The 52,086-nt window shown below is 71.9% G+C and carries 54 protein-coding genes, 1 rRNA gene, 1 pseudogene and 1 riboswitch (1 of these 57 cut by a window edge); of the genes and pseudogenes, 25 read left to right on the forward strand and 31 right to left on the reverse strand.

The genetic code is table 11. The features are described 5' to 3' along the window. Positions 1-240, forward strand: partial view of an undecaprenyl-diphosphate phosphatase gene (locus tag ACI2LY_RS22510; RefSeq protein ID WP_404708713.1) — the 3' end only. Its footprint begins 639 nt before the window's first position; the window shows 240 of its 879 coding nt (coding positions 640-879); its start codon lies off the left edge, out of view; the stop codon is at positions 238-240. A gap of 34 nt (positions 241-274) precedes the next feature. Here ACI2LY_RS22510 and ACI2LY_RS22515 read toward each other — a convergent pair whose 3' ends face one another. Beyond that, positions 275-886, reverse strand: a complete 612-nt coding sequence (locus ACI2LY_RS22515; RefSeq protein WP_404708714.1) for a DUF4291 domain-containing protein — start codon at positions 884-886, stop codon at positions 275-277. A 119-nt stretch (positions 887-1,005) separates the two neighbouring features. Here ACI2LY_RS22515 and lnt point away from each other — a divergent pair, with 119 nt between their 5' ends. Beyond that, entirely contained in the window at positions 1,006-2,577 is a 1,572-nt protein-coding gene (gene lnt / locus ACI2LY_RS22520) for an apolipoprotein N-acyltransferase (protein WP_404708715.1), read from the forward strand. Here lnt and ACI2LY_RS22525 read toward each other — a convergent pair. Next, the gene (locus tag ACI2LY_RS22525) at positions 2,495-3,406 is read right to left on the reverse strand and encodes a Gfo/Idh/MocA family protein (protein ID WP_404708716.1); all 912 of its coding nucleotides are present in this window, start codon (positions 3,404-3,406) and stop codon (positions 2,495-2,497) included. The two genes, lnt and ACI2LY_RS22525, sit on opposite strands and share 83 nt — an antisense overlap. A 109-nt stretch (positions 3,407-3,515) precedes the next feature. Here ACI2LY_RS22525 and ACI2LY_RS22530 point away from each other — a divergent pair, with 109 nt between their 5' ends. Then, positions 3,516-4,028, forward strand: a complete 513-nt coding sequence (locus tag ACI2LY_RS22530; RefSeq protein ID WP_404708717.1) for a DinB family protein — start codon at positions 3,516-3,518, stop codon at positions 4,026-4,028. 180 nt (positions 4,029-4,208) lie between these two features. Further along, positions 4,209-4,586, forward strand: coding sequence for a hypothetical protein (locus ACI2LY_RS22535; protein WP_404708718.1), 378 nt, complete (start codon positions 4,209-4,211; stop codon positions 4,584-4,586). Positions 4,587-4,590: 4 nt separating this feature from the next. On the opposite strand, the gene ACI2LY_RS22540 is transcribed toward ACI2LY_RS22535, so the two are convergent. The 7 genes from ACI2LY_RS22540 to ACI2LY_RS22570 all read right to left on the reverse strand — a co-directional run bounded on the left by ACI2LY_RS22540 (position 4,591) and on the right by ACI2LY_RS22570 (position 10,734). Next, on the reverse strand, positions 4,591-5,112 hold the full coding sequence (locus ACI2LY_RS22540) for a hypothetical protein (protein ID WP_388999706.1): 522 nt from the start codon (positions 5,110-5,112) through the stop codon (positions 4,591-4,593). 164 nt (positions 5,113-5,276) lie between these two features. Beyond that, on the reverse strand, positions 5,277-5,960 hold the full coding sequence (gene ung, locus ACI2LY_RS22545) for a uracil-DNA glycosylase (protein ID WP_393915690.1): 684 nt from the start codon (positions 5,958-5,960) through the stop codon (positions 5,277-5,279). Between the two features lie 80 nt (positions 5,961-6,040). Continuing rightward, positions 6,041-7,630: an ABC transporter substrate-binding protein gene (locus ACI2LY_RS22550; RefSeq protein WP_404708719.1), complete on the reverse strand. Its 1,590-nt coding sequence runs from the start codon at positions 7,628-7,630 to the stop codon at positions 6,041-6,043. 196 nt (positions 7,631-7,826) lie between these two features. After that, positions 7,827-8,588, reverse strand: a complete 762-nt coding sequence (locus ACI2LY_RS22555; RefSeq protein WP_404708720.1) for an SDR family oxidoreductase — start codon at positions 8,586-8,588, stop codon at positions 7,827-7,829. 28 nt (positions 8,589-8,616) lie between these two features. Then, positions 8,617-9,378: a 3-oxoacyl-ACP reductase FabG gene (fabG, locus tag ACI2LY_RS22560; protein WP_388999486.1), complete on the reverse strand. Its 762-nt coding sequence runs from the start codon at positions 9,376-9,378 to the stop codon at positions 8,617-8,619. Between the two features lie 145 nt (positions 9,379-9,523). Next, positions 9,524-9,973: a DUF3037 domain-containing protein gene (locus tag ACI2LY_RS22565; protein WP_404708721.1), complete on the reverse strand. Its 450-nt coding sequence runs from the start codon at positions 9,971-9,973 to the stop codon at positions 9,524-9,526. Beyond that, on the reverse strand, positions 9,970-10,734 hold the full coding sequence (locus ACI2LY_RS22570; protein WP_404708722.1) for a HipA family kinase: 765 nt from the start codon (positions 10,732-10,734) through the stop codon (positions 9,970-9,972). The genes ACI2LY_RS22565 and ACI2LY_RS22570 overlap by 4 nt, the downstream gene beginning before the upstream one ends. Before the next feature lie 168 nt (positions 10,735-10,902). Between ACI2LY_RS22570 and ACI2LY_RS22575 the strand changes: the two genes are divergently transcribed. Then, positions 10,903-12,132: a cytochrome P450 gene (locus tag ACI2LY_RS22575; RefSeq protein WP_404708723.1), complete on the forward strand. Its 1,230-nt coding sequence runs from the start codon at positions 10,903-10,905 to the stop codon at positions 12,130-12,132. 6 nt (positions 12,133-12,138) lie between these two features. On the opposite strand, the gene ACI2LY_RS22580 is transcribed toward ACI2LY_RS22575, so the two are convergent. Further along, positions 12,139-12,741 (reverse strand): ScbR family autoregulator-binding transcription factor, encoded by a 603-nt coding sequence (locus ACI2LY_RS22580; RefSeq protein ID WP_401448599.1) that lies wholly within the window; start codon positions 12,739-12,741, stop codon positions 12,139-12,141. Between the two features lie 409 nt (positions 12,742-13,150). Here ACI2LY_RS22580 and ACI2LY_RS22585 point away from each other — a divergent pair, with 409 nt between their 5' ends. The 3 genes from ACI2LY_RS22585 to ACI2LY_RS22595 all read left to right on the forward strand — a co-directional run bounded on the left by ACI2LY_RS22585 (position 13,151) and on the right by ACI2LY_RS22595 (position 14,923). Then, complete coding sequence (locus ACI2LY_RS22585; protein ID WP_404708724.1) at positions 13,151-13,870, forward strand: HAD family hydrolase; 720 nt, start codon at positions 13,151-13,153, stop codon at positions 13,868-13,870. A gap of 131 nt (positions 13,871-14,001) precedes the next feature. Further along, positions 14,002-14,433: a Rieske 2Fe-2S domain-containing protein gene (locus ACI2LY_RS22590; protein ID WP_404708725.1), complete on the forward strand. Its 432-nt coding sequence runs from the start codon at positions 14,002-14,004 to the stop codon at positions 14,431-14,433. Between the two features lie 19 nt (positions 14,434-14,452). Beyond that, positions 14,453-14,923 (forward strand): pyridoxamine 5'-phosphate oxidase family protein, encoded by a 471-nt coding sequence (locus tag ACI2LY_RS22595; RefSeq protein WP_388999501.1) that lies wholly within the window; start codon positions 14,453-14,455, stop codon positions 14,921-14,923. Positions 14,924-14,930: 7 nt separating this feature from the next. Here the strand turns inward: ACI2LY_RS22595 and ACI2LY_RS22600 are convergent, their stop codons facing one another. Next, positions 14,931-15,833 (reverse strand): LysR substrate-binding domain-containing protein, encoded by a 903-nt coding sequence (locus ACI2LY_RS22600; RefSeq protein WP_404708726.1) that lies wholly within the window; start codon positions 15,831-15,833, stop codon positions 14,931-14,933. Between the two features lie 74 nt (positions 15,834-15,907). On the opposite strand from ACI2LY_RS22600, the gene ACI2LY_RS22605 reads away from it, so the two are divergent. Continuing rightward, complete coding sequence (locus tag ACI2LY_RS22605) at positions 15,908-16,867, forward strand: DMT family transporter (RefSeq protein ID WP_404708727.1); 960 nt, start codon at positions 15,908-15,910, stop codon at positions 16,865-16,867. 132 nt (positions 16,868-16,999) lie between these two features. Here ACI2LY_RS22605 and ACI2LY_RS22610 read toward each other — a convergent pair whose 3' ends face one another. Next, the gene (locus ACI2LY_RS22610; protein ID WP_404708728.1) at positions 17,000-18,328 is read right to left on the reverse strand and encodes an aminotransferase class I/II-fold pyridoxal phosphate-dependent enzyme; all 1,329 of its coding nucleotides are present in this window, start codon (positions 18,326-18,328) and stop codon (positions 17,000-17,002) included. A gap of 53 nt (positions 18,329-18,381) precedes the next feature. On the opposite strand from ACI2LY_RS22610, the gene ACI2LY_RS22615 reads away from it, so the two are divergent. Then, positions 18,382-19,098 (forward strand): pyridoxamine 5'-phosphate oxidase family protein, encoded by a 717-nt coding sequence (locus ACI2LY_RS22615; protein WP_404708729.1) that lies wholly within the window; start codon positions 18,382-18,384, stop codon positions 19,096-19,098. On the opposite strand, the gene ACI2LY_RS22620 is transcribed toward ACI2LY_RS22615, so the two are convergent. The 3 genes from ACI2LY_RS22620 to ACI2LY_RS22630 all read right to left on the reverse strand — a co-directional run bounded on the left by ACI2LY_RS22620 (position 19,077) and on the right by ACI2LY_RS22630 (position 21,816). Next, positions 19,077-19,985, reverse strand: coding sequence for a DMT family transporter (locus ACI2LY_RS22620; RefSeq protein ID WP_404708730.1), 909 nt, complete (start codon positions 19,983-19,985; stop codon positions 19,077-19,079). The two genes, ACI2LY_RS22615 and ACI2LY_RS22620, sit on opposite strands and share 22 nt — an antisense overlap. Before the next feature lie 202 nt (positions 19,986-20,187). Next, complete coding sequence (locus ACI2LY_RS22625) at positions 20,188-21,192, reverse strand: EamA family transporter (protein WP_404708731.1); 1,005 nt, start codon at positions 21,190-21,192, stop codon at positions 20,188-20,190. A gap of 72 nt (positions 21,193-21,264) precedes the next feature. Continuing rightward, positions 21,265-21,816: a Clp protease N-terminal domain-containing protein gene (locus ACI2LY_RS22630; protein ID WP_404708732.1), complete on the reverse strand. Its 552-nt coding sequence runs from the start codon at positions 21,814-21,816 to the stop codon at positions 21,265-21,267. Between the two features lie 218 nt (positions 21,817-22,034). On the opposite strand from ACI2LY_RS22630, the gene ACI2LY_RS22635 reads away from it, so the two are divergent. After that, complete coding sequence (locus ACI2LY_RS22635) at positions 22,035-22,232, forward strand: hypothetical protein (protein ID WP_401634610.1); 198 nt, start codon at positions 22,035-22,037, stop codon at positions 22,230-22,232. Between the two features lie 28 nt (positions 22,233-22,260). Here ACI2LY_RS22635 and ACI2LY_RS22640 read toward each other — a convergent pair whose 3' ends face one another. Continuing rightward, a complete protein-coding gene (locus tag ACI2LY_RS22640; RefSeq protein ID WP_388999525.1) occupies positions 22,261-22,899 on the reverse strand; it encodes a PadR family transcriptional regulator in 639 nt (212 codons plus the stop codon). A 154-nt stretch (positions 22,900-23,053) separates the two neighbouring features. On the opposite strand from ACI2LY_RS22640, the gene ACI2LY_RS22645 reads away from it, so the two are divergent. The 4 genes from ACI2LY_RS22645 (at position 23,054) to ACI2LY_RS22660 (ending at position 26,187) form a co-directional block, all read left to right on the forward strand. Then, entirely contained in the window at positions 23,054-23,791 is a 738-nt protein-coding gene (locus ACI2LY_RS22645) for a VOC family protein (RefSeq protein WP_404708733.1), read from the forward strand. After that, complete coding sequence (locus tag ACI2LY_RS22650) at positions 23,791-24,384, forward strand: DinB family protein (protein ID WP_404708734.1); 594 nt, start codon at positions 23,791-23,793, stop codon at positions 24,382-24,384. Before ACI2LY_RS22645 ends, ACI2LY_RS22650 begins: the two co-directional genes overlap by 1 nt. 85 nt (positions 24,385-24,469) lie before the next feature. Further along, positions 24,470-25,300 (forward strand): ammonia-dependent NAD(+) synthetase, encoded by an 831-nt coding sequence (gene nadE / locus ACI2LY_RS22655; protein ID WP_404708735.1) that lies wholly within the window; start codon positions 24,470-24,472, stop codon positions 25,298-25,300. A gap of 74 nt (positions 25,301-25,374) precedes the next feature. Beyond that, positions 25,375-26,187 (forward strand): PhzF family phenazine biosynthesis protein, encoded by an 813-nt coding sequence (locus ACI2LY_RS22660; RefSeq protein WP_404708736.1) that lies wholly within the window; start codon positions 25,375-25,377, stop codon positions 26,185-26,187. Between the two features lies 1 nt (position 26,188). Here the strand turns inward: ACI2LY_RS22660 and ACI2LY_RS22665 are convergent, their stop codons facing one another. Beyond that, positions 26,189-26,956 carry a CPBP family intramembrane glutamic endopeptidase gene (locus ACI2LY_RS22665; RefSeq protein ID WP_404708783.1) on the reverse strand — a complete coding sequence of 256 codons (768 nt, stop codon included), beginning with the start codon at positions 26,954-26,956 and terminating at the stop codon, positions 26,189-26,191. 174 nt (positions 26,957-27,130) lie between these two features. Beyond that, positions 27,131-28,648, reverse strand: coding sequence for a glutamate--cysteine ligase (locus ACI2LY_RS22670; RefSeq protein ID WP_393915550.1), 1,518 nt, complete (start codon positions 28,646-28,648; stop codon positions 27,131-27,133). A 588-nt stretch (positions 28,649-29,236) separates the two neighbouring features. On the opposite strand from ACI2LY_RS22670, the gene ACI2LY_RS22675 reads away from it, so the two are divergent. The 5 genes from ACI2LY_RS22675 to ACI2LY_RS22695 all read left to right on the forward strand — a co-directional run bounded on the left by ACI2LY_RS22675 (position 29,237) and on the right by ACI2LY_RS22695 (position 33,934). Continuing rightward, positions 29,237-29,821 (forward strand): hypothetical protein, encoded by a 585-nt coding sequence (locus ACI2LY_RS22675; protein ID WP_404708737.1) that lies wholly within the window; start codon positions 29,237-29,239, stop codon positions 29,819-29,821. A gap of 393 nt (positions 29,822-30,214) precedes the next feature. Continuing rightward, positions 30,215-30,415: a DUF5999 family protein gene (locus tag ACI2LY_RS22680; protein WP_030808771.1), complete on the forward strand. Its 201-nt coding sequence runs from the start codon at positions 30,215-30,217 to the stop codon at positions 30,413-30,415. A 186-nt stretch (positions 30,416-30,601) separates the two neighbouring features. Next, entirely contained in the window at positions 30,602-31,132 is a 531-nt protein-coding gene (locus ACI2LY_RS22685) for a universal stress protein (RefSeq protein WP_388999545.1), read from the forward strand. A gap of 382 nt (positions 31,133-31,514) precedes the next feature. After that, complete coding sequence (locus ACI2LY_RS22690; protein WP_404708738.1) at positions 31,515-33,467, forward strand: amino acid transporter; 1,953 nt, start codon at positions 31,515-31,517, stop codon at positions 33,465-33,467. 68 nt (positions 33,468-33,535) lie between these two features. Then, positions 33,536-33,934, forward strand: coding sequence for a molybdopterin-binding protein (locus ACI2LY_RS22695; RefSeq protein WP_404708739.1), 399 nt, complete (start codon positions 33,536-33,538; stop codon positions 33,932-33,934). Positions 33,935-34,011: 77 nt separating this feature from the next. Here ACI2LY_RS22695 and ACI2LY_RS22700 read toward each other — a convergent pair whose 3' ends face one another. Further along, positions 34,012-34,479 carry a molybdopterin-dependent oxidoreductase gene (locus ACI2LY_RS22700; protein WP_404708784.1) on the reverse strand — a complete coding sequence of 156 codons (468 nt, stop codon included), beginning with the start codon at positions 34,477-34,479 and terminating at the stop codon, positions 34,012-34,014. Between the two features lie 228 nt (positions 34,480-34,707). Here ACI2LY_RS22700 and modA point away from each other — a divergent pair, with 228 nt between their 5' ends. Genes modA through ACI2LY_RS22720 form a run of 4 tightly spaced genes read left to right on the forward strand, consistent with a single transcriptional unit; the run spans position 34,708 to position 37,973 of the window. Next, complete coding sequence (gene modA / locus ACI2LY_RS22705; RefSeq protein ID WP_404708740.1) at positions 34,708-35,529, forward strand: molybdate ABC transporter substrate-binding protein; 822 nt, start codon at positions 34,708-34,710, stop codon at positions 35,527-35,529. Continuing rightward, positions 35,526-36,380 carry a molybdate ABC transporter permease subunit gene (gene modB / locus ACI2LY_RS22710; RefSeq protein WP_404708741.1) on the forward strand — a complete coding sequence of 285 codons (855 nt, stop codon included), beginning with the start codon at positions 35,526-35,528 and terminating at the stop codon, positions 36,378-36,380. The genes modA and modB overlap by 4 nt, the downstream gene beginning before the upstream one ends. 59 nt (positions 36,381-36,439) lie before the next feature. Beyond that, complete coding sequence (locus tag ACI2LY_RS22715; protein ID WP_404708742.1) at positions 36,440-37,525, forward strand: ABC transporter ATP-binding protein; 1,086 nt, start codon at positions 36,440-36,442, stop codon at positions 37,523-37,525. A 28-nt stretch (positions 37,526-37,553) separates the two neighbouring features. Further along, the gene (locus ACI2LY_RS22720; protein ID WP_388999564.1) at positions 37,554-37,973 is read left to right on the forward strand and encodes a molybdopterin-binding protein; all 420 of its coding nucleotides are present in this window, start codon (positions 37,554-37,556) and stop codon (positions 37,971-37,973) included. Positions 37,974-38,062: 89 nt separating this feature from the next. Here the strand turns inward: ACI2LY_RS22720 and gcvP are convergent, their stop codons facing one another. After that, positions 38,063-40,948, reverse strand: coding sequence for an aminomethyl-transferring glycine dehydrogenase (gcvP, locus tag ACI2LY_RS22725; protein WP_404708743.1), 2,886 nt, complete (start codon positions 40,946-40,948; stop codon positions 38,063-38,065). A gap of 175 nt (positions 40,949-41,123) precedes the next feature. Next, a riboswitch (glycine riboswitch) is annotated at positions 41,124-41,218 on the reverse strand. Between the two features lie 119 nt (positions 41,219-41,337). On the opposite strand from gcvP, the gene ACI2LY_RS22730 reads away from it, so the two are divergent. Further along, positions 41,338-41,718 carry a PRC-barrel domain-containing protein gene (locus ACI2LY_RS22730; protein ID WP_404708744.1) on the forward strand — a complete coding sequence of 127 codons (381 nt, stop codon included), beginning with the start codon at positions 41,338-41,340 and terminating at the stop codon, positions 41,716-41,718. Here ACI2LY_RS22730 and ACI2LY_RS22735 read toward each other — a convergent pair. The 11 genes and pseudogenes from ACI2LY_RS22735 to rrf form a co-directional block, all read right to left on the reverse strand. Then, positions 41,631-43,098 (reverse strand): annotated as a pseudogene (locus tag ACI2LY_RS22735) (DNA polymerase IV). The gene ACI2LY_RS22730 and the pseudogene ACI2LY_RS22735 sit on opposite strands and share 88 nt — an antisense overlap. Before the next feature lie 75 nt (positions 43,099-43,173). Next, positions 43,174-43,857, reverse strand: a complete 684-nt coding sequence (locus ACI2LY_RS22740; RefSeq protein ID WP_404708745.1) for a MerR family transcriptional regulator — start codon at positions 43,855-43,857, stop codon at positions 43,174-43,176. Positions 43,858-44,122: 265 nt separating this feature from the next. Next, complete coding sequence (locus ACI2LY_RS22745) at positions 44,123-44,596, reverse strand: bifunctional nuclease family protein (protein WP_028797289.1); 474 nt, start codon at positions 44,594-44,596, stop codon at positions 44,123-44,125. Positions 44,597-44,693: 97 nt separating this feature from the next. Continuing rightward, positions 44,694-45,428 carry a MerR family transcriptional regulator gene (locus tag ACI2LY_RS22750; protein ID WP_404708746.1) on the reverse strand — a complete coding sequence of 245 codons (735 nt, stop codon included), beginning with the start codon at positions 45,426-45,428 and terminating at the stop codon, positions 44,694-44,696. Between the two features lie 43 nt (positions 45,429-45,471). Continuing rightward, complete coding sequence (locus ACI2LY_RS22755; RefSeq protein WP_388999728.1) at positions 45,472-46,344, reverse strand: FHA domain-containing protein; 873 nt, start codon at positions 46,342-46,344, stop codon at positions 45,472-45,474. Between the two features lie 82 nt (positions 46,345-46,426). Then, on the reverse strand, positions 46,427-47,305 hold the full coding sequence (locus ACI2LY_RS22760; protein WP_404708785.1) for a DUF881 domain-containing protein: 879 nt from the start codon (positions 47,303-47,305) through the stop codon (positions 46,427-46,429). 5 nt (positions 47,306-47,310) lie between these two features. Then, positions 47,311-47,643 (reverse strand): small basic family protein, encoded by a 333-nt coding sequence (locus tag ACI2LY_RS22765; RefSeq protein ID WP_031181996.1) that lies wholly within the window; start codon positions 47,641-47,643, stop codon positions 47,311-47,313. Further along, positions 47,640-48,494: a DUF881 domain-containing protein gene (locus ACI2LY_RS22770; protein ID WP_404708747.1), complete on the reverse strand. Its 855-nt coding sequence runs from the start codon at positions 48,492-48,494 to the stop codon at positions 47,640-47,642. Before ACI2LY_RS22770 ends, ACI2LY_RS22765 begins: the two co-directional genes overlap by 4 nt. Positions 48,495-48,664: 170 nt before the next feature. Continuing rightward, complete coding sequence (locus tag ACI2LY_RS22775; RefSeq protein ID WP_404708748.1) at positions 48,665-51,160, reverse strand: sugar phosphate nucleotidyltransferase; 2,496 nt, start codon at positions 51,158-51,160, stop codon at positions 48,665-48,667. A gap of 91 nt (positions 51,161-51,251) precedes the next feature. After that, on the reverse strand, positions 51,252-51,884 hold the full coding sequence (locus ACI2LY_RS22780) for a CDP-alcohol phosphatidyltransferase family protein (protein ID WP_388999585.1): 633 nt from the start codon (positions 51,882-51,884) through the stop codon (positions 51,252-51,254). Between the two features lie 107 nt (positions 51,885-51,991). Beyond that, positions 51,992-52,086, reverse strand: a 5S ribosomal RNA gene (rrf, locus tag ACI2LY_RS22785); the annotation flags it as partial.

Genomic DNA, 52,086 nt, shown 5'->3' on the forward strand with positions numbered 1-52,086 from the left:
GGCGTCTTCGAGGTGAAGGACTCCCTGGGCGCGAACAGCGAGGTGGCCTGGGGGCCGACTCTCTTCGCCACGGTGATCGCCTTCGTGTCCGGCTACGCGGTCATCGCGTGGTTCATGAAGTGGATCTCCAACAAGAGCTTCATGCCGTTCGTCTACTACCGCGTGGCCCTGGGCATCGTCATCATCGCCCTGGTCACCGCGGGCGTACTGAGCCCGCACGCGGCGGAGTCGGCGGGCTGAGCCGCCCGGCCCCGGCACGGTCGGCGACGGGAACCTACGCGCCCAGGTGCGTCAGCGCCCCCTCCCCCACGGGGTACGGCCGCTCCTCGGGCAGCAGCGTGGCCGCCTCCTCCAGCCGCCCCGCCCGTACCGCCCCGTGGATCTCCCGCGCCAGCGGGGTCACGTCCCGGATGTCCACGATCCACTCGTCGGCATAGCGCGCGGCCGCCTCTCCGGCCAGGCCGAGCTGGAGGGAGCGGTGGGGCAGCGGGTTCAGGCGCAGGTCCCGCTCCGGGTCCCACTGCACCCGCGCGGGCGCCTCGCGGAGGGCGCGCTTGAAGTCGGCCGGGGTGCCGTGCAGCGCGGGGACGTGGTGCGAGAGGCAGGCGTTCTCGATGGCCCACTCGAAGCCGGTGCGGGTGATGTCGACGGCGAGGACGGTCTCCTGCCCCTCCTTGGTGCCCCAGCCGCAGCGGTACATCATCCAGAGGAAGGATGGCTTGATCCAGGTCATCCGCTCCCGCTTCCAGCTCGCCGGGAAGCGCCCGGCGCGGGCCGCCGGGACGCCGATGCCGGGCCGGTACGCCTGGTACACCGTGATCGTGGTGGGCGTGTGGGCCGCGCGGATCCGGAACTTCGGTTCGATGGCGGTGGGTTGATCGGGCATGTGATCAGGTTCGGCCACCCCGCGCCCGGTGCGCCACCCGATTTCGCGGGCGGCGCCCTGTCCCCGATCGGGCGGGGCGCGCACACTGGAGGTGTGGGCCCTGGGGAGGGAGAGTCCGGATGAGGAGCACGAGGTTGTTCGGCCGGCTGCTGGGCTCCCCCTGGCCCCGTTCCGGCGCCGCCGCCCTCGCGGGCGCGCTGCCCGTGCTCGCGTTCCCGGCGCCCGCGCTGTGGTGGTTCGCCTACGTCGCCCTCGTCCCCTGGATCGCCCTGGCCCGTACCGCGCCGACCGCCCGCCGGGCCGCGCTGGACGGCTGGTGCGGGGGCATCGGTTTCATGCTGGCCGTGCACCACTGGCTGCTGCCGAGCCTGCATGTGTTCATCTTCCTGATAGCGGCGCTGCTGGGCGCGCTCTGGGCGCCCTGGGGCTGGCTGGTGCGCCGCTTCCTGGGCGGCACCCCGTCCCCCGGCCGTGCCTCGGCCGCCCTGCTGGTGCTGCCCTCCGCGTGGCTGGCCGTGGAGCTGGTCCGCTCCTGGCAGGGGCTCGGCGGACCCTGGGGCATGCTCGGCTCCACCCAGTGGCAGGTGGGCCCGGCGCTGCGGCTCGCCTCGGTGGGCGGGGTGTGGCTGCTCAGCTTCCTGGTGGTGGCCGTCAACGTGGCGCTGGCGGTGCTGGTCTCGGTACGCGCCTCCCGCGTCCCCGCCGTCGCCTCCCTGGTCGCCACCGCCGCCGCGACCACCGCCGCGTACGCCTGGGCTCCGCACGCGGACGTGGACGGGCGGGCGCGGATCGCGGTCGTCCAGCCGGGGGTGTACGACGGTCCCGAGCAGCGGTTCGCGCGGGAGGAGGCGCTGACCCGGCAGCTGGCGGGGCGGGACGTCGACCTGATCGTCTGGGGCGAGAGCAGCGTCGGCCACGATCTGGGCGACCGGCCCGACCTGGCCCGCCGGATCGCCGAGCTGTCCCGGCGGACCGGCGCCGAGATCCTGGTGAACGTGGACGCCCGCCGCTCCGACCGCCCCGGCATCTACAAGAGTTCGGTACTCGTCGGCCCGGACGGCCTCACCGGCGAGCGGTACGACAAGATGCGGCTGGTCCCGTTCGGTGAGTACGTCCCGGCCCGCGCGCTGCTCGGCTGGGCCACCTCGGTCGGCAAGGCGGCGGGCGAGGACCGGCACCGGGGCACGGAGCAGGTCGTGATGGACGCCGGGCGGCTCCGGATAGGCCCGCTGGTCTGCTTCGAGACCGCGTTCCCCGACATGGGCCGCCATCTCACCGAGGACGGCGCGGACGTGCTGCTCGGCCAGTCCGCCACCTCGACCTTCCAGGACAGCTGGGCCCCGGAGCAGCATGCCTCGCTGGCCGCGCTGCGGGCCGCCGAGACCGGCCGCCCGATGGTGCACGCCACCCTGACCGGCGTCTCCGCCGTCTACGGCCCGGACGGCGAGCGCGCGGGCCCCTGGCTCGGCACCGGCGCGAGCGCCGCCCGGGTGTACGACGTACCGCTGGCGCACGGCGTCACCCCGTACGTCCGGCACGGCGACTGGCCGGTGGACGGCGCGCTGCTGGTGCTGGCGGTGCTGGGGGTGGCGGAGGGCGTACGGGCGCTCAGGCCGCGCCGGACGGGTCCTGAGCCGCTCGTACCACGCGCTCGCACAGCTCGTGGGTCGCCAGCGCGTCCCGTGCGCTGAGCGGTTCGCCCGCGCGGACGGCGTCGAGGAAGGTGAGGACGGCGCCCTCGATGCCGCGCTGCCGGGACACCGGGACCCAGTCGCCCCGGCGGCGCACGGTGGGCTGGCCCTTGTGGTCGATCACCTCGGCGAGGTTGATCACCTGGCGCTTGGTGTCCTGCCCGGAGACCTCGAGGATCTCCTCGGCGGAGCCGCTGAGCCGGTTCATCACGCCGAGCGCGGTGAAGCCGTCGCCGGAGAGCTGGAGCACCACGTGGTGCAGCAGCCCCGCCTCGGCGCGGACCCGGACCGTGACGTCGTCCACCGGGCCGGGCACCAGGAAGCGCAGGGTGTCGACGACGTGGATGAAGTCGTCCAGCACCATCGAGCGCGGTTCCTCGGGGAGGCCGACCCGGTTCTTCTGGAGCAGGATCAGCTCGCGCGGGTGCTCCAGGACCTGCGCGTAGGCGGGGGCGTAGCGGCGGTTGAAGCCGACGAAGAGGGGGACGCCCCGGCGCTCGGCCAGCTCCACCAGCCGCTGGGAGTCGCCGAGTTCGTAGGCGAGCGGCTTGTCGACGTACGTGGGGACGCCCGCTTCCAGAAGCCGGGTGACGATCTCCGGGTGCACGGCGGTGGGCGCGTGCACGAAGGCCGCGTCGAGGCCCGCGTCGAGCAGCGAGTCCAGCGTCTCGTGCCGCCGCTCCGCGGGGACGTGCAGCGAGTCGGCCACACGGGCGAGGGTGGCGGGGGTGCGGGTCTGGAGGTGCAGGTCGATCCCGGGCTGCGTGCCGAGGACCGGCAGATACGCCTTCCGCGCGATGTCACCGAGTCCGATGCAGCCGACCTTCACGTGCGCTCTCCCTACCGCTGTCCCGCGTTTTCCTCCTCGGAAGGATACGGCGGGCCGCACGGCTGAAAACTCATGGTCGTCGCGCGGGACTTGGGCGAGGATGCGGGGCATGACCGACATACGCAAAGAGCCCGCCATCGACGCCGGTGAACGCGACATGCTGGAGGGCTGGCTCGACTACCACCGGCTGACCCTGATCGAGAAGTGCGCGGACCTGACCGACGAGCAGTTGCGCACCCCGTCCGTGGCACCGTCCACCATGACGCTCCTGGGCCTGGTGCGGCACCTGGCCGAGGTCGAGCGGTACTGGTTCCAGGAGATCCTGCTCGGCGAGGACCTGGGAGTGCTGTACTCCACCAAGGAGGACCCGGACGCCGACTGGCACATCACCGACGCCGACACCTGGCAGGACGCCCACACGACCTGGCGGACCGAGGTGGAGCGGGCGCGGCGCAACGTCGCCGGTCTCGGGTTGGACGACCTGTCCAAGGGGTTGCGCAGGTCGGCGGGAGACCCGTTCCACGTCCGCTGGATCTACACCCACATGATCGAGGAGTACGCCCGGCACAACGGTCACGCCGACCTGATCCGGGAGCGGATCGACGGCCGGACCGGCGACTGACGCGTCAGCCCTCGTCCGCGCCACGCCCTCCGGTTGGGGGAGAGATCACTCGTGTGGGGCATCGGGGGCCCGTCGGTGGAGCCGGACCGGCGGCGGGGCGCGCAGAGTGGGCGGGTGGATCGAACTACGAGTGCCGCAGCCCTTCTGGTCACCGTGGCCGTCACTGCTCTCACCGGGTGCATGACAGTGCACGGGCCGACGGCGCCCGCCGCGGGACCGGACGCCCCACCCTCGCGGGCGGCGGCGGCCCGGCCGGACGGGAGCGCGCTGCCCCGGCTGGACCAGGAACCGGGGCAGGAGTCGCTGCAGCGGACCGGGCCCTCCCCCGCTTCGGAGACCCCGCACCACCCGGCCGCCGCCCCGGTGCCCGAACCGAGGCGGACGCCCGCCGTGCCCGCGCCCCGCAGGGCGTACCCGGAGCGGCCGCGCACCGACATCCCGCACGCACCCCGAGTGGCGCCGGGGGTCCCGAACGTGTGCGCCCTGGGCAAGAAGTACGGCGGCTGGTCCAAGAACAGCCCCCAGTCGACGATCTGCGAGCGGGCGTACGGACGCTGAAGTTTCAGTTCACCGGCCGTTGTCTCGGCGGACCCCAGCCGTCGCCCTCCGTGGGACCGGTGTCGGGGAGGCGGAGTTCCAGGCGGGTGATCGCGGCCCGGACACCGGTGCCGTAGCCGTCGTCGGGGAGGGTGTCCGCCGCGCGGCGGGCGCGGCGGAGGTGGGTGCGGGCGGCGTCCGCGCGGTCCAGCTTGAGGTAGTCGGCCGCGAGGTTGAGGTGCAGGGAGGGGTAGAAGCCGCGCACGGTGCTGGGGTCGGCGCCGGGGCGGCCGTCGGTCAGTTCGTCCGCCGCCGACAACGCCCGTAGGTCCCAGGCGAGTTCGTCCACCGGGTCGTCCTGGGTGTCGGCCAGGTAGTGGGCGAGGGTGCAGCGGTGCAGGGGGTCGTCGGACTCCGCCGTCTCGGCCCACAGCTCCAGCAGTCGGCGCCGGGCCTCCTCGCGGTCGCCGCCCCGGTGCAGCATGACGATCTGGCCGATCCGGGTGAGCAGGGCATCGGGCGCCGTCTGCTCCTGTCGCTCCGCCACCGCGCCCTCCGGACCCGTCATCCGGCCGCTCGTCGGCCGTCCGCCCATGACGCTAACCGCAGCCGGGGGCGATACCGGGCAGGCGGCTCCGGACGACACGACGACACGCCCGGACCGGCGCCGCCACGGGTGCGGGGCCGGTGCCGATGCGGGGCCGGTGCGGGTCAGCCCAGGTCGGGGATGCGCCAGTCGATCGGCTCGTGGCCCTGCGCGGCGACGGCCTCGTCGATCTGGGTGAAGGGCCGCGAGCCGAAGAACTTCTTCGCGGACAGCGGCGAGGGGTGCGCGCCCTTGACCACCACATGCCGGGTCTCGTCGATCAGCGGCAGCTTCTTCTGCGCGTAGTTCCCCCACAGCACGAAGACCGCCGGGTCGGGACGGGAGGCGACCGCGCGGATCACCGCGTCCGTGAACTTCTCCCAGCCCTTGCCCTTGTGCGAGTTGGCCTCGCCCGCGCGCACGGTGAGCACCGCGTTCAACAGCAGGACGCCCTGTTCGGCCCACGGCATCAGATAGCCGTTGTCCGGGACGGGCAGGTCCAGCTCCTCGCGCAGCTCCTTGTAGATGTTCCGCAGCGACGGCGGGGTCTTCACCCCGGGCCGCACCGAGAAGCACAGGCCGTGCCCCTGGCCCTCGCCGTGGTACGGGTCCTGACCGAGGACGAGCACCTTGACCTTGTCGTACGGCGTCGCGTCGAGCGCCGCGAAGACCTCCTCGCGCGGGGGGTAGACGGGACCGTTCGCCCGCTCCTCCTCGACGAACTCGGTCAGCTCCTTGAAGTAGGGCTGCTGCAGCTCGTCGCCCAGAACGCCCTGCCAGGACTCGGGCAGCATGGCGATGTCGGTCACGTCGATGTCCTCACGATCCGTGGTCACTTCCAGGCTTCAGAACCTACAGGTGACCACTGACAACGCGGGTGGCAGGCCGCTCACCAGCTGGTCTTGCGGTGCAGCTCCCACATCATCATGATCGTCGAGGGGTCGAGGGCGCGCTCGCCCCCGGAGATGTCCTCGCTCGCGGCGATGTACTGGCGCCCCTGCCAGAGCGGGATCAGCCGGGCGTCGTCCACCATGATCCGCTGGGCGGCCGTCAGGTCCTTGACCACCTCGGCCCGGTCCCCCTGCGCCCGCGACCGGGGCAGCAGTTCACCGGTGATCTTCTTGCTCACGTACGGGGTGCCCAGGGCGTTGTGCTCGCCGACGAAGGGCGCGATGAAGTTGTCCGCGTCGGGGTAGTCCGGGAACCAGCCCCGCCCGAACACTGGGTACTCCCCCTTCTGGTAGCCGGTCACATAGGTCTTCCACGGGCGGGCGCGCAGGGTGATCGTGAACAGCCCGGAGCCCTCCAGCTGCCGCTTCAGCTCCCGGAACATCACCGCGGTCTCGGAGCCGTAGCGGTCGGAGGCGTACCAGAAGGTGAGCGGGACCCGCCGCTTGATGCCCGCCTCGGTGAGGATCGCGCGCGCCTTGCCCGCGCTCGGGTCGCCGAACTGGTCGAAGTAGGAGGTGGCGTGGCCGGTCAGGCCCTTGGGGACCATCGAGTACAGCGGCTCGACGGTGTCCCGGTACACCTTGTGCGCGATCGCGCCCCGGTCCACGACCTGGGCTATCGCCTTGCGCACGGCCGCGTTCCCGGCCCAGCGGTCCTTGGGGTTGAACACCAGGTAGCTGATGTCGGTGCCGGTGCCGTCGACCAGTTGCAGATCGGCCGGGGCCTGCGTCTGGAGGGCGAGGATGTCGTCGGCGGCGAGTCCCCGGTAGGTGACGTCGATCCGCTTGTCGCGCAGCGCCTTGACCATCGCGCCGGAGTCCTGGAAGTAGCGGATGGTCACCGCCTTGTTCTCCCGCTTCGCGAAGCCCTCGTACCGGTCGTTGCGGACCAGCACCGCCTCCTTGCCCTCGTCGTAGGACTTCAGCTCGTACGGGCCCGATCCGTGCGCGTTCTTGTCGGTGCGCAGCGAGCCCGCGGGGTACTCGCGCGGGTCGACCAGGGACATGGCCGGGGTGGCGAGCACGAACGGGAAGGTGGCGTCGGGCTTCTTGAGGTGGAAGACGATCTCCCGGGTGCCGACGGTCTCCACCCGGTCGAGCCCCTCCAGCAGTCCGGCCGGGCCGGTGGGGGCGTTGATGGCGCGGATGCGGTCGATGGAGTACTGCACGGCCCTGGCGTCCAGGGCGTCGCCGTCGGCGAACGTCAGGTCGGCGCGCAGCTTGCAGCGGTAGGTGCGGCTGGTGGAGTCGGTGAACGCACAGCTCTCGGCCGCGTCCGGCTGCGGGGTGGTCGCGCCGTTCGGGTAGGCCAGGAGGGTCTGGTAGACGTTGCGGAACAGTTCCCAGGAGCCGTCCCAGGCGCCCGCCGGGTCCAGGGTGCTCGGTGCGCTCGTCGTCCCCACCACGATCGGGCTGCTGTCGTCGGGGCCGCCGTCGGAGAGCAGGCCACAACCGGGCAGCAGGGTGATGAGGGAGGTCAGGGACACGGCCGCCGCGACCCTGCGCCGGACTCTGTTCCGCTTGAACACGCGCTCGCTCCTCGATCCGCCGTACCAAGGTCGGCAGACCATACCGCAGCCCGAGACCTCCTGAACCTCCCCTGAAACATGGGTTGTTGAACGGTTATGGGATGACTACGTTGTCACGGCCCCGACCACCTGGGGAACGCGTACGGGCGCCGCCCCCGCAGGGAACGGCGCCCGTGGCGACACGGGCCGGGAGGGGTCAGCCCACCCCGGCGTTGAGGAAGATGCCGCCGTCCACGACGAGCGTCTGACCGGTGACCCAGTCGGACTGCGCGGAGGTGAGGAAGGCCGCGGCCCCGCCGATGTCGGAGGGCACGCCGAGCCTGCCGAGCGGGTAGGCGGCGGCCGCCTCCTCCTCCCGGCCCTCGTACAGCGCCTCGGCGAACTTGGTCTTCACGACCGCCGGGGCGATGGCGTTGACCCGCACCTTCGGCGCGAACTCGTGCGCGAGCTGCTGGGTCAGGTTGATCATCGCGGCCTTGCTCACGCCGTACGCGCCGATGAAGGGCGAGGGCGCGATACCGGCGACGGAGGCGATGTTGACGATGGCGCCGCCGTTGTCCTTCTGCCAGGCGTGCCAGGTCTTCTGGGCGAAGCCGAGCGCCGAGATCACGTTGGTCTCGAACACCTTGCGGGCCACGTCCAGGTCGACGTCGGCCATGGGGCCGAAGACCGGGTTGGTGCCCGCGTTGTTGACCAGGTAGTCGACGCGGCCGAACGCCTCCATGGCGCGTTCGACGGCCTCGGCCTGGTGGGCGAGGTCGTGGGCCTTGCCCGCGACGCCGATGACGCGGTCGGCGCCGAGCCGCTCGACGGCCTCCTTCAGCGCCTCCTCGTTGCGGCCGGTGATGACGACGCGGTCACCGCGTGCCACCAGGGCCTCCGCGACGCCGTAGCCGATGCCCCGGCTGGCGCCCGTGACGAGCGCGGCCTTGCCGGAGAGTTCCGGGAGTGCAGTCATGTCCGTGTTTCCCCAGGTTCCCGAGTGACTAGTCGAGCGGTCCGCCGGCGACGTACAGCACCTGGCCGGAGACGAATCCGGCCGCCTCGCCGGTGAAGAAGGCGATGGCGTTGGCGATGTCCTCGGGCTCACCGACGCGCTGGACCGGGATCTGGGTGGCGGCGGCCTTCTTGAAGTCGTCGAAGCCCATGCCCACGCGGTCGGCGGTGGCCTTGGTCATCTCGGTGGCGATGAAACCGGGGGCGACGGCGTTGGCGGTGATGCCGAACTTGCCCAGCTCGATGGCGAGGGTCTTGGTGAAGCCCTGGAGACCCGCCTTGGCGGCCGAGTAGTTGGCCTGGCCGCGGTTGCCGAGCGCGGAGGACGAGGACAGGTTGACGACCCGGCCGAAGCCCGCGTCCACCATGTGCTTCTGCACGGCCTTCGTCATCAGGAACGAGCCGCGCAGGTGCACGCCGAGCACGGTGTCCCAGTCGGACACGCTCATCTTGAAGAGCAGGTTGTCGCGGAGCACACCGGCGTTGTTGACCAGGATGGTCGGCGCGCCCAGCTCCTCGACGACCCGCGCGACGGCGGCCTCGACCTGCGCCTCGTCGGAGACGTCGGCGCCGACCGCGACGGCCTTGCCGCCCGCCGAGGTGATCTTCTCGACCGTGTCCTTGCAGGCGGCCTCGTCCAGGTCGATCACGGCGACCGCGTGACCCTCGGCGGCGAGCCGTACGGCGGTGGCGGCGCCGATTCCGCGCGCCCCGCCGGTGACTACCGCGACCCGCTGTGCAGTGGTGGACATTGCTGCTTCTCCTCGCCCTTGAGAGAACCCGACAGGTCCGGCACCGGACCCGCCGTGCGGTGAGCGACCGCTTAGTACCTTCCGCACCCGTGACGCTAGAAGCCCTGGCACCCGGTGTCAACGGGACACCGGGCGGTGTGATCCATTACCTCACCAGGAGGTCCAGCAGCCGCTCCGTCTCGGCCACCGGGTCGGCGGTCAGCCCGGTGTGCACCGGGCCGGGCCGGACGACGGTGGAGCGGGGCGCGATCAGCCAGCGGAAACGCCGCCCGGCGTCGTCGCCCGCCGCCTGCCCGGCCTCCTCCCCGCCCGCGCAGATCCGCTCCACCGCGCCGAGCGCGGCCCGCACCCCGGCGACGTCCGCGTCCGGGTCGAGCGCGAGCAGCCGGGCCTCGTCCAGATGGGTGCGGGCGCCGACGTAACCACGGGCGCGGCAGTAGACGAGCACGCCCGCGTTGATCCGCTCGCCGCGCTCGACGCGGGGGACGACGCGCAGCAGGGCGTACTCGTACACCTCGCGGTCGCCGCCCTGACCGGCGCGGATGATGTGGCGCTCGACCACACTGCCGGCCATGTGAATGTGGTGCTCGCTCACTTGCTCTCCTTGAGGCCCTCGATGCGTTCGTGGACGGTGCCCGCGCGGGCGAGCAGTGGGCGCGCGTAGGCGCGGCGCAGGTCGCCGGGGGTGTCGAAGCCGGGTTCGTCGGCCAGCCAGGCGTCGGGGATCTGGGCGGTGACCTCGGCGAGCAGGTCCTCGGTGACCAGGGGGGCCAGGTCGGCCGCGGCGGCGGTGACGTCGGGGGCGAAGCGGGCGAGGGCGTGGTCGGCGGCGTCGTAGGGCCGGGCGGCGGAGGCGTCGACGGAGGGCCAGTTGTGGTGCCAGATCATGGTGGCGCCGTGGTCGATGAGCCACAGCCCGCCTCCCCGCACCAGGAGGTTGGGGTTGCGCCAGGAGCGGTCGACGTTGTTGACCAGCGCGTCGAACCAGACGATCCGGCCCGCCTCCGCGGGGTCGACGGGGAAGGCGAGGGGGTCGTAGCCGAGGGCGCCGGAGAGGAAGTCCATGCCGAGGTTGGCCCCGCCACTGGCGCGCAGCAGGTCCTGCACCTGCCGTTCGGGTTCGCCGAGACCGAGGACGGGGTCCAGCAGGACGGTCACCAGTCCGGGCACCCGGAAGCCGAGGCGCCGGGCGAGTTCCCCGCAGACGACCTCCGCGACGAGGGTCTTGCGGCCCTGCCCGGCTCCGGCGAACTTCAGGACGTGGAGCCCGAGATCGTCGGTCTCGACGAGCCCCGGCAGCGAGCCGCCCTCACGCAGGGGCGTGACGAACCGGGTGGCGGTGACTTCGGTCAGCATCCGCCCAGGCTATCCCGCGTACGAGGGCCCACCGCGGCCCCTGTTCCCGACGACGGCCACGCCCACCGCCTGGGCCGACCCCGCTCCGTACGGCCCGTCACCCGCCTACGATCGGCCGAGCACCCTCCCGCACCCCCGGACCGGCCCGTACGACCGTCAAGGAGAACCGTGGAGACCTCGCCCGGCAACGCCCCGCACCGGCTGAACCCCGCAGGGGGCTGCCCGCACGCCGACAACGCCCGTCTGCTGGCCCTGGGCGCGGTGGCGCCCGTCGAACTGCCGGGCGGGATCGAGGGGATGGCCGTCCTGGGGCACGACGCGCTGCGGGAGTTTCTCCAGCATCCCGAAGTGGCCAAGGATGTACGGCACTTCAGGGCGCTGCACGAGGGCCGGGTGGCACCGGGCTGGCCGCTGCTGACGTTCGCCACCGTGCGCGGCATGACCACGGCCGACGGGGCGGACCACCGGCGGCTGCGGTCCCTGGTCAGCCGGGCCTTCACCCCGCGCCGGGTGGAGGGACTCCGGTCACGCGTCGAGGAGTTGACCGACGCGCTGCTGGACGGGCTGGCGGCGGGCGAGGATGTCGTCGATCTCCGGCGGCACTTCGCGCTGCCGCTGCCGATGGGCGTCATCTGTGAACTCCTGGGCGTGGACGAGCAGTTCCGTGACCGTCTGCACCGGCTCAGCAACCAGGTGGTGGCGACGGACATCGGCCCCGAAGCGGCACTGGCCGCGAACCGCGAACTCGTCGGTGTGCTGGGCGAGATAGCGGCGGCCAAGGCCGCGCACCCCGGCGACGACCTGACCAGTGCCCTCATCGCCGCCCGCGACGAGGGCGGCGACCGGCTCGGGCAGGAGGAGCTGATCGGCACCCTGGTGCTGCTGATCGTCGCCGGGCACGAGACCACCCTGAACCTGATCACCAACGCCGTGCGGGCGCTGTGCGGCCACCGCGACCAGCTCGACCTGGTCCGCTCCGGCGGCGCGAGCTGGGCCGACGTGGTGGAGGAGACCCTGCGCTGGGACTCGCCGGTGAGCTACTTCCCGTTCCGCTATCCGGTGCGGGACCTCACGCTCGACGGTACGACCATCCCGGCGGGCACCCCGGTGCTGGCGGGTTACTCCGCCGCCGGACGCGACCGGGCGGCCCACGGCCCGGACGCCGACCGCTTCGACGTCACCCGCCCGGCCCGCGCCGACGCCGTACGCAACCTGTCGTTGGGGCACGGCGCCCACTACTGCCTGGGCGCTCCGCTGGCCCGGCTGGAGGCCACGGTCGCGCTGGAGCGGCTGTTCGCCCGCTTCCCGGACCTCGAACTCGCCGTGCGGGAGGAGGACTTGCCGCGCCACGCCAGCTTCGTCGGCAACAGTGTGCGGGAGCTTCCGGTGCGCCTCTGACCGGCCTCAGCGCCGGGGTGCCGCCTGGAGGGACGGCAGGGTGAGGTGCCACCACTCGGCCAGCCGGGCGGTGATCGTCGCCCTGCCTTCCAGCGCCTCGGTGAGGGAGCAGAGGCCGAAGAAGGCGCGGACGAGGGCGCGGGCGGTGGGGGCGGGCCGGATGTGCGGGGCGAGCTGGCCGGTGGCCCGCGCCTGGGCCAGCAGGCGGGTGGTCGCGGCGGTCCAGAGGGCGAACGGGTCGGGGAGCGCCGCGTTGATGACGTCGCGCTCGGCCCACAGCCTGGCGCCCCCACGGGTCACGGGATCCTCGGCGAGGGCCTCGGCGATGTCGTAGCTCAGCGCGACGAGGCGGTCCATGGGCGGGACCGTCTCGTTCGTATACCGGGCGGTGAGTCCGGGCCAGGTGGCGAAACGATCCTGGACGACGGCGAGGGCGATGCCCTCCTTGCTCGCGTAGTGGAAGTACACGGAGCCGCTCGTCCGTCCCGACCTGCTGCTTATGTCATTGACGCTGGTCCCCGCGTACCCCCGTTCGGCGAAGAGGGAGGCGGCCGCCTCCAGGAGTGATCGGCGCGTTGCCCTGGCCCGTTCCTGCAACGTCCCGTCCACCCTCACTCAACGTTCCCGACGCCGAAGAATGTAGTGCGCCCGCGTGCGCCGGGGGCCTCGGCACCCACACTCGCGCGGTAATTGCGCTTTTCTTTCGAGGATGAACGCGGGCGAGTGGTAAAGGGCCCGCTCCGCCACCGTTTCGGTACCTCACCGCGAGGGCGACGGCCGTGGCGCGGCGGCGCCGATCACCCCGTGAATATGCCCCAACTGTGCTTTCACACAAAGCCGTTGGCGATCCGGGCGCCGACTCCGGCACCTGATCCCCCTGGGTGCACATACACCTCGAAACCCCCCACCGTCGATAACTCCATGTAGTCATTTCCTCACTCTGAGCGCGTAAATAACGTAGCGGCCACAATGTTTCCGTTTCCCGAGCTATGCCGGGAATGCCCGTTCCAGGGAGGTCATGGTGTCCACCACGGGTCATCATCTGCTCGACTGGTCCCCGAGGGCCGTCGTCTTCGACTGCGACGGCACCCTGATGGACAGCGAACGCCACTGGCAGGACGCCCGCGCGAGGGCCTTCCGGGGCTTCGGCCTCCAGGCCCCGCCGGGGTTCGCCGAGCAGGCCAAGGGGGTGCACTACGCCGACTGCGGACGGCTCATGGCGGAGTCGGTGCACAAGCCGGAACTGACCGCCGATCTGACGGCGGCGCTCCTCCACCACTTCCTGGCGCTCGTCGCGGACGACCCGGTGACGATGCCCGGCGCCGTCGAACTCGTCCGGCTGCTCTCCGGCAGGCTCCCCCTGGCGGTGGCGAGCAACTGCCCCGCGGAAGTGGTGGAGGCGAGCCTCGAACGGGCTGGCCTGCGCGCCCACTTCGCGCACATCGTCGTCCCGTCCCCGACCCCGGCCGACGACATCGGCACCGTCCGCCCCAAGCCGTGGCCGGACGTCTACGAGACGGCGGCCCGGCTGTGCGGGGTGCGCGCGGACGAGGCGCTGGCGGTCGAGGACTCGCTGACCGGCGTCGAGTCGGCCCGCCGCGCCCGACTGCGGGTGCTCGGCGTCGGCCCCCGGCCACCCGGCGACGACGCCCACCGGGCCGATGTGTGGGTACCGGCGCTGCACACACCGGAGTTGCTGACCTGGGTGCGCTCCTGGGTGCCGCTCACCGGGAGTTGATCCGGGGCGCGGCGCTTACGCCGTCCTCATGCCCCGGCGGCGAGGATCGGGGCCGTCGCTGAACGGCAGGTGCCACGGGGCCGTACCCCTGGACGGATCAAGAACCTCACTCCGGCGGAAGGAAACCCCCCATGACCAGCGCATCACCCCGCCCCACAGCCGGACCGGACCGGCGGACCGTGATCGCGGCGGCGGGAGCCGCCGGGCTCACCGTGGCGCTGGCGGCCTGCGGTTCGCAGGACGGCGGCTCGGACGCGGCCGGTTCCGGTTCCGCCGGGGACGCCCTGGCCAAGACCGCTGACATCCCGGAGGGCGGCGGCAAGATCTTCAAGGACCAGGGGGTGGTGGTCACCCAGCCGAGCGCGGGCACGTACAAGGCGTTCTCCTCGAAGTGCACCCACCAGGGCTGCGCGGTGGGCAGTGTCGCCGACGGGGTGATCGTCTGCCCGTGCCACGACAGCCACTTCTCGGTGACGGACGGCAGCGTGAAGAAAGGACCCGCCACGGCGCCGCTGCCCGAGGAGAAGATCACCGTGTCCGGCGACGAGATCAAACTGGCCTGACCGGCGAGGGGGGGGCCGCATGAGCGTCACGCAGCAGCGCCGGGGCCGGAAGATCATGATGACGCCCGGCGAGCTGGACGAGTTCCTGACCAGTCAGCGCACCTGCCGGGTGGCGACCGTCTCGGCGGACGGCACCCCGCATGTGAGCGCGCTCTGGTTCGTGTGGGACGGCACCTCGCTCTGGCTGTACTCCGTGGTGCGCAGCAGGCGTTGGACCCAGCTGCGGAACGACGCGCGGGTCGCGGTGGTCGTCGACTCGGGTGAGGAGTACGACCAGTTGCGCGGGGCCGAGCTGTCCGGGCGGGTGGAGTTCGTGGGCGAGGTGCCCCGCACCGGGGAGCTGTGCGCCGAACTGGACACGGCGGAGACGCTGTTCGCGCGGAAGAACTTCGGCATGGACGAGATGCCGCACGACGGCCGGCACGCCTGGGCCCGGCTGACCCCGGAGAAGGTCGTCTCCTGGGACTTCCGCAAGCTCGGCGGCCGTTGAGGGCAACTCAGCCGAGCCGCGCGGCCGCCGTCCGCAGCGCGTCGACGGCGGCGCGGATGGAGGGGCGGCGGTCGGCGTCCGCCCGCCACAGCACATAGACGTGCCGCCGCACCCGCTGCCTGAGCGGGACCAGGACGACGCCGGGCGGTACCGGGTCCCGGCCCAGCAGGGGCGCGATGCACACCCCGAGCCCGGCGGCGACCAGCGCGAGCTGGGTGTGGGTCTCGCCCGCACGGTGGCCGACGATGGGTTCCACGCCCTTGGAGCGCAGGGTGAACAGCAGCCACTCGTGGCAGAACTCCCCCTCGCCCCAGGTGATCCACTCGTCCCCGGCGAACTCCGCGAGGTCGACCTCGTCCCGGCCCGCGAGCGGATGCCCGGCGGGCAGGGCGACCTCGGCCGGATCGTCCAACAGGGGTTCCTTGACCAGGCCGTCGGGCACGGGCATCGGCTTGTTGTACCAGTCGAGGACGACCGCGAGGTCCAGGTCGCCGCGCGCGACTCCGGCGACGCCGAGTTCCGGCTCCAGCTCGCAGGAGCGCAGCCGCAGGGCGGGGTGCCGGGCGCGCAGGTCGGCGAGCGCGGCCGGGAACAGGCCCCGGGCGGCGGTGGGGAACGCCGACATCCGCAGGTCCCCGGCGACCTGCCCCCGGTGCGCCTCCAGGTCGGACTGGGCCAGCTCGACCTGGGAGAGGATGCGGGCCGCGTGCTCGGACAGCAGCCGCCCGGCGTCCGTGAGCCGTACGCCACGCCCGTTCTTGGCGAGAAGTTGCTGCCCGGCCTCCCGCTCCAGCTTGCCGAGCTGCTGCGAGACGGCGGACGTGGTGACGTGCAGCGCCTCGGCGGCGGCGCTGACCGAGCCGTGCCGGGCGAAGGCGTGCAGGGTGCGCAGGCGCTCCAGGTTCAACATGTAAGCGATCCTAAAAGGTATCGCGCTAGAATTCTCGATTGTGCTACGAAGTTGCGTCCAGCATCTTTGACGGCATGAGCACGGTCATCCCCTCCCGGACCCAGTCCCCCGCCGCCACCGCCGTCCCGGCCCCCGCGCGCCCGCCCCGCCTGCTCGACTGGCGGCTGCGCTTCGGGCTGCTGTCCCTGATCTGGGGCTTCAGCTTCCTGCTGATCAAGGTCGGCACCGGCGCCTACGCCCCCTTCCAGGTCACCCTGGGCCGCCTGTTCTTCGGCACCCTCGTCCTCGCGGTGGCCATGGCCGTGAAGCGGGAGGGGCTGCCGCGCGGCGCCCGCACCTGGGCCCATCTGGCGGTCGCCGCGTTCTTCCTGAACGCCCTGCCCTTCTCCCTCTTCGCGTTCGCCGAGCTGACGATCCCCTCCACCCTGGCCGGAATCTGCAACGCCACCTCGCCGCTGTGGGGCATGGCGTTCTCCGTGATCGCCCTCTCCGAGGACCGGCCGACCCGGGTCCGCGTCGCCGGACTCGGCGTCGGCTTCCTCGGTGTGCTGACCGTCCTCGGCGCCTGGCAGGGCTTCCACGGCCTGGACGCCAGGGGCACCGCACTGGCCCTGCTGGCCTCGCTGAGCTACCCGGTCGGCTGGATCTACGTACGGCGGACGCTGGCCGGTACGGGCAACTCGCATCTGTCGATGACGGGTGCGCAGCTGCTCCTCGCCACGGTCCAACTCGCCGTTGTCACCCCGCTGTTCACCTCGGTCCCGGCCCGCTTCCCGGTGGGCCCGCTGCTGGCGGTCGCCGCGCTGGGCGCCCTCGGCACGGGCGTGGCGATGCTCGTCCAGTACGGCCTGGTCGCCGAGGTCGGCCCGACCACGGCCCAGATGGTCACCTACTTCGTGCCGGTGATCGCCACCGTCGCAGGGGTGACGATCCTCGGGGAGTCGCTGCGCTGGACCACTCCGGTGGGCGCGGTGATCGTCATCGTGGGGGCGGCGCTGACGCAGGTCAGGCGGAGGGCTGCGTCCGCCCAGTGACGCCGACGCGCGAAGAACTCGGCACGACACCGACCGAGGCCAGGCGCGGAACAGCGCCCCCGAGCAGCACCGCCGGTCGCGGCGAGGGGGCGCCGCGAAAGGGCCAGGGGCTGAGCCCCGCCCCGCTCACTCTCACCCGTACGACCGCGCCGGGGACGGACGTACCGCCGCCGCCACCGCGTCCGCCAGCGGGGCGATGTCCGCCTCGGCCAGGGGGGAGACGGTGATGCGGACGGCCGGTGGTGAGTCCAGCCGGAAGCGGGCGCCGGGGGCCACGGCCCAGCCGGACTGGAGGAGCCGGGCGACCGCGCCGGTCTCGTCGGGCACCGGCACCCAGACGTTCATCCCGCTGCGGCCGTGGGCGGTGACCCCGCGTTCGGCGAGCGCGTCGAGCAGTCGCTGCCGACGCGCGCTGTACGCGGCCGCGGCCTCCGGGCCCACCGCGCCGTCGGCCCAGAGCCGGGCGACGGCACGTTGCAGCAGGTGGCTCACCCAGCCGGGGCCGAGCCGCTGCCGTCCGCGCACCAGGTCGACGGTGCGGGCATCCCCGGCGAGGACGGCGAGCCGCAGGTCGGGGCCGTAGGTCTTGGAGACGGAGCGGATGAAGGCCCAGTGCCGCGTGGCACCCGCGAGGGGGTGGGCGGGGAGGTCGACGAAGCCGTGGCCGTGGTCGTCCTCGATCAGTACGGCGCCGGGATGCTCGCGCAGCACGGCGCGCAGCTCGCGGGCGCGGGAGGCGCCGACCGAGGCTCCGGTGGGGTTCTGGGCGCGGGCGGTGACGACCAGGGCGCGGGCGCCGGAGCGCAGGGCGGCGTCCAGTGCGGCGGGCAGCGGGCCCTCGTCGTCCACCTCGACGGGGAGGGGGCGCAGCCCGAGCGCGGGGATCAGGTCCAGCACGCTTCCCCAGCCGGGGTCCTCCACGGCGACCGCGTCGCCCGGCCGCAGATGCGCGGCGAGGACGCGCTCGATGGCGTCGAGGGAGCCGGAGGTGAGGGTGAGCGGCCCGGCGGGGACACCGTCCGCGTCGAGTGCGGCGCGGGCGGCGCGGACGAGGTCCGGGTCGGCCGGGTCGTCCCCGTAGAGCCCCGGGGCCCGGTCGGCGCGGGCCGCGGCGTGCGCGAACGCCGGGGCGAGGGCGGGCAGCAGCGCGGGGTCGGGGTTGCCGGTGGACAGGTCCCGCGCGCCCTCCGGCACGTCGGGGCGCAGCTCGTCCCGGCCGGTCGTGGCGGGCTTGGGGCGGACCCTGCTGCCCCGGCGGCCGGCGGTCTCGATCACCCCGCGCTCGCGCAGGGTGCGGTAGGCGGCCGCGACCGTATTGGGATTCACCTCCAGCCGGGCCGCCAACTCCCGCATGGGCGGCAGGGTTTGGCCCGGCAGCAGCTCCCCTGAGCCGACCGCGTGTTCGACACTGGCCGCGATCTCCGCCGCACCGCGCCCCTGAATCGGATACTCTCCTAGCACAAACATCATTATGCACTAGTGCAATGAATAGACAAGTCCAGGGAGGGACCGCCATGCAGAGCACCGGACAGGCAGCGCCGCAGGCCGACTACGCACCGACCGACCGCACCGTGCCCACCCGCTCCGCGGAGCGCGCGTCGTACGACCGGGAGACGGTGCACGCGATCCTCGACGACGGCTACCTCTGCCACCTCGGCTTCGTCCGCGACGGCGCCCCGGTGGTGCTGCCCACGCTGTACGGCCGGGTCGGCGAGCGGCTGTATGTGCACGGGTCCACGGGTTCGCGCCCGCTGCGGATGACCGGCGCCGCCGATCCGGGACTCCCGGTGTGCCTGACGGTCACGCATGTCGACGGGCTGGTGCTGGCCCGCTCCGCCTTCCACCACTCGATCAACTACCGCTCGGTGCTGGTGCACGGCGTCGCGCACGAGGTCACCGACCCCGAGGAGCGGCGGATCGCGCTGGACGCCCTGGTGGAGCAGGTGGTGCCGGGCCGCTCGGCCGACTCCCGCCGCGCCAACCGCAAGGAACTGGCGGCGACCGCGGTGATCCGGCTGGACCTGGAGGAGGTGTCGGCCAAGATCCGCACCGGCGGCGTGAACGACGAGCCCGAGGACCTCACCCTGCCGTACTGGGCCGGAGTGGTCCCCGTACACAGGACCTACACGGCCCCGCTCGCCGACGCCGACCTGGCCCCCGGTACGGAACTCCCGGACTACCTGGCGGAGTTGGCGAGTGGAGCCGAGGCTCAGACGGCCACCGGGGCCTGACGGGCCTCGCCCAGGGCCAGTGCGGCGACGGCGGTGAGCATCAGCAGGGTGCCGGTCACCGTGGCGGCCGTGAGCCGCTCACCGAGCAGCGTCACCGCGAGCACCGCCGCGGTGACCGGCTCCAGCAGCATGATCACGGACACCGTGGCGGACCGTACGACGGCCGCGCCCGCGAAGTACAGGGCGTAGGCGAGCGCGGTGGGGACGGCGGCGAGGTAGCCGAGCAGGAGCAGCAGCCGCAGCGGGTGCGCGGTGTGCGGGAACAAGCCCTCGGCCAGGGCGAACGGCAGCAGGCACACCGTGGTGACCGCGAAGGCGCCGATGGTGGTGCCGGTGCCGCCCGCACGTCCTCGGTGGCGGGTGAGCAGGGTCATCGCGCTGTACCCGGCGGCCGCCGCGAGCGCCCACAGCACGCCCGGGGTCCGTACGGTCGCCTCGGAGCCGCCGAGGGTCAGCACCGCGAGCCCGGCGAGGGCGCCGGTGACGGCCAGACCACCGGCCACGCCGAGCGGTTCGCCCAGCAGGAAGCGGGCGCCGAGGGCGATCAGTACGGGGCCCGCGCCCAGGGTGACGACGGTGGCGACGGCCAGCCCGGTCGCGTCCACGGCGACGAAGTAGGTGCTCTGGAACACGGCGAGCCCGATGCCGGTGACGACGGCGTGGGCCGCCCCGCCCCGGCGGCGTGGGCCGGTCGGACGGGCCGGGCGGGCCGCGAGCAGCAGCACGAGCCCGGCCGCGCAGCGCCAGAAGGAGAGGGCGAACGGGCCCATGTCACCGCACTGGTAGACGAGGGAGGCGACGGCGCCCGCGGTGCCCCAGGCGGCGCCGGTGACGGTCAGATAGAAGAGGCCACGCCCGACGGGCAGGCCGAAAGCAGTGTGCGACACGAGAGTTCTCCGCAGTAGCGCACCCCGGAAGAGGGTGCGGAAGCTGGCAGACGCCCCCGACAGAACGTGGGGCGCGCGGACTTCAGCTGCGGGCAGCACCGTCCCGCCCGGCGCCGAGAGCGCCGGGCCGGTTTGTCCCGGAGGCCCGCCTCAGGCGGCCGGGGGCGGAAGGACGAGTGCGTGCGCGTACATGATCGACACCCTAGGCAGCGGTGCCCCGCGCCGACAACTCCCTTTCCGCGCCGCCCTCCGCGACCGGTTCCGGAAGCCCCTTGGCGGGGGCCGAGGACTGGGCGATGAAGGCGCCGACGAGGACGACCGCGCCCCCGGCCACCTGCGGCAGCGACAGATGCTCGCCGAGCAGCACCCAGGCCAGCACGGTGGCGATGACCGCTTCCAGACACGCGACGACCCCCGCGACCTGCGGCGACAGCCGCCGTACCGACAGCACGCCGGTGACGTAGGCGACGACCGTGGCGACGAGCACGATCCAGCCGAGCAGCGCGAGGGCGGGCACCGGGGTGCCGTCGAGGTGCGCGGTGCCGGTCAGCACGGACCGGTCCATGGTCCAGGGCCGGGCGACGACGGTGAGCACGGCGGCACCGACCAGCAGCCCGTACGCGATCACACCCAGCGGGTCGGGTGCCGACTCCCCCGCGTCGCCGCCCTGGTCGGACAGCACGAAGTAGCCGACCTGGCAGCAGGCGGCGCCGAGGGCGAGCAGCAGCCCGAGCGCGTCGAAGCGCAGCCCGGACCACACCTCCACCACACAGGCGAGCCCGCCGACCGCGAGGACCACACCGAGCGCGGCCGCCCGGGTCACCGGCCGCCGCTGCACGAACCGCACCCAGCCGAGCACCAGCGCCGGGGCCAGGTACTCCACCAGCAGCGCGACGCCGACCGGGATGCGGGAGAGCGCGGCGAAGTAGCACGCCTGCACTCCGGCGACCGCGAGCAGCCCGAACCCGACGAGCAGCGCGGGACGTTGCCGGAGCAGCGCGCGGTGCCGTACGGCCAGGGGCAGCATCACCAGGGCGGCGCCGGTCACCCGGAGCCAGACGACGTGCAGCGGGTCCAGGCCCGCTTCGATCAGGGGCTTGGCCGCGACTCCCGACCCGCCGAAGGCCAGGGCCGAGACCAGCGCGAGGGTCAGCCCGGCGCCTCGGCCGTGGCCGCTTCCACTGTTTCCGGAGGTGCGCACGCGCACATGATGACAGGCGATGACATGAGCGTCACCCCCGTTGACACCTGTCTCGCGGAGTGGACGCGGGGGCGTGTCTCAGCGGCCCGTGGCGCGCGGTGCTCTCCGGGCGGCCAGGACACCCGCCGGGATTCCGGCGTGCTCCAGCACCTCGACGGCGCGGGAGCGCGGGTCGGCCACCAGGGCGGCGAGCAGATCGAGGCCGGTGGCGTGGAGTTCGCCCCGGCGGGCGGCGCGGCGCCGGGCGTCCCGCATGGCCTCGGCCGCGAGGGTCGACCAGCGCTCGGGCCCCTCGAAGGTGCCGTCGCCCCGCACCGGTCTCGCTACGGCGCCCGGGGTGCCGCCGCCCTCCGCCACGCGCTGCCAGCCGAGTCCGTAGCCGATGCTGCGCTGCACCAGATAGCCGAGCAGCCGGACCAGTTGGGGGCCGATGGCGGCGCGGGCCTCGGGGTCCGTGTCGAGGAGTGAGTGCAGCAGATGGGCGGTGTCGATCTGACGGTCGCCGTCCCGCACGGCGCGGCGGCGGGCACCGGCGACGACCGCCGCGAGCGTCGCGTCGGGACCGGTGTCGTCCTGTGCGCCTGCGCCGCCCTCGTCGGGGACGGCCCGGCCGGCTGTACGGGGTTCCACGGTCCCACCTCATCAGCCACGGCGGCCCCCTCACATCCGCGAGGGGAACCATTCGCGCGTCCCACGCAGAGTGGAGACCCGCGTCCGGCGCCTCCTCCTCACGGATGAGGCCGGGTCCGTCCGCCTCGGGGGCGCGCCCGGTCCGCCGTGCGCCCCGAGGCAACCACACGGCGCCCTCACACGTCTCACACGAAGTGGAGGAAGGATGTCCGTGCTGGCTGGTCGGCCTGCCCGCGGTCGACGGAAAGCAGTACGTGTACCGGGTGTACGCCCCGTCGGACGCACTGCCCGCCGACCTGTTCTGGGACGCCTGGCACTGCCACGACGAGGGCCCCTTCCCGCGGGCGTGGGACCTGTTCGACGCGGCGGTGATACGCCGCGTGCCGTCGGCCTGCGCCCCGCCGTCGCGCGCCTGAGCCTCAGCCCTCGTCAGTCCTCGTCGTCTCAGTCCTCGTCGGCGAGGATGAGGTACAGCTTCTTGCGGGCGTCGTTGAGGACGGCCAGCGCCTTGTCCCGCTGCTCCTTGGTGCCGGTCTTCCACACCTGGCCGAAGGCTTCCATCAGACCGGCCCCGGCCTGCCGGATCTCACCGAGCGCCTCCCAGTCGACACCACGCGAAGCCTCCTCCCAGGGGGCCTCCGGGCCCTCCTCGGCGGCGGTGCGGCCGCTTTCGGTGAGGTCGAACAGCTTCTTGCCGCCCTCGCTCTCGCTGGCGATCAGACCCTCGTCCTCCAGCAGCTGCAGCGTCGGATAGACCGAGCCGGGGCTCGGCTTCCACGCGCCGCCGCTGCGCTCGGCGATCTCCTGGATCATCTCGTAGCCGTGCATGGGCCGGTCCTTGAGCAGCGCCAGGATCGAGGCCCGTACGTCACCGCGCCGCGCCCGCCCCCGCGGCCCTCCGCGCCCGTGGCCCCGCCCGAAACCGGGGCCACCGAAGCCGGGCCCGCCGAACATCGGCCCGCCGAACCCGGGACCGCCCGGCCCGAAGGGCCCGAACGCACCCCGCTCCCCCTCGAACCCACCCGGACCGGGCCTACCGGGACCGTGCGCCCAGGGGCCGCGTGCGAATCCATGACCGTGCATCACGATCACTCCATCCTGTCGTCGATCGATCACATCCCATCGCGTTCCTTACGCGACACGTCGACGATATATCGCTGACACACTCACCGACAAGCCCCTGCCGCGAAGAAATCCGGTTGCCCGCCCCTCACCACGCGGACATACGATCGGCCGCATGACGACGCGTCTGGTGCAGATCTCGATCAAGGCCCGCGACAAGTCCGCGCTCGGGCGGTTCTGGGCGGAGGCCCTCGGCTGGAAGGTCACCGGGGACACACCGGACGAGACAAATGTCGAGCCCGAGGGCGTCACGTACCCCTCCCCCGAGGCCGTCTGCATCGACGTCCTCACCGTGCCGGTCCCGAAGACGGTGAAGAACCGCCTCCACCTCGACCTCGCCACCACCTCCGAGGCCCACCAGGCCGAACTGGTGTCCCGGCTGCGGGAGTTGGGCGCCACGCCCGTCGACATCGGCCAGGGCGACGTGCCCTGGACCGTGCTCGCCGACCCCGAGGGCAACGAGTTCTGCGTACTGGAGCCCCGGGAGCTGTACCGGGACACCGGCCCGGTCGCCGCGGTGGTCGTGGACTGCGCGGACCCGCGCGCCATGGCCCGCTTCTGGGGCGAGGCCATGGACTGGACCGTGCACGAGGTCACCGACGACCTCGCGCGGCTCCGCTCCGCCAAGGACGTCGGCCCCTACCTCGAGTTCATCCGCACCCCGGACGCGAAGACCGGCCTGAACCGCGTCCACTTCGACATCCGCCCCTACCCCGGCGACGACCAGGCGGCCGAGGCGGACAGGCTGCGCGCCCTCGGCGCCACCGACCTCGACTTCGGCCAGGGCGACGTCTCCTGGACGGTCCTCATGGACCCGGAGGGCAACGAGTTCTGCGTCCTGGTGCCGCTGTAATGGCGACCGAGGACCCGGCGAACGGCCCCAAGGCCGACCTGCTCCGCTACCTCCGGTCCGCCCGCGAAGCCCTGCTGTGGAAGCTCGACGGCCTCGCGGAGTACGACGCCCGTCGTCCGCTCACCCCGACCGGCACCAACCTCCTCGGGCTGGTCAAGCACGCGGCCGGGGTCGAGCTGGGCTACCTCGGGGACACCTTCGGGCGGCCGTCGGGCGAGCCGCTGCCCTGGCTGACGGAGGACGCCGAGGCCAACGCGGACATGTGGGCCACCGCCGAGGAGTCGCGCGCGGACATCGTGGGGCTCTACCGCCGTGCCTGGGCCCACGCGGACGCGACGATCGAGGCACTCCCGCTGGACACCGTGGGCCGGGTGCCGTGGTGGCCGAGCGGCCAGGACGAGGTAACCCTGCACCACGCCGTCGTACGCGTCCTCGCCGACACCCAGCGGCACGCCGGGCACGCCGACATCGTCCGGGAGCTGGTGGACGGCGCGACCGGGATGGACCGGGGCGCCACCAGCATGCCGTCGGACGACCCCGCCTGGTGGGCGGAGCACCGGGCCCGGGTGGAGCGCGCCGCGCGGGACGCGTGACCCGTCGCGCACCGGCCCGCCCGGCGTTTGCCAGAATGGCACCGGCCCGCAGGTGAGGGCCGCCGCCGAAGTGTGAGGAACGAGCATGACCGACCTGGCCGCCACGTCGCAGCAGAAGGAGATCGCCCGGGATCTCCAGGTGCCCGAGTCCTTCGACGTGGAGCAGGAGATCGAGCGCCGGATCGCCTTCCTCGCCGAGCGGCTGACCTCCACCGGCCTGCGCTCGCTGGTGCTCGGGATCAGCGGCGGCGTGGACTCGACGACCACGGGACGGTTGTGCCAGCTCGCGGTCGAGCGGGCCCGCGCGGCCGGGCACGAGGCCACGTTCTACGCGATGCGGCTGCCGTACGGCGTCCAGGCCGACGAGGCCGACGCCCAGCGGGCGCTCGCGTTCATCCGCCCCGACCGGACCCTGACCGTCGACATCCGCCCCGCGAGCGACGCCGCGCTGGACGCGGTCGCGGCGGGCGGCACCGTCTTCCGCGACGCGCGGCACAAGGACTTCCTGCACGGCAACATCAAGGCCCGCCAGCGCATGATCGCCCAGTACGCGGTGGCGGGCGCGCACGACGGCCTGGTCGTCGGCACCGACCACGCGGCGGAGGCGGTCTCCGGCTTCTTCACCAAGTTCGGCGACGGCGCGGCCGACGTCGTCCCGCTCACCGGCCTCACCAAGCGCCGCGTCCGCGCCCTGGCCGACGCCCTCGGCGCCCCCGCCGAGCTGGTCTGGAAGACCCCCACCGCCGACCTGGAGACCCTGGACCCCGGCAAGGCCGACGAGACGGCCCTCGGCGTCACGTACGACGACATCGACGACCTCCTGGAGGGCAAGCCGGTCGCGGAGCCCGCCTTCACCACCATCGTCGACCGCTACCACCGCACCGAGCACAAGCGCCAACTGCCGCTGGCTCCCTGAGCCCCGCCCGGCCAAGGCCACCCGTCCCCAACTGGCCTTGGCCGCACGGCCGTCGGACCCCCTAGGGTCTGCGCATGCGCATCCGAATCGTCGACGCCTTCGCCGACCTCCCCTTCACCGGCAACCCCGCCGGAGTCCTGCTCCTGGACGACCCGTTCCCGGACGACGACTGGCTCCAGCGGGTGGCCGCCGAGGTCAACCACTCCGAGACGGCCTTCACCCACCGGCTGCCCGAGGGCGGGGAGGCCGACTGGGCGCTGCGTTGGTTCACCCCCGTCACCGAGGTGGCGATGTGCGGGCACGCCACCCTCGCCACCGCGCACGTCCTGTACGCCACCGGCGCCCACGAGGGCCCGGTACGGTTCGCCACCCGCAGCGGTGTCGTCGTCGCCACGCCGGGCGAGGAAGGGGAGATCACCCTGGACTTCCCCACCGCACCGCTCACCGAGGTCGAGGTCCCGGCGGGGCTCGCCGAGGCGCTGGGGGCGCGACCGGTGTCCGCTTTCGACACCGGACCCGACGTAGGGGACCTGCTGGTGGAACTGGCCGATGAGAAGACCGTGCTGGAGCTGACCCCCGACCACCGGGCCCTCACCGGCTGCTCCAGCCGGGGTGTGATCGTGACGGCCCGCGCCGAAGACCCCACGCTGGGCAGCGACTTCGTCTCCCGCTGCTTCTTCCCGAACGTCGGCATCGACGAGGACCCGGTCACCGGCAGCGCCCACACGGCGCTCGCCCCCTACTGGTCCGCGCGCCTGGGCCGGGACGATCTCACGGGCCTCCAGGCGTCCCGCCGCAGCGGCGTGATCCGCACCGGTCTGCGCGGCGAGCGCACCCTGCTCCGGGGCCGCGCGGTCACCGTCATCGACGGCGAACTCCTGGCCTAGCTCAGGGAGTCGGCAGCCACCCCACCTTGCCCGCCAGCAGGGCGTATCCGACGAAGGCACCGATGTCCAGCAGCGAGTGGGCGACGACCAGCGGCCCGACCCGCCCCCACCGCCGGTACAGCCAGACGAACACCACGCCCATCACCATGTTGCCGATGAAGCCGCCGATGCCCTGGTAGAGGTGGTACGAGCCCCGCAGGACCGCGCTGGCCACCAGCGCGGTCCCCGGAGTCCAGCCCAACTGGCCGAGCCTGCGCAGCAGATACCCGACGACGATGACCTCTTCGAGTACCGCGTTCTGCACCGCGGACAGCACCAGCACGGGGTACTTCCACCACACGTCGGGCAGGGCCTCGGGCACCACGGTGAGGTTGAAGCCGAGCCCGCGCGCGGCCAGGTAGAAGGCGATGCCGGTACTGCCGATCACGGCCGCGACGGCGGCGCCCCGCGCCAGGTCCGTCCAGGGCCGCCCCCGGTCGAAGCCGATCACGCGCAGGCTCTCGCCCTCCCGGCACAGCAGATACGCGACCAGCGCCACCGGCACCAGCGCGGACGCGATCCCGAAGAGCTGCCAGGCCAGGTCGAGCCAGGGACGGCCGGGCGCGGCCGAGGCGTTGAGCGTGGCCGCCTGGTCCTTGAGCCCGCCCGGCTTGGTGACCGAGCCGATGAAGCTGATGAGCGCGGACACCCCGCTCGCCCCGAGCGAGAGCGCCAGCACGATCAGCGTCTCGTCCCGCAGCGTCCGCCGGGAGGGCTGCTGCCATGCCATGGACTCGGCCACCGGTTCCGCCTCCACCCGCGTTCCGGGCGCCGGGCGGCCCACCTGCCCCCGCACGCCTGTCGTCCCGCAAAGGATCGCAGAAGGACAGGGCGGGCCCGCGCACCGGGTGTCCCACGGCACGGCCGTACGCGGACGGAACACCCGCCCGCGTACGGATCACAGCTACCCCAGCGGCACCGGCTCCGGCAGCCCCACCGGCCAGGTGTGCACCGGTTCCCCGGCGTGCATCAGCTCGGCGTACCGGCGCGTCGTCGCGGCCAGCGCCTCCTCCCGGCCGTGGCCCTTCTCCAGCGCGCGGTGGAAGGTGGCCGCCTGCCAGGAAGCGCCGTTGACCCGCTTGCGGCAACGCTCCTCGATGACCCCGAGATAGAAGTCCCGGTCTGCGGCCTCGATCCCCCACGCGTCCAGTCCCGCCGCGGCGAGCGGGAGCAGCTCGTCGCGGACCAGGGTGACCGCGTCGACCTCGGCCGTGCCGCCGTAGCGGCCGCGCCGGGGCCAGGTGAAGCGGGCGTCGATGCCGTACCGGCAGGCCGCGTCGAAGTTGGCCTCGGCGGCCTCGAAGGGCAGCCGGGTCCACACCGGGCGGCTCTCCTCGGCGAACGCGCGCACCAGGCCGTAGTAGAAGGCGGCGTTGGCGATCACGTCGGTGACGGTGGGTCCGGCGGGCAGTACCCGGTTCTCCACCCGGAGGTGGGGCACGCCGTCGGCGATGTCGTAGACCGGGCGGTTCCAGCGGTACACCGTGCCGTTGTGCAGGACGAGTTCGGCCAGCTTGGGCACGCCGCCCGCGTCGAGGACCTCGAGCGGCTCCTCGTCGTCGCAGATCGGCAGCAGGGGCGGGAAGTAGCGCAGGTTCTCCTCGAACAGGTCGTGGGCGCCGGTGATCCAGCGCTCGCCGAACCAGGTGCGCGGCCGCACACCCTGCGCCTGGAGTTCGGGCGGGCGGGTGTCGGTGGCCTGGAGGAAGAGCGGCGGCCGGGACTCGCGCCACAGCTCGTGTCCGAACAGGAAGGGCGAGTTGGCGCCGACCGCGATCTGCGCGGCCGAGGCCGCCTGCGCCGCGTTCCACACGTCGGCGAACCGGTCGGGCGTCACCTGGAGATGGAGCTGCACGGAGGTGCAGGCCGCCTCGGGGACGATGGAGCGGGAGGTGCAGCGCAGATGCTCCACGCCCTCGATGTCGAGCCGGAAGTCCTCACCGCGCGCGGCGACGATCTGGTCGTTGAGCAGGGCGTAGCGGTCCACCTCGGAGAGGTTGGACGAGACCAGGTCGTCCCGGCCCAGCGTGGGCAGGATGCCGGTCATCACGATTCCGGCGTCCACCTCGCCCGCCTTGCGGTCGGCGTAGGCGAGGGAGGTGCGCAACTCCTCCGCGAGCCGGTCGAATACCCGGTCGCCCAGCCGGTGCGGCGCTATGTTGACCTCCAGATTGAACATGGCCAGTTCGGTCTGGAAATCGCGGCTGGCGATGCGCTCCAGTACCTGGCCGTTCAGCATTTTCGGCATACCGTCGGGGCCGGCGAGATTCAATTCGATCTCCAGTCCCATCAGGTTCTTGGGACGGTCGAACCGTTTCTCGGCCAGCAGCCGCTCCAGTCCCGCCAGGCACTTCTGGAGCTTTTCGCGGTAGCGCTGGCGATCGGACAGGTCGAACGGGCCTGCCACGACCTTCTCCCCCATGGAAGTGTCCCTCCTCGGATGGGCGGCCCGAGGGTCCGGCCGCCGGGGCTCCCGGATCGGTTGGGATGATGCCCAGCGGAAGCGATCGATAACGCCGCATCCGGCCTCGCCGCCCATTATTCTGACGGAAGTGTCCTGCGGCACATTCACGAGGCATGCCGCATCACGCATCTTCGGGTGCCCTGATCGCCTCGTGAAAAACGCCGACGACAATCGGCCGACCGCGCGAGCGGTGTACGGCGAGGTCAGCGGAGTCCGGCGGCCGGGAAATCGGGATGTTCAGCGCGTATCCGCGACCGGATATCGCCTTGCCCGGAGCATCGGAATCGGATAGCCGAAACAACGGGTGAACACGTGTCGTATAAACTTCGCGGACAGGGCCGAAGGATGGTGCCTCGGTACCGGTTTCTGACGCGTTTCCGCCGTATTCCGGCCGTCGGGTGACGGCCGCCGGCTCTCCGTCGCACTCGCGTCCGCTCCGGGCCCCCGCCGCCCCCGGCCCTCCACCTGTGAGCAGACAGTGCCGTCCGCCCCGCACGCCCCACCGCCATCGCGCCGCCGCGCCTGTCGAACGAGAGGCGACCCACCATGCCGCTGCACGTGCCCCCCGCGCCCGCGCCCGCACTGCACTCCGTCCTCACGGCCCTCGGTTCCCCCACCGCGGTCCGTGAGGCGCGCACCCCCACCCTGCGTGCCGCGCAGGGTCCGGTCACGCCCGAACTCCCGCTCGCCCTGCACGTGTTGGACCACATCACCCCCGAGGGCCTGTCCGCGACGCGGCTGACGGGCTGGCGGTTCGTCATCCGGGCCGGCGACCGCCCGGTCGCGGCGGCCGACACCGTGCTCACCCCGGACGGCTGGGCCTTCTCGCACTTCTTCGAGGGCCCCTACATCCCGTCCACCGAGCGGGCGCTGCAGCAGGCCGAGGCCGTGCTGCAGCCCTTCCAGCCGCGCCTGCTGTCGGTGCCGGGGCTGTACATGCTCACCCTGTGGCTGCACGGCGATCCCACGGCCGACCCGGCCGAGGGGCACCCCGCCGCCACCGACCTGCTGGTGCCGCTCGCCCCGGCGCCGCCCGGCATCCGGGCCCACCGGCCGCACCGGGTCTCGGAGTTGCTGCCCGTGCTGACCCATCGTGCGACTCCCGTGCCCCTTCTCGGCTCACCCGCCTGACCGACCCCCCGCGTACCCCGCTTCCCGGCGCGGAAGCGGGGTACGGCCTTTTCTGCGGGTTCGCCGGATTTTTCTCCGGGTACGCCGAATTCCGCTCCGGGCACGCGCATTTCCGTGAGCCCCACACATTTCGCTCGTGCGAGTAATTGCCCGCTCCTACGAGCGAATAGGCGGCACTCCGCCGAGTGGACTAGCCCTTTCCGGTCACGCCGAACCACCCAAAGGGACAGTGGGGTTGGATTGAACCGTCCGCGCGGGTGACGCGTCATGAACGAGTAAGGAGCGGTGCTGCGAAATCCCTGCGGAACGACGCCCAGCGGGCAACACTGGATTCCGACCGATGTTTCACCACGGGGGACGGACATGACCACGACAAAGCGAGAGATCCCGCCCATGTGCCAGCATCAACCGACCTGCCCGCCAGCCGAGTCCGCCGACCGCGAGTCGGCCCGTCTCGTGGCGCACCACCCGGAACAGGGGTGGAGTCTGCTGTGCAACGGCGTTCTGCTCTTCGAGGACACCGGTGAGCTGCTGCCCGACGGCCGGGTCATCGCCCCCCACCGCCCGCTCGGCGCGCTCATGACCGCCGCCTGAGCAGCGCCCGAGGCGGTCCGCCGAGACCGCCCGACGACCCGAGGGGCCGGACGCACACACGGTGCGCACCGGCCCCGACGCGCGTCCGGGGCGGGTGGACGGGCCGTCGGCTGGTCGAATCGGCCGGACGGGAGTGGGATGGAAGCAGGACGCGCGAGCGGTCCGTCCCCCGAGGAGCGTGACGTCATGCCCGGATACAACGCCCCCTTGGCCGCACGAGTGGTCGTCGGTGTGAGCGGTTCGCTGGGCAGCGTCACGGTCCTGCGCCGGGCCGCCGCGCTGGCCCGCCGCCTGGCCGCCGAGCTGTGGCCGGTACTGGCCTGGACGCCGCCCGGCGGTGATCCGACCGGCCGGCGCTCCGTCGTCGCCGACCCGCTGACCGAGGAATGGCAGCGGATGGCGGAACACCGGCTGACCTCCCTGCTCGACGACCTCTTCGGCCAGGAGGGCCCCGGCATCCCCCTGCACGCCGTGATCGTGCGCGGCACGCCGGGCCGGGCACTGCTGGCGGTCGCGGACCGCGAGGACGACCTGCTGGTGGTCGGCACGGGCCGCCGCGGCCTGCGCCGGGCCTTCTCCGGCCGGGTCTCCCGGCAGTGCCTCGCCCACGCGGGCTGCCCGGTGCTCGCGGTGCCGCCCTCGCCGCTGGAGTCCGAGCTGTCCGCCGTGCGCCGCCGCAACGCCTGGCACTGGCGCATGGACATCCGCGGCCTCTGACCCGCCCGGCCTCTGACCCGTCCGGCCTCCGACCCGCCACGCGCTGGGCTGCGGAGCGCCCCCGCCCGAGGCAGCATGGACAGGGTGCACGCGACGCCCCAAGGATCTTGTCCGAGATGACGCTCGGTGTCCGCTCCCGGAGCCCAGAACACCTCTCCCCCGGCGCCGCCCGCACCCCGCCCATCCGTCCGCGCAGGCTCCGGGCCTTCGCTTTCCGGTGCGTCAGCAGCCCCCCGTCGGCCCATTCTTAACGCAGGATTGACGCCCTCCCGGTCCGGAATCCATGGGGACGGCGTCACTCTCCGCATACGCTGGTCCGGCTGTCCGCGCGACCGCAGACAGTGACCGCAGGCAGCCGAGCCGCACCACCTGGAGCACGCCGATGGCCACGACCGAGCACCCTCCCAGTCGCCTGCGCGCCTGGATGCTTCAGGGGCTCTCCGACATGGGCAAGCGAGGTGGCCTGACCGGGCCGCACGCCGAGCCGGAGCCCCCGCACCGGGGCCAGCGCTGGTGGCGGGTGATGTGCCTGACGGGCGTCGACTACTTCTCCACCCTCGGCTACCAGCCGGGCATCGCGGCGCTGGCGGCGGGCCTGCTCTCCCCGCTGGCGACCATCGTGCTGGTGATCGTCACCCTGGCGGGCGCCCTCCCGGTGTACCGGCGGGTGGCGCAGGAGAGCCCGCACGGGCAGGGCTCCATCGCCATGCTGGAGCGGCTGCTGTCCTTCTGGAAGGGCAAGCTGTTCGTCCTGACCCTGCTGGGCTTCGCGGCCACCGACTTCCTGATCACCATCACCCTCTCGGCCGCCGACGCCTCCACCCACCTGGTGGAGAACCCGCATCTGACCAGCACGCTGGGCGGCCACCAGATGCTGATCACCCTGATCCTGGTGGCGCTGCTCGGCGCGGTGTTCCTCAAGGGCTTCCTGGAGGCCATGGGCGTCGCGGTCGCCCTGGTCGGCGTCTACCTCGGGCTCAACGTCGTCGTGGTGATCAGCGGCCTGTGGCACGTGCTGACCGCCGAGCACGTGGTGACCGACTGGACCAGCGCCCTGACCACCGAGCACGGCAACATCTTCGTGATGATCGGCGTCGCCCTGATCGTCTTCCCGAAGCTCGCCCTCGGCCTGTCCGGCTTCGAGACCGGCGTCGCCGTGATGCCCCACGTCCAGGGCGACGCGGGCGACACCGAGGAGCGCCCGGCGGGCCGCATCCGGGACACCAAGAAGCTGCTCACCACCGCCGCCGTCATCATGAGCTGCTTCCTCATCACCACCAGCTTCATCACCACGCTGCTCATCCCGGCGGACGAGTTCAAGCCCGGCGGCCAGGCCAACGGCCGCGCCCTCGCCTTCCTCGCGCACGAGTACCTGGGCAACACCTTCGGCACGGTCTACGACGCCTCGACCATCGCCATCCTGTGGTTCGCCGGTGCCTCCGCCATGGCCGGGCTGCTCAACCTGATGCCCCGCTACCTCCCCCGGTACGGCATGGCCCCGCACTGGGCCCGCGCGGTACGCCCGATGGTCATCGTCTTCATCCTGATCGCCTTCCTCGTCACCTGGCTCTTCGACGCCAACGTGGACAAGCAGGGCGGCGCCTACGCCACCGGTGTGCTGGTGCTCATCAGCTCGGCCGCCATCGCGGTGACCATCGCCGCCCGCAAGGCCGGACAGCGCGGCTGGACCATCGGCTTCGGCGTCATCTCCGCCGTCTTCCTGTACACGACCGTCGCCAACGTCATCGAGCGCCCGGACGGCGTGAAGATCGGCGCCTGCTTCATCGCGGGCATCATGCTGGTCTCCCTGCTGTCCCGGCTGGCCCGCTCCTTCGAGCTGCGCGTGACCAGCGTGGCGATGGACCCGATGGCGGAACGGTTCGTCCGGGACATGGCCAGCCGGAAGATCCGCTTCATCGCCAACGAGCCCGACAACCGCGACCGGGCCGAGTACCGCGACAAGATCGAGCAGATCCGTACCGACAACGACATGCCCGAGCAGGAGGACTTCGTCTTCGTCGAGGTCACGGTGGCCGACCCCTCGGAGTTCGAGACCTGTCTGACCGTGCGCGGCGAGGTCCTGCACAACCGCTACCGAGTGCTGACCGTGGAGTCCTCCTCCATCCCCAACGCCCTCGCCGCCCTGCTGCTCCATGTGCGGGACATGACCGGACGTACCCCGCACATCTTCTTCGAGTGGACCGAGGGCAGCCCGTTCGCCAACTTCCTGCGGTTCTTCCTCTTCGGGCAGGGCGAGGTCGCTCCGGTCACCCGCGAGGTGCTGCGCGAGGCGGAGCCGGACCGGGCCCGCCGCCCCCGGGTGCACACGGGTTGAGCCGTCCGGACGCTCCCGCGTCCCGCCCGGGCGCACGCCCGCCGACCTCTCGTTTTATGGTGACCAGCATGCAGTCCTACACGATCGGCCAGGCAGCCCGGCTCCTCGGCGTGAGCCCCGACACCGCCCGCCGCTGGGCCGACGCCGGGCGGATGGCCACCCACCGCGACGAGTCGGGGCGGCGCCTGATCGCGGGTCAGGATCTCGCCGCGTTCTCCGTCGAGCTGGCCCAGGCGGGCGGGACGGCCGAGGAGGAGACCCCCTTCACCTCGGTGCGCAACGCGTTCCCCGGCATCGTCACCGCCATCAAGCTCGGTGACGTGGCCGCCCAGGTGGAGATCCAGGCGGGCCCGCACCGGCTGGTCTCCCTGCTCACCCGCGAGGCGGTCGACGAACTCGGTCTGGAGGTCGGCATGGAGGCCACCGCCCGCGTGAAGTCCACCAACGTGCACATCGACCGCTTCTGAGCGGCCCGGACGCGGGCCTGGTGCGGGCCGGACGTGGGCCGGACACTGACCTGACGCGGGCCGGAGCACCGCCCGCGTCAGCCTGCCGCGAGCGCCGGCCGGTCCGCGGGGAGCGGCGCCACGGCACCGAAGTGATAGCCCCCGTCGACCAGGATGCCGGTGATCCCGCTGATGTGCCGGGCCCCGCAGCGGTCCTGCGGCAGCACCAACTGGGGCCCGGCCACGTCCAGCGGCGTCCCGTCCATCGTGACCGCCAGCAATACGGGGGCGTCCGCGAAATCGGGGTCGATCTCGGCCCAGCTCAGCACCGCCCGGTGCCCGTCGGTACCGGTCACGGAAATCAGGAATCTCAGCCGGTCCTTGCGGCGCACCGGGTCGAATCCGGGCCCCGCGTCGGTCAGTACGTGATATAGCCGCGGCCCGGAGAACCGATGCCGCTGGGTGCCGCTGGTGGCGCACTCGAAGCTGACGTCCGCCCAGAACTGAGGCCATTCCCGCAGGTCAGGAACGGTGAGCCGAGCAGGCCGGGCCAGATCGCCGGTCATGGCCAACTGAGCGAGCGTCACCGCGACCACCTCCCCTGGATTGCTACCCCCCGGACACCTCCGGACAAACGCATATGCCAGCTCCAGATAACAACTTCGCAGCTCATGCAACGTGACAGATGACTTACGTCTGGCAAATGCGGCAGTATCATCGGCCCCGTGGCCGATCTCCGGCCCCTTGGAAGGGCGCGACCGCTGTTCCACCGAGACGAGGAGTAGAAAACCGTGATGACCCGTTCCGCACGCCGGACCCGCCGGATGCTGCCGCTGGCCGGTGTGGGAGTCGCCGCCCTGCTGGCCCTCAGCGCCTGCTCCAACTCCGACGGGACCACGCCCGCCAAGGCCGACAGCTCCGACTCCGCCTCCCCGAAGCTGTCCGGCACGGTCACCGTGTTCGCGGCCGCCTCCCTCAAGGAGAGCTTCACGGCCCTGGGCAAGCAGTTCGAGCAGCAGCACCCCGGCACCAAGGTCGCGTTCAACTTCGGCGGCAGTGACACCCTCGCCGCCAGCATCACCAGCGGCGCCCCGGCGGACGTGTTCGCCGCCGCCAGCCCCAAGACGATGAAGATCGTCACCGACAAGCAGGGCAACACGGCGGCTCCGGTCACCTTCGCCCGCAACCAGCTGGAGATCGCCACCGAGCCGGGCAACCCCGACAAGGTCGCCTCGCTGAAGGACCTCACCGACCCGAAGCTCAAGGTCGTGCTCTGCGACAAGACCGTGCCGTGCGGCGCGGCCGCGCAGAAGGTGCTCGACGCCAGCGGCATCAAGGTCACCCCGGTCTCCTACGAGCAGGACGTCAAGGCCGCCCTGAACAAGGTGGAGCTGAAGGAGGCCGACGCGTCCCTGGTCTACAAGACCGACGTGAAGTCCGCCGCGGGCAAGGTCCAGGGCGTGGACTTCCCCGAGTCCAAGGACGCGATCAACGACTACCCGATCGCCCCGCTGAAGAACTCGAAGAACGCCGACACGGCCGCCGCCTTCATCGCGCTGGTCAAGTCCCCCGACGGCCAGAAGGTGCTGACCCAGGCCGGCTTCCTCAAGCCGTGACCGACCTGAAGCAGCCCGCCGCGGCCCGTCCCAGCAGGGGCGGGTCGCGGCGCCCGCGTGTCCGCACCGCCCGCCGCGGCGTGCCGCTGCCCCTACTGGTACCGGGCCTGCTGGCCATGGCCTTCCTGCTGGTGCCGCTGCTCGCCCTGCTGGTGCGCGCCCCCTGGCGCAGCCTGCCGTCCCAGCTGGCCAGCACCGAGGTGTGGCAGGCGCTCCAGCTCTCCCTGATCAGCGCCACCGCCGCCACCGCCGTCGCCCTGGTCCTCGGCGTACCGCTGGCCTGGCTGCTGGCCCGTACGGAGTTCCCCGGCCGGGGTCTGGTGCGGGCCCTGGTGACGCTGCCGCTGGTGCTGCCGCCGGTCGTCGGCGGTGTCGCGCTGCTGCTGGCCCTCGGCCGCAACGGCATCGTCGGCAAGTCGCTGGACGCCTGGTTCGGCATCACCCTGCCGTTCACCACCGCCGGGGTGGTCATCGCGGAGGCGTTCGTCGCCATGCCGTTCCTCGTCATCAGCGTCGAGGGCACCCTGCGAGCCGCCGACCCGCGCTACGAGGAGGCGGCCACCACGCTCGGCGCGTCCCGGTTCACCGCGTTCCGCCGGGTCACCCTGCCGCTGATCGCCCCCGGCATCGCGGCGGGCGCCGTACTGGCCTGGGCCCGCGCGCTCGGCGAGTTCGGGGCCACGATCACCTTCGCGGGCAACTTCCCCGGCCGCACCCAGACCATGCCGCTCGCGGTCTACCTCGCCCTCCAGAACGACCCGGAGGCCGCCATCGCCCTCAGCCTGATCCTGCTGGCCGTGTCCATCGCGGTGCTGGCGGGTCTGCGGGACCGGTGGATGACGGGAGCGTGACGGTGCCGCGAGGATGGAAGACACCGAGCACCCCGGCGCCCACGGAGGACGACCGCCCCATGACCGACATCGACGCGCCCCCCGCCCTGCTGAAGGCGGCGGACGAACAGGGTCTCGACGCCCACCTGGTGGTCGACCGGGGGAACTTCCGGCTGGACGTGACCCTGCGCGCGGCCCCCGGTGACGTGGTCGCGCTGCTCGGTCCGAACGGCGCGGGCAAGACCACCGCGCTGCGCGCCCTCGCGGGTCTCGTCCCGCTCTCCGAGGGCCATCTGCGGCTGGACGGCACCGCGCTGGAGCGCACCGCGCCGGAGAACCGCCCGGTCGGTGTGGTCTTCCAGGACTATCTGCTCTTCCCGCACCTGTCCGCGCTGGACAATGTGGCGTTCGGCCCGCGCTGCCGCGGCACCGGCAAGGCCGAGGCCCGCGCGCAGGCGGCTAGCTGGCTGGAGCGCATGGGCCTGGCCGAGCACGCGGGCGCCAAGCCCAGCCGCCTGTCCGGCGGTCAGGCCCAGCGGGTCGCGCTGGCCCGGGCGCTGGCCACCCACCCCCGGCTGCTCCTGCTGGACGAGCCGCTCGCCGCGCTGGACGCCCGTACCCGGCTCGAGGTCCGATCGCAGCTGCGGCGGCATCTGGCCGAGTTCGAGGCGGTCGCCGTGCTGGTGACACACGATCCGCTGGACGCCATGGTGCTCGCGGACCGGCTGGTGGTGATCGAGCACGGCCAGGTGGTGCAGCAGGGCACGCCCACGGAGATCGCCCGCCACCCGCGCACCGACTACATCGCCCAGCTGGTCGGCCTCAACCTCTACCGCGGCGAGGCCGACGGGCACGCGGTACGGCTGGACGGCGGGCCGTCGATCACCACCACCGAGGACCTGACCGGCCCGGTGTTCGTCGCGTTCCCGCCGGTCGCGGTCACCCTGTTCCGGGACCGTCCGACCGGGGCCAGCGCCCGCAATCTGTGGCGCTGCGAGGTCGCCGGGATGGAGACCCACGGCGACCAGATCCGCGCGGACCTGACCGGGGAGATCCGGCTCGCCGCCGATCTCACCACCGCGGCCGCCGCCGAGCTGGACCTGCACACGGGCGCACCGGTCTGGGCGACCGTCAAGGCGACGCAGACCCACGCATACCCGGCATAAGCCCGCTCAGCCACTACGGTGTGGCCCCATGAGCATGAGCATCCGCAACCAGCTTCCCGGCACCGTCACCGCGGTCCACCCCGGCGAGGTCATGGCGACCGTCAAGATCCAGCTGGACGGCGGTCAGCACCTGACCGCGGCCATCACCGAGGAGGCCACCAAGGAACTCCGGCTGGCCGAGGGCACCCCGGTGCACGCCCTGGTGAAGGCGACGGAGGTCTCCCTGGCCACCGAGCCCGTCGACCACATCTCGATCCGCAACCAGCTCGCGGGCACCATCAGCGAGATCACCATGGGCACCGCCATGGCCACGGTGAAGGTCGCGGTGCCGGGCGCCGAGGTGACGTCGGCGATCACCCACGAGTCCGCAGCCGAGCTGAAGCTGTCGGAGGGCGACTCCGTGGTGGCGCTGATCAAGTCGACCGAGGTCTCGCTCGCCACGGCCTGAGCGGACACGGACTGAACGGACACGGACTGAGCGGACACGAGGAAGGCCCCCCGCCCCGGACTTGGGCAGGGGGCCTTTCATGGACAGGCTCAGTCCTCGTAAGCGTCCAGCGGCGGGCAGGAGCACACCAGGTTGCGGTCGCCGAACGCCTGGTCGATACGGCGCACCGGCGGCCAGTACTTGTCGGCCGCGGAGACACCGGCCGGGAAGACGGCCTCCTCGCGGGTGTACGCGTGCGTCCACTCGCCACCGAGGGCGGCCGCGGTGTGCGGGGCGCCGTGCAGCGGGTTGTCCTCGGCGGGCCAGACCCCGGAGACGACCTTGTCGATCTCCGCGCGGATGGCGATCATCGCGTCGCAGAACCGGTCCAGCTCGCCCAGGTCCTCGGACTCGGTCGGCTCGATCATCAGCGTGCCGGCCACCGGGAAGGACATGGTCGGCGCGTGGAAGCCGTAGTCGATCAGGCGCTTGGCCACGTCGTCCACGCTCACGCCGGTCGCCTTGGTGAGCGGGCGCAGGTCGATGATGCACTCGTGCGCGACGAGCCCGCCGGGACCGGTGTAGAGCACCGGGAAGTGCGGCTCCAGGCGCTTGGCGATGTAGTTGGCGGAGAGCACGGCCACCTGGGTGGCGCGCTTGAGGCCCTCGCCGCCCATCAGCCGGACGTACGCCCAGGAGATCGGCAGGATGCCCGCGCTGCCCCAGGGCGCCGCCGAGATCGGGCCGACACCCGTCTCCGGACCGGCCGCGGGCTGCATCGGGTGGTTGGGCAGGTACGGCGCCAGGTGGGTGCGGACCGCGACCGGGCCGACGCCGGGACCGCCGCCGCCGTGCGGGATGCAGAACGTCTTGTGCAGGTTCAGGTGGGAGACGTCGCCGCCGAAGTGCCCGGGCTTGGCGAGCCCGACCAGCGCGTTGAGGTTGGCGCCGTCCACGTACACCTGACCGCCCGCGTCGTGCACCTGGGCGCAGATGTCCGCGACGTGCTCCTCGAAGACTCCGTGCGTCGACGGGTAGGTGATCATCAGCACGGACAGCTCGTCACGGTGCTGCTCGATCTTCGCGCGCAGGTCCTCGACGTCGATCTCGCCGTCCCCGGCGGTCTTCACGACGACGACCTTCATCCCGGCCATCACCGCGCTCGCCGCGTTGGTGCCGTGCGCGGAGGACGGGATGAGGCAGATGGTGCGCTGCGCGTCACCGTTGGCCCGGTGGTAGGCGCGTACGGCGAGCAGTCCGGCCAGCTCGCCCTGGGAACCGGCGTTGGGCTGGAGGGAGACCTTGTCGTACCCGGTGACCTCGGCGAGCCGGTCCTCCAGCTCGCGGATGAGGGTGAGGTAGCCCTCGGCCTGCTCGGCGGGGGCGAAGGGGTGCAGCGCGCCGAACTCGGGCCAGGTGACCGGCTCCATCTCGGTGGTCGCGTTCAGCTTCATGGTGCAGGAGCCGAGCGGGATCATGCCCCGGTCGAGCGCGTAGTCGCGGTCGGACAGCTTGCGCAGGTAGCGCAGCATGGCCGTCTCGGAGCGGTGCTCGTGGAAGACCGGGTGGGTGAGGTAGTCGTCGGTGCGCAGCAGCGCCTCGGGCAGCGTGTCCTCGGCCGCCTGGTCGAGCGCCTCGATGTCGCTCTCGGCGCCGAAGGCGGCGAAGACGGCCTCCAGCTGGGCCCGGTTGGTGGTCTCGTCGCAGGCCAAGGAGACGTGGTCGGCGTCGACGAGGCGCAGGTTGACCCCGCCCTCGCGGGCGGCGGCGACGACCTCGGCGGCCTTGCCGGGCACGCGCGCGGTGAGGGTGTCGAAGTAGGCGCCGTGCACGATCTCGACGCCGCCCGCGCGCAGGCCCTCGGCGAGGATCGTGGCGTAGCGGTGGGTGCGGCGGGCGATCGTCCGCAGGCCGTCGGGGCCGTGGTAGACGGCGTACATCCCGGCCATCACGGCGAGCAGCACCTGCGCGGTGCAGATGTTGCTGGTGGCCTTCTCGCGGCGGATGTGCTGCTCGCGGGTCTGGAGCGCGAGCCGGTAGGCCCGGTGCCCGTCGGCGTCGACGGACACGCCGACCAGGCGTCCGGGCAGGCTGCGGGCGAACTTCTCGTGCACGGCCATGTAGCCCGCGTGCGGCCCGCCGAAGCCCATGGGCACGCCGAAGCGCTGGGTGGTGCCGATGGCGATGTCCGCGCCCAGCTCGCCGGGCGAGGTGAGCAGGGTCAGCGCGAGCAGGTCGGCGGCGACCGTGACGAGGGCGCCCAGCTCGTGCGCCTGCCCGATGACCGGCTTCAGGTCGCGTACGGCACCGGAGGCGCCGGGGTACTGGAGCAGGACGCCGGTGATGTCACGGGCGGCGAGGTCGGCCGGGATGCCCTCGCTGAGGTCGGCGACGACGACCTCGACACCGGCGGGCTCGGCGCGGGTCTCGATGACGGCGATGGTCTGCGGCAGGGTGTCCGCGTCGACCAGGAAGAGGCCCTTCTTGTTCTTGCCCATGCGCCGGGACAGCGCCATGGCCTCGGCGGCGGCGGTGCCCTCGTCCAGCAGGGAGGCACCGGAGGTGGGCAGCCCGGTGAGGTCGGCGACCATCGTCTGGAAGTTCAGCAGGGCTTCGAGACGGCCCTGGGAGATCTCCGGCTGGTAGGGCGTGTACGCCGTGTACCAGGCGGGGTTCTCCATGACGTTGCGCAGGATCACCGGCGGGGTGAAGGTGCCGTGGTAGCCCAGGCCGATCATCGAGCCGAGCACCTGGTTGCGGTCGGCGAGACCGCGCAGCTCGGCGATCACCTCGGCCTCGGTGCGGGTACCGGGCAGGTCGAGTGCGTCGGCGTTCTTGATCACATCCGGGACCGCGGCGGCGGTCAGCTCGTCGAGCGAGCCGTAGCCGACCTGCGCGAGCATCTTGGCCCGCGCCTCCTGGTCGGGCCCGATGTGGCGCTGCTCGAAGGGGATGCCCGCTTCGAGCTCGGCGAGCGGAATGCGAGGGGCGGTCATATGCGGAGGCCTCCTGGTCTGACGCGACCTGCGAGGGGCACCACGGCGCGGGTGCCCACCGGCCTCCCCCTCTGTCATCTCTTACCTGAGAGCTTCACCGGGGACCTGCGGACCCCGGCTTTCACCGTCGGTGAGGGCGGGAGCCATGAACGCCCGCCCTGCTTTCCAGAGTGACCTCGTCCGTGCGGTACGGGGGCCTGAGAGATTCCGGGGAGGAGTTGCTCCTTCGGCGCCTCCGAATTGCTCGGAGGACTCTCCCGCACGGGGTCGACAGCCGAGTTCAGCCTACCAGCGGGGTCAGGAGCACGGCGTTCGAGTGGCCGCCCGACTGATTCTGCTCTTTTGTAGTGCTTACGGATGAGTTGCGACCATGTGGAGGGAGAGGGATCGTGCAGACCGACATCGATCCGCGCAGCCTGATCGGCCGCAAGGCGTTCGACCGCGCCGGCACCAAGATCGGCACCATAGACGAGGTGTACCTCGACGACGCGACCGGCGTCCCGGAGTGGGCCGCGGTGCGCACCGGCCTCTTCTCTCGCGACGCCTTCGTCCCGCTGGAGCCCAGCGAACTGGTCGAGGGCGCGCTCCGCGTCCCCTTCGAGCGCGCCCTCATCAAGGACGCCCCCGACTTCGGCGTGGGCCGCCACCTCTCCCCCGAACAGGAACTCCAGCTCTACCACCACTACGGTCTCGACGTGGGCACCTCAGCCCGGCCGACCCCGACCCCGGACCGCGACTTCGGCAAGGTCGCGGGCACCGAGGAGACCTGAGCCCTCCCCTCATCCGACGCCCGTCTCCCCCTCCCGGGCCACCGCCTCGACCTGGGCCACCAGCGGCAGCGGGTCGGCCGGTGCCAGGTCGGGGTCGTCGGCCCGCAGCGTCCGTACCCGGCCCGGCGCGGAGAGCGGTGTCTCGAAGCGCACCGTGACCCGTCCCAGGCCACTGCCCTGCACCCAGCCGTGCCCGTACTCGGGGTGCCGCACGTCCTGGCCCGCCCGCCACTCCGGCGCGGCGGGCTCGGGTCTCTCCGGGCCGAAGTCGGGGGCACTCTCCTCCGGCGTCTCCTCGGCCGTCTCCCCCGCCGCCTGGGCGAACAGGTCCTCCTGGGTGTAGTCGGCGAGCCCGGACACCCCGACGCCGAGCAGCCGCACCCCGCCCGTGGTGTCCACGGAGTCCAGCAGCCGCGCGGCCGCCTCCCGGATCACCGCCGGATCGTCCGTGGGCCCCCTGAGCGTCTCGGAGCGGGTCAGGGTGGAGAAGTCGTAGCGCCGGACCTTGAGCACGATGGTGCGCCCGGACAGCCCGGCACCGCGCAGCCGCCGCACGCACCGGTCGGCGAGCCGACGGACCTCCAGGCCGATGCGCAGCCGGTCGTGGATGTCCACGGCGTAGGTGTCCTCCACCGACACCGACTTGGCCTCCCGCTCGGCGACCACCGGCCGGTCGTCACGGGCCAGCGCCATCGCGTACAGCGCGTGTCCATGGGCCTTGCCGAGCAGCCGGACCAGTTCGTCCTCGCCCGCCTCGGACAGCTCCAGCACGGTGGTGATCCCGGCGCGCCGCAGATGGTCGCCGGTGGCGGGGCCGACGCCGGGCAGGGTGCGCACGGACATGGGGGCCAGCAGGGCCCGTTCGGTGCCCGGCTCGATGAGCTCCAGGCCGTCGGGCTTGGCCCGCTCCGAGGCGATCTTGGCCAGCATCTTGGAGGCGGCGAGCCCCACCGACCCGGTCAGCCCCGTCACCGCCAGGATGTCGGCGCGCAGCCGCACCCCGGCCTCCCGCGCCGACGCCTCGTCCGAGGCCGCGCCCCCGGCCTCCAGGTCCACGAACGCCTCGTCCAGGCTCAGCGGCTCCACCAGCGGGGACAACTCCCGCAGCAGCGCCATCACCTGGTCGCTGATCGAGCGGTACAGCGCGAAGCGGGGCGTGAGATACGCGGCGTTCGGCGCCAGCCGCCGCGCCTGCGCCGTGGGCATCGCCGAGTGCACCCCGAACGCCCGCGCCTCGTACGAGGCGGTGGCCACCACCCCGCGCAGCCCGATCCCGCCGACGACGACGGCCTTCCCCCGCAGGCTCGGCTTGGACGCCTGCTCCACCGAGGCGTAGAAGGCGTCCATGTCGAGATGGAGGATGGTGGGCGCGTTTCTCACATGTCCGATGCTGCACCACACCACTGACAATGACCCCACGCGAGGGCGCTCGAGGCCGAGTGGTGCGGCCCGGGGTCAGACGGCGCGGTTGCGCCGCCGCGCCAACTCGTCGGCCGGGTTGTGCCCGATGAGCGTCTCACCGGTGTCGACGCGCTCCCCGTGGAGCTGGGACAGCGCGCTCTCCACGTCCCGCCACACCACGCCCACGGCGATCCCGAAGATGCCCTGGCCGCCCTGGAGCAGTGCGTGGACCTCGTCCGGGGAGGTGCATTCGTAGACCATGGCGCCGTCGCTCATCAGGGTCATGCGCTCCAGGTCCTGGAACCCGCGCTCCCTGAGGTGCTGCACGGCCGAGCGGATGTTCTGGAGGGAGACACCCGTGTCCAGGAACCGCTTGACGATCTTCAGGACGACCACGTCCCGGAAGCTGTACAACCGCTGGGTGCCCGAGCCGTGGGCCGGTCGCACACTGGGCTCGACCAGCCCCGTACGGGCCCAGTAGTCGAGCTGCCGGTAGGTGATCCCCGCGGCCGCGCAGGCCGTGGGACCGCGATAGCCGATCTCCTCGGACGTCATGGCCGCCGCCCCTTCACCGTCAGGCACCACCGTCGGCCGCTGCGGAGCGTGATCGGCCACGCCGCCGAGCTGTGGGGGTCCCCCGCCCGGCCGAAACCGTGCGCTCGGGGGAAGGTACGGGCCGCTGTCCCCGAAACCATGTCCGGGGGCACCCCCAGCCGTACCGTCGCCGCTCATCCTCACGCCGACCTCCGTCCTTGACCTGCCCTATCGACGGTAGGCAGTCACCAGGGGTGCGTCAACGATCGCCACACTCGGCACGCCGAGTGATAATCACCCTGAGAGTGGTTTCCCGTGTCCCACCGCGGGGAAAGGCTAGCCGAATGCGCTCGCGGAAAGGCGTAGGACGCTCTCACGGGCCGTTGGCAATTGCCCTCGCGACGACGTCACGACACGCCGCGAACCGGCCGGGTGCGGACCCTGTCGGTCCACCCGGCCGGCCCCGGCGTCACTGGCTGCTGGTGCCGAAGTCCTCGGGCGAGATCTGGTCGAGGAACTCGCGGAACTTCTCCACCTCGTCCTCCTGCTCGTCGGGGATGGCGATGCCCGCGTCGTCCAGCACCCCGTCACTGCCGAAGATCGGCGTACCGGTGCGCAGGGCGAGCGCTATGGCGTCGGACGGCCGCGCGCTCACCTCGACCCCGCTGGCGAACACCAGCTCCGCGTAGAAGACGCCTTCTCGCAGATCGGTGATGCGGACTTCGGTCAGCTCCTGGCCCACCGCCTCCAGCACGTCCTTGAACAGGTCGTGCGTCAGCGGGCGCGCGGGAGCCATGCCCTGCTGGGCGAAGGCGATCGCCGTCGCCTCCCCCGGCCCGATCCAGATGGGGAGGTAGCGGTCGCCTCCCACTTCGCGCAGGAGCACGATCGGTTGGTTGGAGGGCATTTCGACCCGGACACCTACGACATCGAGCTCGTTCACACAGCAACCCTAGGCCGTGCCCGGGACGTTTGGGTAGTCGGGCCGGGAACAGGTGGGCGATCCGGCCCAAGTCCGCCCGGTCGGGACACACCGCCCCTCAGGGCAGCCGCACCCCGAGCGCGGCCTTGACCAGAGCAGAGTGCAGCTTCATGGTGAGCGCCGCCAGCTCCTTCGTCCGGGCCTCGGCCAGCACCCTGGTCTGCGGGTTGCGGTGCCGCTTCAGGGGGGCGACGACCTGGTCGACCAGCCCGGCCTCGCGCTCGGCGGCGGCCTTCATCACCCGCAGATGGCGGGGCTCGATACCGAACCCGCCCAGTTCGGCCACCAGTGCGGCCACGGTGACGGCCTCGGCGTCATAGACACCTTCCGCCAAGGGGGCGAGGAGCCCGTACGACTCCCACTCGCGCAGGTCGGCCTCGTCGATGCCCGCCGCCGCCAACAGCTCGTCCCGGCCGATCCGGGCGACCGTGGGCCGCTCGGCCTCCTCCGGCTCCTCGGCGCCGCGCTGACGGCCGACCACGGGCAGCTGGACCGCGTCACCGCGCTCCATGGCGTCCAGATGCTCGCGGATCACCTTCAGCGGCAGATAGTGGTCCCGCTGCATTCGCAGGACATGGCCGAGGCGCTCCACGTCACGGGGGCTGAACTTGCGGTACCCCGACGGGGTCCGCTGCGGCTCGATGAGCCCCTCCGACTCCAGGAAGCGGATCTTGGAGATGGTGACCTCGGGGAACTCGTCGCGCAGCGCGTTCAGCACCGTGCCGATGCTCATCGGCCCGCTGTCCCTGGCGGCGGTACCGCTTCCGGCACCGCCGCTCGGTGTTTGAAGCATGGAACTTCCCTGGGGTTCCCCCGGACGGGCGCCCGGGGGTGGGTCAGACTCCCTGCCGGCTCGCGTAGAAGACCAGCCGGTACTTGCCGATCTGCACCTCGTCACCGTTGGCCAGCGCCACCTGGTCGATCCGCTCGCGGTTGACGTAGGTGCCGTTGAGGCTGCCCACGTCGGCCACCGTGAACGAACCGTCCGGCGAGCGGCGGAACTCCACATGGCTGCGGGAGACCGTCACGTCGTCCAGGAAGATGTCGCTCTGCGGGTGCCGCCCGGCCGTGGTCAGGTCGCTGTCCAGGAGGAAGCGGCTGCCCGAGTTCGGGCCCCGGCGCACCACCAGCAGCGCCGAGCCGATGGGCAGCGCGTCGACCGCCGCCTGCGCCTCGGGCGACAGCATCGGCATCGCCGTCTGACCGGTGACCTCCGCGTCGTACGCCTCGATGCCCGAGATGGAGATCGTGGACGTGGTCTCCGACGGACGCTCCGGCGCCACACCGGGACGCAGGGGCGCGCCGCAGTGGGAACAGAAGCGGGCGTTGTCCGCGTTGCGGTTCCCGCACCTCGTACACACCAGGGCCGACATGGACGGAGCCTCCTGCCGCGACGGTTGCCCGAAACCTATGCCGCCGGACTGGCCAGGGTCAACGGACGCCGCGCCCTGACCACCGGAAGTGCCTCCACCCGGACCAGCCACCTGGTCCCGGAACAGCGGACGCTGCCCTTCCTCGTCGGGCTGTGCGCGATGACGGGCCGTCGCGTTCTCGTTGCCCTCACGCGCGCTCTTGCCGAACAACTTCCCAAACAACTTCACGGGCGATTCCCCTTGACCGAAACAGACCCGCCCGTGGGGCAGGACGAACCCAGAATGCCTACACCGACCGATCCGGACATCTTCACAACGTCCGTATCCACTCGACAGTTTCCACCACGCACCACCCCTTCGGTGCGGCGACCCCCCGCAACCTCATGCCCCCGCCCGACGCCGCGCATGCACCGCCGGTTCACCGCGAGGACGACCGAGCGTAGTCAGGCTGCTCCGCCTGCCGCAAGGCATCCACGACGATCTTGTCCGAGCGCTCGACACTCACCGTGGCCTGCTCCTTCTCCACGCTCTGCACCACGCCTCCCGGGATGTTCAGCGCCGGTTCCAGGTCCTGCGGCTTGCCGATGACCTTGAAACGATAAGGCGCGTTGATCTTGTTCCCGTCGACGGCGACGCTACCGCCGGAGTCCGACAAGTACGTGTTCGCCACCACGCGCACCCCATTGACCTGTATCGCCTCGGCACCGGCCGCGCGCAGCTCCTGGATCGTGTCGAGCAGCATGTCGGACTCGACGGCTCCCTTCGGGTCCTCGACGGTCATGGTGATGCCGGGACCGGTGGCGCCCACGGTGCCCGCGAGTATGCCGAGTTGGCGCTCCTTCTCGGCGGTCTGCCTGCGCGCCTCCGCGGCCTGGTCCGAGCTGCTCTGCAACTCCTGACGCTGCTTCTCCAGCCCCTGCTTCTCGTCCTCAAGACGCTGAGTACGGTCGTCCAGTTCATCGAGGATGCGGACCAGGTCCTCCTGGCGCGCCCCGCGCAGCGCGCTGTCGCCGTCGCTGTTGGACGCCACCTGCACGGCCAGCCCGAAGCCGAGGCCGAAGAGCAGCAGCGCCACGATGAGTTGCGCACGCGTCAGCCGGGGCGGCCAGAGACCGTCGGCCAGCCGCTGACGGCCGGTCAGCTGCGGCTGGGCCGTCTCCTCGGGCTCGGGGGCCGGTGCGGGGGCGGGCGCGGGTTCGGGCTCAGGCTCAGAGGCCGGGGCCGGGGCCGGGGGTGCCACCTCGGCGGGCAGTTCCTTGCGCAGCCGGTTCTCCGGCCGCTCGTCCTGGTCGCTCATCGCGCTCACGCCCGGAAGACATGGCGGCGGATCGCCGCGGCGTTGGAGAAGATCCGGATGCCCAGGACCACGACGACGCCCGTCGACAGCTGCGCGCCCACGCCCAACTCGTCGCCCAGGAACACGATCAGCGCGGCCACCACCACGTTGGACAGGAACGACACCACGAAGACCTTGTCGTCGAAGATGCCGTCGAGCATCGCCCGGAGCCCGCCGAACACGGCGTCCAGCGCCGCCACGACGGCGATGGGCAGATACGGCTCGACGACCGCCGGAACCTCGGGCCGGACCAACAGGCCGGCCACCACTCCCACGATGAGGCCCAGTACGGCGATCACGATGTGCCCTTCTCAGTCTTCTCGGCCTGCTCGGCGCTCGGCTGTGCTGTTCGTACGATCACACTCGGGGCGGCGGGCAACCGGACGTCGCCCTCCGCGGAGATGGCGGTGCGGATACCGAAGTTGTCCTGAAGCGCGTGCAGATACAACCCGTCGGCGCTGTTCTGGAACTCGGTGCTCAGCTTCCGCCCGTCCCCCACCGCCAGCACCGTGTACGGCGGCACCAGCGGCCTGTTGTCGACCAGTATCGCGTCACCCGCGGCCCTGATCGCGGACAGGGCGGTCAGCCGCTGCCCGTTGATGGAGACCGCCTCGGCTCCGGACGCCCACAGCCCGTTGACCACGCGCTGCATGTCCCGGTCGCGCACCCGCCCGGTGTCGGAGAACCCGGCGGACTCGCGCGGGTTGGTGCCGTCTCCCCCGGTGCTCGACTCCTTGGCGTCGTCCACCACGAGCTTCACCCCGGGGCCGTGCACCGCGGTGGCACCCGACAGCAGACCCACGAGGTCCGCCTGGCTGCCCCCGCTCTGCCGCAGCGCCGCCCGCTGCCGCGCGCCGACCTCCTCACGGAGTTCGTCGACACCGCTCTCCAGCTTGTCCGCGGCGGCGGTCTCCCGGTCGATGCGGTCGATCAGCTCCTGGCGCTCCTTGGCGATCCCCGGAGCCGCGACATGGGCCTGAGCGGCGCCGACCGTCACCACCAGGGCCGCGAGCACCAGTCCGCCCGCCAGACCCAGCTTGGCGCGGAGCGTCTTCGGCAGGCCGCCCTGGCCCAGGGACTCCTTCCGGGCGGCGGCCTCGGCATACCCGTCGTCGAGGCTGTGATCCATGACGTTGGTGATCAACGACATGGAGGCGTCCGGACGCCTCGGCCGCGCGGGGCTGCTCCGAACGGGGGATTGGTGCGGCATGCCGCACATCGTCGCATGCCGCGCGCGGTACCTCCGAACGAGCCCCACGCACGTGCCGGACAGCGCCCCTCGCGGGGTCGCTGTCCGGCACGTGGGGGCCGTTCTCGGGATCAGCGACCGGCGCTGTCCACGACGGCCGACCACTCGTCCAGCAAGGCCTGCGCGGAGGCGTCGTCGGGCCCCTCCGCCCACAGGTGCGTGACCGCCTCGGCCGGGTCGGGCAGCACCATCACCCAGCGCCCGTCGCTCTCCACGACCCGCACACCGTCCGTCGTGTCCACGGACCGGTCGCCGGCCGCCTCGACCACGCTGCGCATGACCAGACCCTTGACCGCCCACGGCGTCGCCAGGTCCCGCTTGAGGACATGGGCCCGCGGAATCCGGGCGTCGATCTGGCTCAGCGTGAGCTGCGTCCGCGCGACCAGCCCGATCAGCCGTACGAACGCCGCCGTGCCGTCGTAGACGCTGCTGAACTCGGGGACGATGAAGCCGCCCATGCCGTCACCGCCGAAGATGGTCTCCTCCTCGCCGCCGACCCTCGTGAGGTCGTCCGGCGAGGTGGTCGTCCACTCCACCTGGGTGCCGTGGTACGCCGCCACCTGCTCCGCGATCCGGGTCGTGGTCACCGGCAGCGCCACCCGCCCGCTGCGCCGCTCGGCGGCGACCAGGTCGAGCATCACCAGCAGCGCCCGGTCGTCCTCGATGATGCTGCCCTTCTCGTCCACGAGCGACAGCCGCTCGCCCACGGGATCGAACCGCACACCGAAGGCCGCCCCGGAGGACGCCACGATCTCCCCGAGCCGCTCCAGCCCCTTGCGCCGCATCTCGGCGGTCTCGGTGGGCCGGGACTCGTCCAGACCGGGGTTGATGGTCAGCGAGTCCACGCCGAGCTTGCCCAGCAGGCTGGGCAGCACCAGACCGGCACTGCCGTTGGAGGCGTCGACGACGACCTTCAGCCCGGACTCGGCGATCCCGGTGGTGTCCACGTTGCGCAGCAGCGACCCGGTGTACGAGTCGTAGACGCTGGACGGGAAGTAGAGGTCACCGATCTCGCCGGGGAACGCCCGCCGGTACTCCTGGCGCGCGAACACCCGGTCAAGCTTGCGCTGGCTGCCCTGGGAGAGGTCGGCGCCCTTGGGGTCGAAGAACATGATGTCCACGGAGTCCGGCACACCCGGCGAGGTCCGGATCATGATGCCGCCGGAACTGCCCCGCGCGGTCTGCTGCCGCGCCACGGGAAGCGGCACGTTCTCCAGGTCGCGGACGTCGATCGCGCTGGCCTGGAGCGCCGAGATCACCGCACGCTTGAGCGCACGGGCACCTCGGGAGTGGTCACGCGCGGTGGTGACCGTGGTGCCCTTCTTCAGCGTGGTGGCGTACGCGCCCGCCAGCCGTACGGCCAGTTCCGGCGTGATCTCCACGTTCAGGATGCCGGTCACCCCGCGCGCCCCGAAGAGATGCGCCTGCCCCCTGGACTCCCAGATGACGGAGGTGTTGACGAACGCACCGGCCTCGACGGTCTTGAACGGGTACACCCGGACGTTGCCCTGGATGATCGACTCCTCGCCGATCAGGCACTCGTCACCGATGACCGCGCCGTCCTCGATCCGCGCGGCCCGCATGATGTCGGTGTTCTTGCCGACCACGCAGCCGCGGAGATTGCTCTGCTGTCCGACGTACACGTTGTCGGCGACGACGGCCTTGTGCAGGAAGGCGCCGCTCTTGACGACCACGTTGGAGCCGATGACGGAGTGCTCGCGTATCTCCGCGCCCGCTTCGACCTTGGCGTAGTCACCGATGTAGAGCGGCCCGCGGAGCACCGCGTCGGGGTGCACCTCGGCGCCCTCGGCCACCCAGACGCCGGGCGAGATCTCGAAGCCGTCGATGTCGACGTCGACCTTGCCCTCGAGCACGTCGGCCTGGGCCTTCACATAGCTCTCGTGGGTGCCGACGTCCTCCCAGTAGCCCTCGGCGATATAGCCGTAGATGGGCTTGCCTTCCTTCATCAGCTGGGGGAAGACATCTCCGGACCAGTCGACGGGGACATCGGGATCGACGTAGTCGAAGACCTCGGGCTCCATCACATAGATGCCCGTGTTCACCGTGTCGGAGAAGACCTGGCCCCAGGTCGGCTTCTCGAGGAAGCGCTCGACCTTGCCCTCCTCGTCGACGATGGTGATGCCGAACTCCAGCGGATTGGGAACCCTGGTCAGGCAGACGGTGACCAGGGCGCCCTTCTCCTTGTGGAAGTTGATCAGCTCGGTGAGGTCGAAGTCGGTCAGAGCGTCACCGGAAATGACGAGGAAGGCGTCGTCCTTCAGCGCGTCCTCGGCGTTCTTGACGCTTCCGGCGGTACCGAGTGGCTTCTCCTCATTGGCATACGTGAGCTCCATGCCGAGCTCTTCGCCGTCCCCGAAGTAGTTCTTGACGAGCGACGCCAGGAACTGCACGGTGACCACGGTCTCGTTGAGCCCATGCTTTTTGAGCAACCTGAGCACGTGCTCCATGATCGGGCGGTTCGCCACGGGCAGGAGCGGCTTGGGCATGCTAGAGGTCATGGGGCGCAGGCGTGTGCCTTCGCCTCCGGCCATCACGACGGCCTTCATGTCGGAAGCGTCCTCCTCGAAGAGACGACGGTCTAGCCGACTTCACCCGTCCAGATTGTCCCGCACTTTCACGTCGCGGGCCATCGAAGCGTCACGTCGTGGACGATCGCGGAGTTCCGTCGGCCAACGCGTCCGCGCGCACCAGACGGCGGACCTGGACCATATAGAGCACTCCTGCCCACCAATACAGGGTTGTACCCCATCCGGCGAACGCCCATCCGAAAACGGCGGCGAGTGACGCGATCCAGCCGCTACCGTCGCTGAGCAGCAGCAACGGGAAGGCGTACATCAGGTTGAAGGTGGCCGCCTTGCCGAGGAAGTTCACCTGCGGCGGCGGATAGCCGTGTCGGCGGAGGATGCCGACCATCACCAGCAGAACCAGTTCACGGAACAGCAGCAGGGCGGTCAGCCAGAGCGGCAGGATCTCCCGCCAGGTGAGGCCGAGAAGCGTGGAAAGGACATAGAGCCGGTCGGCGGCCGGGTCGAGGAGCCGACCGAGGCTGCTGACCTGGTTCCAGCGCCGGGCCAGCTTGCCGTCCAGATAGTCGCTGACTCCGCTCAGTGCCAGGACCAGGAGAGCCCAACCATCGCTCTTGGGTCCCCCGAACTCCGGCCTGAGGATCAGCCACAGGAACAGAGGGACACCGGCAAGCCGAGCCATGCTGAGGATGTTGGGGATGGTGAGGACCCGGTCCGTCTGGACGCGGGTCTCCTGGACCTCCACCCGGAAGCCTCCTGTACGAAAAGTGCGGACAATGCACCTGACCCTACCGCAACGCAAAAAAGCTCCGGCTCTCGGGCTGATGCCCAAGAGCCGGAGCTATAAAAGGAGTTCGGCGGCGTCCTACTCTCCCACAGGGTCCCCCCTGCAGTACCATCGGCGCTGTGAGGCTTAGCTTCCGGGTTCGATATGTAACCGGGCGTTT

The organism is Streptomyces sp. NPDC002176, assembly GCF_044903645.1.
Lineage (GTDB): Bacteria > Actinomycetota > Actinomycetes > Streptomycetales > Streptomycetaceae > Streptomyces.

Excerpts from the sequence above, each read along its gene's own strand:
- ACI2LY_RS22515 (WP_404708714.1), bottom strand. The coding sequence starts at position 886 with ATGCCCGATCAACCCACCGCCATCGAACCGAAGTTCCGGATCCGCGCG.
- lnt (WP_404708715.1), top strand. The coding sequence starts at position 1,006 with ATGAGGAGCACGAGGTTGTTCGGCCGGCTGCTGGGCTCCCCCTGGCCC.
- ACI2LY_RS22530 (WP_404708717.1), top strand. The coding sequence starts at position 3,516 with ATGACCGACATACGCAAAGAGCCCGCCATCGACGCCGGTGAACGCGAC.
- ACI2LY_RS22535 (WP_404708718.1), top strand. The coding sequence starts at position 4,209 with ATGACAGTGCACGGGCCGACGGCGCCCGCCGCGGGACCGGACGCCCCA.
- ACI2LY_RS22555 (WP_404708720.1), bottom strand. The coding sequence starts at position 8,588 with ATGACTGCACTCCCGGAACTCTCCGGCAAGGCCGCGCTCGTCACGGGC.
- fabG (WP_388999486.1), bottom strand. The coding sequence starts at position 9,378 with ATGTCCACCACTGCACAGCGGGTCGCGGTAGTCACCGGCGGGGCGCGC.
- ACI2LY_RS22570 (WP_404708722.1), bottom strand. The coding sequence starts at position 10,734 with ATGCTGACCGAAGTCACCGCCACCCGGTTCGTCACGCCCCTGCGTGAG.
- ACI2LY_RS22585 (WP_404708724.1), top strand. The coding sequence starts at position 13,151 with ATGGTGTCCACCACGGGTCATCATCTGCTCGACTGGTCCCCGAGGGCC.
- ACI2LY_RS22590 (WP_404708725.1), top strand. The coding sequence starts at position 14,002 with ATGACCAGCGCATCACCCCGCCCCACAGCCGGACCGGACCGGCGGACC.
- ACI2LY_RS22595 (WP_388999501.1), top strand. The coding sequence starts at position 14,453 with ATGAGCGTCACGCAGCAGCGCCGGGGCCGGAAGATCATGATGACGCCC.
- ACI2LY_RS22600 (WP_404708726.1), bottom strand. The coding sequence starts at position 15,833 with ATGTTGAACCTGGAGCGCCTGCGCACCCTGCACGCCTTCGCCCGGCAC.
- ACI2LY_RS22605 (WP_404708727.1), top strand. The coding sequence starts at position 15,908 with ATGAGCACGGTCATCCCCTCCCGGACCCAGTCCCCCGCCGCCACCGCC.
- ACI2LY_RS22615 (WP_404708729.1), top strand. The coding sequence starts at position 18,382 with ATGCAGAGCACCGGACAGGCAGCGCCGCAGGCCGACTACGCACCGACC.
- ACI2LY_RS22640 (WP_388999525.1), bottom strand. The coding sequence starts at position 22,899 with ATGCACGGTCATGGATTCGCACGCGGCCCCTGGGCGCACGGTCCCGGT.
- ACI2LY_RS22645 (WP_404708733.1), top strand. The coding sequence starts at position 23,054 with ATGACGACGCGTCTGGTGCAGATCTCGATCAAGGCCCGCGACAAGTCC.
- ACI2LY_RS22650 (WP_404708734.1), top strand. The coding sequence starts at position 23,791 with ATGGCGACCGAGGACCCGGCGAACGGCCCCAAGGCCGACCTGCTCCGC.
- nadE (WP_404708735.1), top strand. The coding sequence starts at position 24,470 with ATGACCGACCTGGCCGCCACGTCGCAGCAGAAGGAGATCGCCCGGGAT.
- ACI2LY_RS22660 (WP_404708736.1), top strand. The coding sequence starts at position 25,375 with ATGCGCATCCGAATCGTCGACGCCTTCGCCGACCTCCCCTTCACCGGC.
- ACI2LY_RS22665 (WP_404708783.1), bottom strand. The coding sequence starts at position 26,956 with ATGGCATGGCAGCAGCCCTCCCGGCGGACGCTGCGGGACGAGACGCTG.
- ACI2LY_RS22670 (WP_393915550.1), bottom strand. The coding sequence starts at position 28,648 with ATGGGGGAGAAGGTCGTGGCAGGCCCGTTCGACCTGTCCGATCGCCAG.
- ACI2LY_RS22675 (WP_404708737.1), top strand. The coding sequence starts at position 29,237 with ATGCCGCTGCACGTGCCCCCCGCGCCCGCGCCCGCACTGCACTCCGTC.
- ACI2LY_RS22680 (WP_030808771.1), top strand. The coding sequence starts at position 30,215 with ATGTGCCAGCATCAACCGACCTGCCCGCCAGCCGAGTCCGCCGACCGC.
- ACI2LY_RS22685 (WP_388999545.1), top strand. The coding sequence starts at position 30,602 with ATGCCCGGATACAACGCCCCCTTGGCCGCACGAGTGGTCGTCGGTGTG.
- ACI2LY_RS22690 (WP_404708738.1), top strand. The coding sequence starts at position 31,515 with ATGGCCACGACCGAGCACCCTCCCAGTCGCCTGCGCGCCTGGATGCTT.
- ACI2LY_RS22695 (WP_404708739.1), top strand. The coding sequence starts at position 33,536 with ATGCAGTCCTACACGATCGGCCAGGCAGCCCGGCTCCTCGGCGTGAGC.
- ACI2LY_RS22700 (WP_404708784.1), bottom strand. The coding sequence starts at position 34,479 with ATGACCGGCGATCTGGCCCGGCCTGCTCGGCTCACCGTTCCTGACCTG.
- modA (WP_404708740.1), top strand. The coding sequence starts at position 34,708 with ATGACCCGTTCCGCACGCCGGACCCGCCGGATGCTGCCGCTGGCCGGT.
- ACI2LY_RS22715 (WP_404708742.1), top strand. The coding sequence starts at position 36,440 with ATGACCGACATCGACGCGCCCCCCGCCCTGCTGAAGGCGGCGGACGAA.
- ACI2LY_RS22720 (WP_388999564.1), top strand. The coding sequence starts at position 37,554 with ATGAGCATGAGCATCCGCAACCAGCTTCCCGGCACCGTCACCGCGGTC.
- gcvP (WP_404708743.1), bottom strand. The coding sequence starts at position 40,948 with ATGACCGCCCCTCGCATTCCGCTCGCCGAGCTCGAAGCGGGCATCCCC.
- ACI2LY_RS22750 (WP_404708746.1), bottom strand. The coding sequence starts at position 45,428 with ATGCTTCAAACACCGAGCGGCGGTGCCGGAAGCGGTACCGCCGCCAGG.
- ACI2LY_RS22760 (WP_404708785.1), bottom strand. The coding sequence starts at position 47,305 with ATGAGCGACCAGGACGAGCGGCCGGAGAACCGGCTGCGCAAGGAACTG.
- ACI2LY_RS22770 (WP_404708747.1), bottom strand. The coding sequence starts at position 48,494 with ATGTCGTTGATCACCAACGTCATGGATCACAGCCTCGACGACGGGTAT.
- ACI2LY_RS22775 (WP_404708748.1), bottom strand. The coding sequence starts at position 51,160 with ATGAAGGCCGTCGTGATGGCCGGAGGCGAAGGCACACGCCTGCGCCCC.